Raw genomic sequence first — 55,535 nt, forward strand, 5'->3', positions numbered from 1 at the left:
GCGACCACAAGACCTACCAGCCCGCCCCCGCAACCTGACCCCATCAGCAAACCCGGAAATCACCAGTAGGACTTGACAACCTCATTGAGATTCCTCCTGCACGGCTTCGGCGATTTCTGGTGGTCGTGGCGGCATCAGCTGACCGGGCTCACCCAGGCCGGCTACCGCGCGGTCGCGGTCGATCTGCGCGGGTACGGCGATTCCGACAAACCGCCGCGCGGCTACGACGGCTGGACGCTGGCCGGTGATATCGCCGGCCTGGTGCGGGCGCTCGGGCACACCGACGCGACCCTGGTCGGCCACGCCGAGGGCGGACTCGTGTGCTGGGCGACCGCGGTTCTGCACCCCCGGGTGGTGCGCTCGATCGCGCTGATCGCCTCACCGCATCCGGTGGCGCTGAAACGTGCCGTGCTGCGCGATCGTCGCCAGCGCGCGGCCTATCTGCCGAATTTCCTGCGGTATCAGCTGCCGCGGTACGGCGAGCGCCGGCTCAGCCGCCAGGACGGATTCGAAATCGAACGTCTCGTGCGCGAGCGGGTCCGGCCGCAGTGGGCGGGCACCTCCGAATTCGTCGACACCGCCCAGCGCATGCGCTCGGCGATCCGCATACCCGGTGCGGCCCACTGCGCCCTGGAATATCAGCGCTGGGCCTTCCGTAGTCAGTGGCGTCCCGACGGCCGCCGCTTCCTGTCGGCGATGCGGGTACCCGTCCGCGTGCCGACGCTGATCCTGCGCGGCGACGCCGACCACTACATGCTCGAATCGACCGTGCGCGGCGCGGGCAAACTCTCACCCGATCGCCGGGTGGTCACGATCCCGCAGGCCGGGCACTTCGCCCACCAGGAGAATCCGGACGCCGTCACCGCGGAACTGTCGAAACTGCTGGGTGATCCGGCGACCGCGCAGTACGTCTAGCACACGGCAGGCCCTTGGACGCGCAGGCCCTCGACACGTCCGCAGCGCCGGTGTCGGCGCCGCGGCTTCGCCCTGAAAGTGGGCCGGCAGCGGGTCAGCTCAGGACGCAGTCACCGGTGCCGACGGGCGCGGTCGAATTCGACGCGGCCTGCAGATCGGATTCGACCTCCTTCAAGGTGAGCACATAGCCGGTGTCGTCGTCGGTGACCGCCGCGCCGAAGACCACACCCAGCACCTCACCGTCGGTGTCGACCAGCGGGCCACCGGAGTTGCCGGCGCGCACCCGGCCGCGCACGGTGTAGACCTGGCGTTCGACGGTGTTGCTCTTGTAGATGTCCGGACCGGTCAGCTCGAGTGTCTCGCGCACCCGGGCCGCACTGGCGGTGTAGGGGCCGCCGCCGGGGTAGCCGAGGACGATCGAGCTCTGCCCGGATTTTCCGGGCGACGGGGCGAGCGGGATCACCGGCGCGTTGAGTCCGGGAACGGCCAGGATGGCGACATCCTTGGCCGGGTCGAACAGCACCACGGTCGCGTCCAGGCGGCCGCGCGCGGTGTCGACCTGCACGGTGGAGGTGCCCGCGACCACGTGCGCGTTGGTCATGATGCGCTCGGGCGCCACGACGAAGCCCGAACCTTCCAGCGCGCGCTGACAGCTCGGCGCGACACCGTTCACCCGCAACACGCTGTGCTGGAGATTCAGCGCGACAGGCGTGTCGAGAACGCTGGGGTCCGGCGGCTCGACCGCCGCGATCGGCGCCCGGCCGAACGGGCCGATCACCTCCGGCAGTCCCGAGGTGTTGAGCAGCTTGGAGAATTCGTTCGGCACCCGGCGCAGCCAGTTCGGCGCGACCTGGTTCACGTCGGCGAGCACCCGGGAGCCGTTGACCGCCGCCGCGATACCCGGCTGGGACGACGATGCCAGCGGCAACGCCAGCAGCCAGGCGGTGACCATTACGGCCACACACTGCAGCGCCGCACCCACCACGCTGTCGATACTGCGGGTGAACGGATGCCGCATACCGCTGCGCGCGGCGCGGCCCAGCACCATGCCGGCCACCTCGCCGACGATCACCAGCGCGACGATCAGCACGACGCCGACCAGCACGCGCTTACGGCCCTCGCTGATGTGCTGCAGGATGTGCGGCGCGATCAGGATGCCGGCGACCGCGCCGAGCACCACGCCGAGAAATCCGAGCGCCGAGGCCACCGCGCCCTGTCTCCACCCCGAGGTGGCAGCCAGCAGCGCGATGATCAAGACCGCGAGGTCGAGCCACCCGGAACTACTCATAACGTCATCCCCACTGCCGCGAGCGAGGCCTGCAGATCACGCACATCGTGGTGATCCCAGTCCCGCTCCCATCCCGATACCGCAAGCAGACCGGCGAGCACACCGGCGGTGAAACCCCAGACGAGCATGCCATCGACCGCGAACGCCGGTCCCATGTACCCCAGCGGATGACGAACGACGAACCGGTTCGCCGGGTCGATCAGATCCGTCAGCGGCACCCGCACGACGCGGGCGGCCTCGGTTTCGCTGACCACCCGCACCTCACCGGGCGTGCGCCAGTACGCGACCACCGGCGTGACGTCGAACCGGGACGGCGGGACGAAGATCTTGGGCAGGATGGCGAACGGTTCCACGCCCACGGGGTCGAGACCGGTCTCCTCGCGCGCCTCGCGCAGCGCGGTACCGACGGGACCGTCGTCACCCGGCTCCACCCCGCCGCCGGGAAAGGCGACCTGCCCGCGGTGCTGGCGCAGGGTGGCGGCGCGCTGGGTCAACAACACGTCGGCATCGGCCGGGAGACCGCCGCGGGTCCCGGCATCGGGCTCCGGCGAACCGCCGAACAGGACGAGGACGGCGGCCTCGCGGGGACGCAGAGCGGCCGCGGCCACCTTGCCCGCGGTGCGTTTGAGTACTTGATTCACGCCCGTCGGATCGGCCGGTTCGTGGTCGGCCACGCCGCGCAACCACCCCGGGATATCGGTGGCGAGCTGTTGCGGCCGGTCCTCAGCTGTCGAATTGTCGTTCATCTCGGATCTATCGGGCACGGACGAGGCCCTCCACGGTTGTACGCACTGCGTGCCCGTTCACACCCGCACCCCCAATTCCTGCGCGACGGTGGCGGCGACGTCGTCGGCGGTGTCGAACGGCCGGACCACCACCTTCGCGATCGAACCGTCGGCGCGAACCAGTACCGAGACCGGCAGCACGGCCGGCGCTCGCACCGCCGTGCGCACCTTGCCGGCACCGTCCTGCATACCCGGCAGACGCACACCGAGGTCGCGCAACCGGGCCAGCGCCTTGCCCTCGTCGGGATCGCTGTGCACGGTGACGACGGTCAGCGCGCTACCCGCGCGCGCCGAGAATTGCTGCAGCGCGGGCAGTTCCCGGGCGCACGGCTCACACCAGTACGCCCACAGATTCACCAGCGCCGGACGCCCGGCCAGCGCTGCGCCGAGATCGACCGGACGGCCGTCGGCCAGACATTCGAGCGTGATTGCGGCCAGCGGACCGGCGGCCGGCGTGGGCGGCTGCTCGGCCGCGGCGCCCGGACGCGGACAGTCGGCCAACGCCGCCGCGGCCCGTTGACCGTCGGAGGCGGACGCCGGCCCGCCCTGCACCGCGGTGGCGGTCACGGACGGACCGTCGTGGTCACCGCGCGGCCAGACCGCGACGGCGAGCGCCACCACAGCTATCAGAACGACGAACGCCCATCGCCACGCCGCGGGAACCGACTTCACCGGCCCACCAATTCGAGCAGATGCTCGGCCTCGGGTCCCTTCACCAGTGCGGCGGCCGTCGCGGGGTCGGTCGGGCCGATTCCGAAGGAGGGGCAATCCTTGGCCAGCAGGCACGCGCCGCACGCCGGTTTACGGGAATGGCAGACGCGGCGGCCGTGGAAGATCACCCGATGCGAGAGCATCGTCCATTCCTTGCGCTCGATCAGTTCGCCGACGGCGTGTTCGATCTTGACCGGGTCGTCCTCGGTGGTCCATTTCCACCGCTGCACCAGCCGCGAGAAATGGGTGTCGACAGTGATTCCCGGCACATCGAAGGCGTTGCCGAGGATGACGTTGGCGGTCTTGCGCCCGATGCCCGGCAGCTTCACCAATTCGGGCAGCGTGTGCGGCAGGACGCCGTCGTGGTGTTCCAGCAGCGCCTGTCCCAGCCCGATCAGCGAACTCGTCTTGTTGCGATAGAAGCCGGTGGGCCGGATGTATTCCTCGAGTTCCGTGCGATCGGCCTCGGCATAGGCCTTGGCGTCGCGATACCGGGCGAACAATGCCGGAGTCGTCTGATTCACCCGGACGTCGGTGCATTGCGCGGAAAGGATTGTGGCCACGGCCAATTCGAGCGGGGTGGTGAAATCCAGTTCGCAGTGCGCGTCGGGAAATGCCAACGCCAGCGTGCGATTCATCCGCCGGGCACGACGTACCAGACCCAGCCGGGTTTCGTCGGCGAATCGGGCGGCCGGTTTCGAGTTCGCACGCGCGGATTTCTGCGGAAGTTTTTTTCGAGCCGGAGAACTCGATTCGGTCGTTGTGACCGACGCCGCATCGGTGGCCGTCGCGGCCGTCTCGTGCCCGTTCACGGCGGTGGATCTGGGTTCACGCACTCGTCCACCATACGGAACCGCACCGACGCGAGCGCGATCGCGAACTCCTCCCGTGTTCCATCTGAGACCTTCTCCGTGTTTACTCACCCGTATGCAAGGACTCGCTGTGGTGCTCTTCCCGGTGGTGTTGATGCTTTTCGCACTGTTCATGGAACGTGTCGAAAACCGCCTGCGCAAGCTGCTCGAACCGGGTGAAGAGGTCCAGCAATATCTGGACAGGGCCAGCAATGCCGAGGTCAACGAGCTGGCCAAGTTGGGCGTGCCCGCACACGCCGGCTCCGGCGGCCGCCGCCGTAATCGCGACGAATTGGACGTCGCCCAAGCCAGTTAGCCCGATTTCGCCCTCCGGCGATACCGACGCGCTCGACCCGCGAATACTCGAGCCCGGGAACTTTCCGCGACGCCGCGCCCGTTCACAAACCGCACGTTACGTGGTGTCTGTCACTACGCTGCGTGGATGGCAAGTAGACTGCACTGTCGGCCGAACGCTTCGGTCCAGCACTGTGGCGAGCGACGCCGAGCCAGGCGGCAGCCTGCGTACCACGTAGGGACCCGCTGACGCCGCAGTAAGCACCGTCAATTCCCATAAGGAGCACATTCGTGGACGAGGCCCTCGCCAGAGCAGGCATCTTCCAAGGCGTCGAGCCCACCGCGGTGGCTGCTCTCGCCAAACAGCTTCAGCCGGTGGATTTTCCACGTGGCCATGTCATTTTCAATGAGGGCGAGCCCGGCGATCGGCTGTACATCATCACGTCGGGCAAGGTGAAGATCGGCCGCCGTTCCCCGGACGGGCGCGAGAATCTACTGACCATCATGGGCCCGTCGGATATGTTCGGCGAGCTGTCGATCTTCGACCCGGGCCCGCGTACCTCCACGGCCACCACCGTGACCGAGGTGCGTGCGGTGACCATGGATCGCGATGCGCTCAAGGCCTGGATCGACCAGCGACCGGAGATCGCCGAACAGTTGCTGCGGGTGCTCGCCCGCCGCCTCCGGCGTACCAACAACAACCTGGCCGACCTGATCTTCACCGATGTCCCGGGTCGAGTCGCCAAGGCGCTGTTGCAGCTCGCGCAGCGGTTCGGCACCCAGGAGGCCGGCGCCCTGCGGGTCACCCACGACCTCACCCAGGAAGAGATCGCTCAGCTGGTCGGCGCCTCGCGCGAGACGGTGAACAAGGCCCTGGCCGATTTCGCCCACCGCGGGTGGTTGCGGCTCGAGGGCAAGAGCGTGCTGATCTCCGATTCGGAGCGGCTGGCTCGCCGGGCGCGGTAGGGATTTCCCACCGCGCTCCGGCGCATCCGGATCAGTTCCGGCCGCGCAGATAGGCGAGTTGGGCCTTGACCGAGCTGCGCGCGGCCGGCCACAGCCGTTTGTCCACATCGGCGTACACCTTCGCCACGACCTGTAGCGGTGTCGCGTTCTCACCGAGTTCGCGTAATGCCGCCCGTACCTGGTTCAGGCGCTGATGCCGATGTTCGATGTAGTAGCCGATCACCGGTTCGGCCTGCGGATGATCGGGCCCGTGCGCCGGGAGCAGCGCACGGCCGGGGGCGTGCCGGGCGAGCAGTTCGAGGGAGTCGAGATAGTCGCCGAGCGCGTCGTCGCGCGATTCCAGCACCGTCGTCCCGCTGCCGAGCACGGTATCGCCGGTGATCAGCGCGTCGTCGAGTAGCAGACTGACCGAATCTTGGGTATGCCCCGGGGTGCCCAGCACCGTCAGGCGCAGCCCGGCCGCCTCGACGACCTCACCGTCGGTGAGCGGCGCCGAGGAGCCGGACAGATATTTCGGATCCATCGCGCGTACCGGCGTTCCGGTCAGTTTCACCAGCCGGTCGATGCCGCCGGTGTGGTCGTGATGGTGATGCGTGATCAACGTCAACGCGATATTTCCGTCGGTGGCGCGGGCGATCGCCTCGCTGTGCGCCTTGTCCTTGGGCCCCGGATCGATCACCACACAGTCGGATCGATCCGGGGCCCGCAGAATCCAGGTGTTCGTCCCCTCGAGCGTCATCTGGTTCGGATTGTCGGCCAACAACACCGAAGCGGTACCGGTGACCGGCCGCAGTTGTCCGTACGCGGGATGAGTGAGGGTCATCTACCTTGCCTACCGCACTTCGGCGATCAGCTCCACCTCGACCGGAGTGTTCTTGGGCAACTCGAACACCCCGACCGCGGAGCGGGCATGCACTCCGGCCGCGCCGAACACCTCGCCCAGCAGCTCGGATGCGCCGTTGATCACCAGCGGCTGATCGGTGAAACCCGGTGCCGAGGCGACGAATCCCACCACCTTCACGATCCGCACGACCGCGTCCAGCCCGACCAGATCGTCAACCGCCGCCAGCGCGTTCAACGCGCACAGGCCCGCGGCCCGCGCGGCATCCTCGACGCTCACGTCGGCGCCGACCTTGCCCGTCGCCGACAGCGCGCCGTCGACGAACGGCAGCTGGCCGGCGGTGTAGACCAGCGAACCGCTGCGCACCGCCGGGATGTAGGCGCCCGCCGGAGCCGCGACCGGCGGCAGCGCGAGACCCAGTCGTTCGAGGTTGGCGCGCCAGTCCGTGCCGGCCGTCACTGCTTGGGCCGCTTCAGATAGGCCACGTGCTGTTCACCGGTCGGCCCCGGCAGCACCGTGACCAGCTCCCAGCCGTCGGCGCCCCACTGATCCAGAATCTGTTTGGTCGCATGCGTCAACAGCGGCACCGTCGCGTATTCCCAGACCGTCACATCGCTCATGTCGCAGAAGCGTACTGGGTGAACCGACGGTGAACGGTGCGGCCGAGAGACTCGTCGGGGACCGATCAGCACATTTCCGGCTCGTACGGAAGTGCGCTGTGGCCTACGAGACAGTAGGGCGATCCTCTGGTCGCTGTTTCGTAACGGGTTATAGGCTCGCGAACGTGGGAGTACCGACAGCAGTACCCGTTTCGCAAGAGCCGGGACTGAAATTAGGGTGGCCGAACCGAGCCGACAAAGCGCGGCTGCATTACGTGTCCGGCAAGGGCGGGACCGGAAAATCCACGGTCGCAGGCGCTTTGGCGCTCGCATTGGCCGCGGGCGGGCGCCGGGTACTGCTGGTCGAGGTGGAGGGCCGCCAATCGATTGCCCAATTGTTCGATCTGCCGCCACTGCCGCCGACCGAAACGAAGATCGCCACCGCCGACGGCGGCGGTGAGGTGATGGCCCTGGCCCTCGATATCGAACACGCCTTCCTCGAATATCTCGACATGTTCTACAACCTCGGCTTCGCGGGCCGGGCGATGCGCCGGATGGGCGCCATCGAATTCGTCACGACGATCGCACCGGGTCTGCGCGACGTGATACTGACCGGCAAGATCAAGGAATGCGCGGTCCGCACGGACAAATCCGGTCGGCGCGTCTACGACGAGATCGTCGTCGACGCCCCGCCGACCGGTCGCATCGCCGGATTCCTCGATGTCACCAAGGCCATGGCGGAGGTCGCCAAGGGCGGGCCGATCGCCGGGCAGGCCGAGGGCGTGGCGGCGCTGCTGCATTCCGAGCAGACCGTCGTCCACCTGGTGACCCTGCTCGAGGCCCTGCCGGTGCAGGAGACCTCGGACGCGATCGCCGAGCTGACCGAATCGGATTTCCGGATCGGCACGGTCATCGTCAATCGCGCCACCGAGGGCTTTCTCCCCGCGCCGGTGCGCGCCCGCGTCGCGACCGGTGACGTCGACCTGGACGCCGTCCGGGCGGGACTGGCCGAGGCCGGAATCACGGTGGACGACAACGACTTCCAGGGTCTGATCCGGGAAGCCGTGGAACATTCGGCAACGCTGCAGGCCCAGGACGACAGCTCCGCCGAACTGGCGAAGGTGGATATCAGCCGCCTGTATCTGCCGGCGTTGCCCGACGGTATGGACCTGGGCGGACTGTACGAACTGGCCGAACATCTGAGCGCGCAGGGAGTCCGCTGATGAGCCACCCGAGCCCGCTGATCCCGCCGGCGACTCCGCTGCTGGATGTCGAGGCCATCCTCGCCGACCCGACCGCCCGGGTGGTGGTGTGCTGCGGCTCCGGCGGGGTCGGCAAGACCACCACCGCCGCGGCGATCGCCCTGCGCGCGGCCGAACAGGGCCGCAAGGTCGTGGTGCTGACCATCGACCCGGCGCGGCGGCTGGCCCAGTCGCTGGGCGTCACAGACCTCGGCAACGCACCCCAGCGCGTGCAACTGCCCGAGACGGCCAAGGGCGAGCTGTACGCGATGATGCTCAACATGCGCCGCACCTTCGACGAGATGGTGCTCGAGCACACCAGCCCGGACAAGGCCGAGCAGATCTTCGCCAACCCCTTCTATCAGACCGTCGCCTCCTCCTTCGGCGGGACGCAGGAGTACATGGCGATGGAGAAGCTGGGCCAGCTGGTCGCCAAGCGCGAGTGGGATCTGGTCGTCGTCGACACGCCGCCCTCACGCAACGCCCTGGACTTCCTCGACGCGCCCAAGCGGCTCGGCAACTTCCTCAACGGCCGGATGATCCGCGTCATCATGGCGCCCGGCCGCGGCGTGGGCCGCCTCGTCACCGGCGCGATGAGCCTCGCCGTGCGCGGGGTGTCCACGGTCGTGGGCGGGCAGATGCTCAAGGACGCCTCGCTGTTCCTGCAGTCGCTGGAGTCGATGTTCGGCGGCTTCCAGGACCGCGCGGAGCGCACCTACGCCATGCTCTCGCGGCCCGGTACCCATTTCGTGGTGGTCGCCGCCGCCGAGCCGGACGCGCTGCGCGAGGCGTCGTTCTTCGTGGATCGGCTCTCCACCGACGGAATGCCGTTGGCCGGGCTGGTGCTCAACCGCACCCATCCGGTGCTGTGCACCCTCTCGTCGGCTCAGGCGACCGCCGCCGCGGACCGGCTGAGCCCCGGCACCGGCAGCGATGCCGACGGCACCGCGAAGGAGGCCGTGGCCGCCGACGCCGCCACCGATGCCGCGACGCTGACCGCCGACATCCTGCGCATCCATGCCCATCGCGCGGTCACCGCCAACCGCGAACAGCATCTGCTGCACCGCTTCACCGGCGCCCATCCCCGGGTGCCGATCGTGACGGTGACCGCCCTGCCGTTCGAAGTGTCCGATCTGGACGCGTTGCGCGCGGTCGGCGACCAGCTCGCCGGGTCCGACGCGGCCTGAATTCTCCGGTGGCGCTGACGTGCGGCCCCGATTCCGCACGTCCTCGGCCGAAAAACGGTCCGAGCCCGCACGCGCGGGCTCGGACCGTACCGGTACTCGACTACATCGCGACCTTCTGCTGACGCTGGGCACGGAAGAAATCCGCCCACGAGGTCACCTCGGGATGCTGCTTGAGCAGCGCACGCCGCTGCCGCTCGGTCATCCCACCCCACACACCGAATTCCACTCGATTGTCGAGGGCGTCGGCACCGCACTCCATGAGCACCGGGCAATGCCGACAGATGGTGGCCGCCTTGCGCTGGGCGGCACCACGGACGAACAACTGGTCGGGATCCACTTCCTTGCATCGGGCCTGGGACACCCAGGCGATTCTCGCTTCGGCCTGCTCCACGTCCAATCGAGCGATGGGGGTAGTCATGTGCATTTGGTGTGCCCCTTTGCAGTCCGAACACCGGGTCAACGGCGCTCCGGAATCGCGTGCAGCCCACAGCAACCCAACCCCGCTGCGCTCCGCACCACATTCCACTTTGAGTGTTAGCTCTATCACACTGGGTTCTCAATCTAGGTAAAGGTATGGGGCGAGCGCAAGACCGTGCCCGTATTTTCTGGTACGCCCGTCCCTGCGGAAGCCTCGCGACCAGCTGTCATGGCGCGCCGCCGACCGCGCACCGCGCATGTGACGGCGGGCCAATTAGGCTGGGGCGCGTGCCGATCTCACAAACGCTCGCGAGGCTCGCCGGCGCCTGCGTCCTAGCGGCCGTACTCGTCGCCGGATTGCTGTTCCCGCTCGCCGGCGGCTTCGGGTACATGTCGAACCGCGCAGCCGATGCCGTGGACAACGTTTCCGCGGAATTGGTGGCAGGCACCGCGCCGGCGGTGTCGACGATGGTCGATGCGACCGGAGCCCCCATCGCGTGGCTGTACGAACAGAGACGTTTCGAGGTCCCCAGCGACAAGATCGCCAACGATATGAAGTTGGCGATCGTCTCCATCGAGGACAAACGCTTCGCCGAACACGGCGGCGTCGACTGGCAGGGCACGCTGCGCGCATTCCTGACCAACACCTCGAGCGGTGAGGTACAGCAGGGCGCCTCGACCATCGACCAGCAGTACGTGAAGAACTTCCAGCTGCTGGTGGTCGCGAAAACCGACGCCGAACGCCGTGCCGCCATCGAGACCACGCCGGCCCGTAAACTGCGCGAAATCCGAATGGCTCTGACCTTGGAGAAAGAACTCACCAAGGACGAGATCCTCACCCGCTATCTGAATCTGGTGCCGTTCGGCAACGGTTCCTACGGCATTCAGGACGCCGCGCAGACCTATTTCGGCGTCGACGCCAAGGATTTGAAGGTCGCGCAGGCCGCCATGCTCGCCGGTATGGTCCAGTCCAGCTCCAAACTCAACCCGTACACCAACCCCAAGGGCGTGCTGGAGCGGCGTAATACCGTGTTGGACACGCTGATTCAGAACATTCCGAGCCGGGCCGACGAATTCCGGGCCGCCAAGGAACAGCCGCTGGGCGTGCTGCCGGAGCCCAAGGGGCTGCCGCGCGGATGCATCGCCGCAGGTGACCGTGGTTATTTCTGCGATTACGCGCTGCAATATCTCGCCAATGCGGGAATCAGCAAGGATCAGATGGACAAGGGCGGATATCTGATTCGCACCACCTTGGATCCGGCGGTGCAGAATTCGGTCAAGGCCGCCGTCACGGCGAACACCGATCCGAATCTGGAGAATATCGCCGAGGTCACGAGCATCATCGCTCCCGGCCAGGACTCCCACCACATCCTGGCGATGACCTCGAGCCGCACCTACGGTCTGGATCAGGGTGCGCATCAAACGGTCCAACCCCAGCCGTATTCGATGGTCGGTGACGGTGCCGGATCGATTTTCAAGATCTTCACCACGGCCGCCGCGATGGAGAAGGGCCTGGGCACCAGCGCTCAGTTGGATGTGCCCTCGTTCTTCGCCGCGAAGGGTATGGGTAACGGTGGCGCCGCGGGATGTCCGCCGGCCACCTATTGCGTCAAGAACGCCGGTAATTACCGATCGCCGATGTCGGTGACGGAGGCGCTGGCGCAGTCTCCGAACACCGCGTTCGTCAAGCTCATCCAGGATGTCGGCGTGACGCCCACGGTCGATATGGCGGTCCGGCTCGGGATGCGCTCCTACGCCGAGGCGGGCACCTCCGGCCACGGTAATCAGAGCCTGGCGGACATGATCAAACAGCAGAATCTCGGCTCGTTCACCCTGGGCCCGGTCGCGATCAATCCGCTGGAATTGTCCAATGTCGCCGCGACGCTGGCCTCCGGCGGAAAGTGGTGCCCGCCCTCGCCGATCGCGGAGGTGATCGACCGCGACGGTAAGCAGGTTCCGCTCACCCAGCAGGCCTGTGAACAGGTCGTCGAGCCCGGGTTGGCGAATACCCTGGCCAATGCGCTGAGCCAGGACGCCGTGGGCGGTACCGCGGCCGGTTCGGCCCGTGCGGTGGGCTGGAACGCCCCCGTATCGGCCAAGACGGGAACCACCGAAACCCACCGGTCCTCGGCCTTCCTCGGCTTCACCAATTCGATGGCCGGCGCCGCCTACATCTACGGCGACTCCCCGACGCCCGGCGAGATCTGCTCGTTCCCGCTGCGCACCTGCGGCGACGGTAACCTCTACGGCGGTAACGAACCGGCTCGCAGCTGGTTCGGCGGAATCAAACCGGTACTCGACAAATTCCCGCCGCCCGCACTGCCGCCGTTGGACGACAAATATGTGCGCGGCTCGAACAACGCGCAGATCCCGGATGTGAACGGCATGTCGGAGTCCGAGGCGCGCTCTGTGCTCATCGGCGCGGGCTTCCAGGTGTCGACGGTCACCACGCCCGGATCGGCCGCCAAGGGGACGGTCACCGCTACGACGCCGAACGGCTCGGCCATTCCCGGATCGGTGATCACGGTGCTCGTCAGCGACGGCACGCAGCGGGAGATCCCGAAGCCCGGACCGCCGCCGGCACCGCCGGTGCTCCCGGGTCTGCCGCAGATACCGCGGCTGCCACCGATTCCGATTCCGATCCCCCGGTAGCGATACGCGAGAGGCCGGCGAATGTGCGACACATTCGCCGGCCTCCTGCGTTGTCCGGTGAGCCTACAGCCGGGCCCTGACCGCGGCCGAGATCCGCGAACCGTCCGCCCGGCCCGCGGCCAGCGCCGTCGCGACCTTCATGACCTGGCCCATCTGCTTCATGCCCGGGCGCTCACCCAACTGCTCGGCCACATCGGCGATGGCGGTATCGGCGATATCGGCGACCTCGGCCTCGGTGAGCGGGGTCGGCAGATACTCGTCGATGATCTCCTGCTCCGCGCGCTCGTTGGCGGCCAGTTCGCCGCGGCCGTTCTGTTCGTAGACGACGGCCGCCTCGTTGCGCTTCTTGGCCTCCTTGCCGAGGACCGCGATCACCTCGGCATCGGAGAGCTCCTTCGCCTCGGCACCGGCGACCTCGGCGTTCTGCACGGCTGCCAGCAGCATGCGCAGCGTGCTGAGGCGCAACGTGTCCTTGGCCTTCATCGCCGCGGTCAGATCGGCGCGCAACTTCGATTTGAGTTCCGACATGCGCCACACGCTAGCCGTTGTCGGCGGACCCTCCCACCGCATTTCCGCGTGTCGAGCCGGGTGAACGGGCACGACAGCGCCCGACAAACCGGATGCCTGTGCGGAATCACACTCGGTATTCGTCACAGTGGTCGCCTATTCTGGGCTGATGCCCGTATTCTCGTCCCCCGCACTTCGACGAGCAGCGCTGGGCTCCGGAGCTAAGGTCGCCGCCGCGGCCGCCGGTACCGCAGTGGCCGGAATCGGCTATGCCTCGCTGATCGAACGCAATGCCTTCGTCCTTCGTGAGGCCACGATGCCGGTGCTGCAGCCGGGCTCGTCGAGCCTGCGTGTGCTGCACATCAGCGACCTGCACATGACGCCCGGCCAGAAACTCAAACAGGCCTGGGTTCGCGAACTGGCCGCCTTGGACCCGGACCTGATCGTCAACACCGGCGACAACCTCGCGCATCCGAAGGCGGTGCCCGCGGTGGTGCAGTCGCTGACGGCGTTGCTCTCCCGTCCGGGCATCTTCGTCTTCGGCAGTAACGACTATTTCGCGCCCGTTCCGAAGAACCCGCTCAAGTACTTCGACAAGAACCACAAGCGAGTGCACGGGGATCCGCTGCCCTGGCAGGATCTGCGCGCGGCGTTCACCGAACGCGGCTGGCTGGATCTGACCCATGTGCGGCGCGATCTCGAGGTCGCCGGAATCAAGATCTCCACGGCCGGTGTCGACGATCCGCACCTGTCCCGCGACCGGTACGACACCGTCGCCGGCTCGCCGAACCCACTGGCCGATCTGAGCATCGGACTCACCCATTCGCCTGAGCCCCGCGTGCTCGACCGGTTCGCCGGTGACGGGTACGACCTGGTGCTGGCCGGCCACACCCACGGCGGACAGCTGTGCCTGCCGGGATTCGGCGCGCTGGTCACCAACTGCGGTATCGATCGGTCCCGGGTGAAGGGTCCGTCGCGTTGGGGTGCGCACACGCGACTGCACGTGTCCGCGGGCCTGGGTACCTCACCGTGGGCGCCGTACCGCTTCTGCTGCCGCCCCGAGGCGACCTTGCTGACGCTGGTGGCCGCACCGCCGAAACGCCCCATCGCCGACAGTGGCCATGGCGTCTCGGAATCGGAGGCCGTGGCGCGCTAGGGTGGCGTGCCGAGGCACGACATCAGGCAGGGGTACACGGTGAACAGTGGGTTCGAGCGGAACGACGACCCGACCGCGCGACGAGAACCCACTCCCGACTCGAACGAGACCCCGCCGACACTGGCGATCCGGCGGGTGCCGGGTGCGAATTTCCCTGTGTCGCAAGGGTCCCCGTGGGCTCGCCCGCAGTCGATTCCCACCGTTCCCGGCGGCGCGGGCGATCCCGGACGCTCCGGCACTCCGGCCGAACCCGCCAAACCCGCGGCGCCGGACGCGGACCGGTCGCCCGGATCGCTGTTCGGCGGGAACGACGCTGCCGGAGGGCAATCCGCTCCGGCCCATCCGTGGTCGCCGCAGGGCGGCGCGAGCGCGGACACCTCCCGCGGCTCGAATGCGGTCCCGGGTCCGCACGCGCCGTCCGGCTTCGCTCCGTCGCCGCACGGTTTCGGCAACCCGGGTGGACCCGACGCGCCCACCACCGCCTTCGGCGTGCAACCCGGGACGCCGCAGTGGCCGGGAAGCTCGATGCCGGGCGCGAATACTCCCTCCCAGCAACAGTTCTCGGCACCGCACGGCAACGGTCGCCCCGAGCCGGATTGGCAATTGGGGGTCGGATCACGTCCCGCGCCGCAGCAGGCATCCTGGGGACCGCCGACGGCTCAGCATCCGCACACCGCGCTGCTGCAGGTACCGGCCGAGCAGCCGCCCCGGCGGCGGAAAGCTCTGCTGCTCAGCGGAATCGGGGTGCTGGTCGTCGTGGCGATCGGCGCGACCGTGGCGGTGGTCGCGAGCCGGCATTCCGACTCGCCTGCCGCCGCGGGTTCCGGCAAGCCGTCCATGGTCAGTGCGCTCAGTAACGAAAACCAGCCTCCCCCACCACCTTCGCGACCGCAGCAGACGGCGCCGAAGCCGCAGCCCGGCGCCGCGCCGCCGCCGATGATTCCCGGTTACCAGGTCGTCCAGATCCTCGATCGCGGTGCGGCCTACGACGCGCCTCCGGAGTGGAAGGTCGATCCGGTCGGCACCGCCGCCTGGGGTTCGGGATCGAATCCGCTGGAAATCGCCGGCCTGGCACAGGACGGCAAGAACTACTGCCCGAACTACACCCGGACCAACGCCTTCCTCACCATGTCTCCCCAGACGGACCCGGCCGCGGCCGCCGCCGATATCGGGGCCCGGATGGCCAAGTTCGGCTGGTCGAACGCCACCGTCGCCGCCCCGGCCCCCGCCGAGCCGATGGTCTCGCTGGACGGGCAGCTGCACGGCGCCTTCGTGGAGACCACCGGCAGCGCGCCCCCGCCGGCCCCCGGCTGCGCCACGACCTTCGCGGTCTACACGTTCGCCTTCCCCAGCGAAAACGGAAACTTCGTCATGACGGTCGCCGCCGACACCGGCGTCGACAAGTCCGTGGACAAGGAAACCGCCAAGCGCATCCTCTCCACCATCCGCCCCCTCCCCACCCGCTGACCAGCTGATTTAATGATCGGCTCCCCCCTGCTGTAAGCTACGACAGGCTCAACTCACGGGGTGTGGCGCAGCTTGGTAGCGCGCTTCGTTCGGGACGAAGAGGTCGCAGGTTCAAATCCTGTCACCCCGACTCGTGTGTGGAGACACGGCAGAGGCCCTGACCAATCCACTGGTCAGGGCCTCTTGCTTTGCCGGGTGCGTATCCGTGCCGGGTGCGTATCGTTGCCGGGTTCGGGAAACTTCACCGTCCACGGCCCGATCCTGTGGGCGAGCTGCCTTCCCATTTCCGGGACCACCGGAAAACCTTGTGCTACAACTTTGTTCGTGGCGGCACTCATCGGCTTGGTGGTGATCCTGGGGATCATCATTCTCATCGCGGGAGCGGTTCTGTTGATCGTCAGTCTGGCGAAAGCGCCGGGGCGGCGGCGGGCAGGTTCCGCCCCCGAGGCGGCGCAGCACCAGGACCTGCCGATGTGGACTCCCCCGCAGCACCAGGACGTCCCGATGTGGACTCCCCCGCAGCACCAGGACGTCCCGATGTGGAGCCCGCCGCAGCAGCATTCCGCGCAGCAGCCGCCGGATCGGACGCCGTACTGGTCGCCAGGTCCTCGATAGGCACGGTGACGGGCTCGCTCGCGTCACTCCAGATTCGCCAGCATCTCGCGCTGATGCCGATAGCCGATGGTTTCGTAGCCGACCACGGTGATGAACGGGGAGATCATCACCACCAGTAGGCATACGGCGATCGAGGCGCCCAGCGCGGCCAGGATCACCGCGACGGCCAGGGCCACGACCGTGAGGGTGAGCAGCAGGATGTGGAACGGGTCCGGGGCCGACAGCAGCAGGGTGTGCAGCAGATAGACCATCAGCAGGTACACGCCCACCGGGAGAGCCAGGGCCAGGACCACCGCGACCGGGCCGATGTGGGAGTGGTGCTCGAGCGACAGGCCCGCGACGTGCAGGCCCGCGCCGGCGCCGGCGATACCCATGTAGAGCGGGATGTGACCGTAACCGAACAGGTAGCCGCGGTTGCGGCGGTGCACGAGGATCTCGCCGAACGGGGTGGTGAAGTACACCCACCACATGCCGAAGGTCAGGCCCACGCCGGCGACCACGATCGCGATCGCATCGGCACTCCACTGCCCGCCGTCGCTGCCGCCGAGCAGCCCGCCGGAGGAGGCGATCGTGCCGACCACGCCCTCACCGAGCGCGATGATGGCGAACAGGCTGTAGCGTTCGGCCACGTGGTGCGGATGCCACGGGGTACCACTCGCGCGGCCCTGGGTCAGCACCGGTACGAGCAGTTCCAGCACGCCGAGCAGTACGCATCCCACCCCGGCCACGAGCAGCGGCATGTGCACGAATGCGATGATCACCCAGCCGATTTGGGCGATGATCGTCCACCGGATGCTGCCGTAGCCGACGTGCCGGAAGGACGGCGACTCCCGTCCGGCGCGCCACCACTGCAGCACCATCGCGATCCGCATCACGATGTAGCCGACGACCATCACCCGCACGTCGAGGTGATCGCCCACATCGACCGAATGGAACATCGCGGGCAGGCCGAGGGCGAAGACCACCACGCCGATCATCACCACCATGGTGAGCACGCGGTACAGCCAGTCGTCGGTGTCGAACGCCGAGGCGAACCAGCTGAAATTGATCCAGGCGTTGACGATCGCGAACATCGCCAGCACGAAGGCGAGCACCGCCTTGCCCGCATGCCCGTCGGCGACCATCTCGGCGAAATACGACGCCGCCGTGCCGACAGCGACCACGAAGGTCAGATCGAACAGCAGCTCCAGGGGCGAGGACACGCGCCCCGGTTCGTCGGGGTCGCGGCCGGTCATCCGGATGAGGCGGTGCGCCGGGCCGCGGGCGCCGCCGGTGGATACGGAGTCGCTCATGGGCACCGATGATGCCGTACCGACGGGTCGGCTCGCCGCTACGGCGCCCGCCGCCGTGGCAGGACGCGTGCGCGCGCTACTTCCCGGAAGCGTCCGACGGCTGCAGCAGCGAGTTGAACTTGTTCGTGTAGAACTTGCTCGGATCCAGCTTGTGATCGATGGCCCCGGTGTCCTCGAGCCAGCTCTGCCAGCGCGTGAAATCCTCGTCCGACACCTTGCCGTAGCGCCGGAACCCCCACGGACAGCCAGTATTTCAGCGTCGAGGTGTCCTCTCCCGCACGGTGGCGGGCGTTGATGATATCGGTGAATTTCGCGATGACCTGATCCCGCGGCGTGCTGCGCTCCCATTCGATCGCCTTCGCGACGCCGGTGGTGAAGGTGCGGACCACATCGGGGTTCTTCGCGATGAAATCGTTGCGGAAGACATAGGGCCCGCCGTTGATCGGGCCGCCGTATTCGTCGAGTTCGGTGAAAATCGGTCGCACTCCGCCGTTGGCCACCGCGCGCTGCTGGAACTGGCCGTTCAATGCCGCGGCGTCGATCTGTCCCTGCCGCAGCGCCTGTTCGATATTCGGCGGCGGCAGCGCCACCAATTGCACCGATTTGATCTGGTCGACGCTCAGTCCGGCCTTCTTCAACGCATCATGAATATCGGCCTCGTTCTGGCCACCGAGCGTATTCACGCCGACCTTCTTGCCGACCAGATCCGCGGCCGAACGAATCGGGCTGTTGTCGAGCGTGTAATAGCCCTGGAAGGACTTCTCGTCCGATCCGTAGTAGTTGACCACCGCGGTGATGGGCGCCCCGGCGCCGGCCAGCTTGGCGACCGCACCGGCGAAGGCCCCGCCGAAGTCGACCTGCCCGGTCGCGGCGGTCTGGATTTCCTGCGGCCCGCTGATGGTGTTGCCGACGTAGTCGAGTTTGATCTTGCCGTCGAAGAATCCGAGGTTCTCCGCGAGCTCCGGAAGCGTGACCTGATCGGTCCAGCCGAGATACCGAAGCGAGGTCACCCCGTTCTCGGTGTGGGCGGATCCTCCGCTGCCGCAGGCGGTGAGTAGCACAGCGGCAGCCGTACCGGCTGCGAAGACGGATATTGCGGTGCGGATACGTCCGGACATCAGGTAATTCCTCTCGACACTGCGCACGACGGCACGGTGGTGCGCGTCGGCTCGGCCGAGCCTAGGTGTTGTGAATTGCCGAGCCTCCCCTTTGAATCACGACGATTCGGTTGCCGGAAATACGCGTCGATCACTCGAGTACACCCCCTGCGGAACAATTGAATTCCGTCCGAGTCGAACCCTTTCGGGGCGGCGAGCTGACCAACGGCCTGGTCGATCCGATCTTCGACACCTACGGCCGCAACGCCTGGAAATCGCGCATCCGGGCCCATCCGGACGTGGCCGAACGGCATCACGGCATCACTCCGGGCGCACCGGCGCGGACGTACTGAGTCACCGCTTGCGGCCGACTCGGCCCACGATGCAGCGGCGCACATCCGACAGCGGTGTGAGTCGCGGGCCGTCCGGCCACCAGTCGTCGCACAGCACGAGGCCCGGGTCGACCATCTCCAAGCCGCCGAACAGGGCCTGAATCTCCGCGCGGGTGCGGAAACGCCCGCTGCCCATCGGACTGTGGACGAACCTGTCCTCCATCTTGCGGGGGAGTTCGCTCGGACCGGATTCCTCCGGATCGTAGAAATGCGCGATCGCCACATACGAACCGGACGGCAGTGCGTCGATATAGGTCTGCATCTCTCCTCTATTTGCCGGGCACACGGGGGCATACCCGACATTTCATCGATCGGGAATCCTGTCACCGCCCTCGTCGCGACCTGCGAAGACCGTGGCCGCACGGGGGCGGTCCGTTGGTATAGTCCGCAGAGTTCTCGCGATGGGAACGGGAAACCGGTGCCAATCCGGTGCGGTCGCGCCACTGTGTTCAGCCCATGCTGTCAGCCAGACCCCTTTCGTCGCTGTGCACGGACGGGGACGCGGGTTCCCCAGAAGGGTTGTGGCACATGTCCACTCGTCGTCGCCTGCTTCGCGATGTGCTGCGGGACTGGTCCCGGCGTGACTGGCTGGAAGCGGCGGTGCTGCTCGGTGTGGTCGCGTTGATGCATCTGATCGGATTCGGCCTGCTGTTCGGCGCGATCGCCCCGCACGGTTATCGCATCGGCACGGAGGTCTTCGGCATCGGACTGGGCATCACGGCCTACACCTTCGGGCTGCGCCACGCCTTCGACGCCGACCACATCGCCGCCATCGACAACACCACGCGCAAGCTGATGAGCGACGGCAAACGCCCCAAATCGGTCGGATTCTGGTTCGCGATGGGGCATTCCACGATCGTGTTCGTCCTCGCCGCGCTGGTGGTGGCAGGTGCGCACGTGGTGGGCACCCTGGTCGACGAGGACTCGTCGACCCGCAAGACGCTGGGCACCATCTCGACCGTGGCCTCCGGATCGTTCCTGTATCTGATCGGTTTGCTCAATGTGGTTGCGCTGATCGGCATCTGGCGGGTCTTCCGCCGTCTGCGCCACAGCGGCGAATACGATCGCGCGGAACTGGAGGCGGCGCTCGATTCGCGCGGATTCCTGGCACGCCTGCTGGCGCCGGTGATGCGGATGGTGGGACGGCCGGTGCATGTCTATCCGGTCGGCGTGCTGTTCGGCCTCGGTTTCGACACCGCGACCGAGGTGGCGCTGCTCGCGCTGGCCGGGTCCGGCGCGGCGGCGGGACTTCCCTGGTACGCGATCGTGGTGCTGCCGTTGCTGTTCGCGGCGGGGATGAGCGTGATGGACACGATCGACGGCCTGTTCATGAACGTCGCCTACGACTGGGCGTTCTCCGATCCGGTGCGCAAGATCTTCTACAACCTGGCCATCACCGGCCTGTCGATCGCGGTGGCCCTGTTCATCGGCTCGATCGAGCTGATCAAGGTGCTGCACGACGACACCGGTTTCGGCGGCCCGGTCGGAGAGTGGATCGCCGGTATCGACCTCAACAACGCGGGATTCGCGATCGTCGGATTGTTCGTCCTCGCCTGGGTCGTCGCGATCGCCTACTGGCGGCTGGCGAAGGTGGACGAGCGCTGGGCGCCCGCGCCGACCGAGGAATCAGCCTAGCCACACCACATTCGACCGCACCTCGTCGAGCCGCGCATCGCCGGCCGGCGTGCGACATTCTTGCGACGGCGATCACACCTGTGCCATAGTTCGCTGCATATGTGAGACGGAGCAGTCTCGCATTAGCAAAGGAGCCGAGTGTGACCGAATCCTGGACGCGCCGCATCCGCCGGACGACCTGTGTCCTCGCCGCGGCGGCGGCATTGACCGTTCCGGCCGCAGTGGTGGCTCATCCGCCGCACGCCGGCGCCGAACCCGCGCCGGTCGCACCCGTGGCCCCGATTCCGCTACCACCCGAGCTGGACCCGGGCTTCTACCATCCGGCACCGGAGATCGTCGCGGCGAAACAGCCCGGCGAGATCATCGCCGCGCGGCAGGTGCGGGTGGCCAATCTCGGGCTGATCCCGGTCAATGTCGACGGGTGGCAGATCTCGTACCGATCGAACGACAGTCGCGACCAACCGATCCCGGCGGTGGCGACGGTTCTGAAACCGCGCGGTTCGGCACCGGACAAACTGGTCTCGATGCAGATCGCCGAGGATTCCCTGGCCGGCTACTGCGCGCCCTCCTACGCGATCCAGCATTTCTCGGCCGGTCCGTTCCTGGGCCAGATCGTGGCCCCGGCCGAATTCGTGATCGCCCAGGGGGCGTTGCAGCAGGGCTGGGCGGTGGTGATTCCCGATCACGAGGGGCCGAACAACGCCTATGCCGCGGGCCCGCTCGCCGGCCGGATCACCCTCGACGGCATTCGCGCGGCCCGAGATCTCGAGCCGATGCGGTTGAGCCCGCAGACCAGGATCGGCCTCTACGGCTACTCCGGCGGTGCGATCGCGACCGGTCACGCGGCAGAATTGAAGAGCACCTACGCACCGGAGCTGAACATCGTCGGCGCGGCGGAGGGCGGGGTTCCGGCCGATCTCGGCATGACGCTGAAGGTGGCCAACGGACAGGCGACCTCGGGGCTGGTGCTGGCCGCCGTGATGGGCCTGACCCGCGAATACCCCGAATTCGCGCGTTTCGTCGACGAGCATATGGACCCATTGGGCAAGGGGCTGACCACGATTCAGAGCGGATTGTGCGTGCAGTACGTCAGCTCGCTGCTGCCGTTTCTGAATCTCGAAGGAATGTTGCGGGTTCCGGGCGATCCGCTTCAGCAGCCCGCGGTCGCCGACGTACTGGACGAAACCCGCATGGGCAAGTCGGTGCCGGATATGCCGATGTACATCTGGCAGGGCAACCCGGACGAGATCATCCCGGTCGGCCAGGTGAACAACCTCGTCGACACCTACTGCCGACAGCCTTCCACCACAGTGCAATACACCCGTGAACACTTCGCCGAACATGTCGCGACCGAGATCTCCGGCGGCGGCCCGGCGATGCTGTGGTTGCGCGACCGTCTCGACGGCGTACCCACGCAGCCGGGCTGCCACACCGCGGATGCGGGCTGGTTGTTGCTGGACCCCAACGGTTTCCAGATGCTGGCCTCGACCTTCGGCGAAACCTTCGCCTCGTTCTTCGGTAAGCCGATCGGCGTGAAGTAGGCCGCGCGCAGAGCTGCCGGCACAGCGTGGTGCCGGGTGATGGGAAGGGCCCGTTCGTCAAGGGGACGAACGGGCCCTTTCCGTGGAGATCGACGGCATCGGCCCGTCAGCGGATGCGCAGCCGGCGGCTCAGACGCAACGTGATGAGCGTGCTCTTGAGCTGCTTTTCGAACGGCATACCCGCCCGGGCCGAGAGCACCTGCTTCTTCTGCACGCCGACGTTGACCGTATCGGTGTACTTGAGCAGGCCCGCGTCGCCGTGCCGGGTGCCCACGCCGGACTGTTTGACGCCGCCCGAGGGCGTCATCTTCGCCGAATAGGTCGCGACGAAGCCGTCGTTGACGTTGACATTGCCCGCCTCGAGCCGGTCGGCGAGCTTCTCCGCACGAGCGAGATCCGAACTCCAGATGCTGGCGTTGAGACCGTAGGTGGTGGCATTGGCCTGCCGGACGGCCTCGTTCTCGTCGGTGTAGCGGTAGATGGTGACGACCGGGCCGAAGGTCTCGACGGTCGCGTGCTCCATCTCGGGGGTCACACCGGTCAGCACGGTCGGCTCGTAGAACGCCGGGCCGATGTCCGGGCGGGCCTTGCCGCCGGTCAGCACGGTCGCGCCCTTCGCGACGGCGTCGTCGACGTGCGAGGCCACCCGCCGCATGTGATCGACCGACACCAGCGAGCCGAATTCCGGGTCGGCGGTGTAGGAGGCACCCGCCTTCGACCCCAATTCCTCTGCCGCGGCGACGAATCGGCGCACGAACTCGTCGTGGATGCGATCGTGCACGTAGATGCGCTCGATATGCATACACGCCTGGCCGGAGTTGCCGTACACCGCGAAGATCGCACCAGGAATCACCTCGTCGAGGTTGGCGTCCTCGAGCACGATCATCGGGTTCTTGCCGCCGAGTTCGAGGCTGCAGCTGATGAGGTTGCGGCCCGCGCGCTCGCCGATGGTGCGACCGGTCGCGGTGGAACCGGTGAACATCACGAAATCGCTGTGGTCGATCAGGGTGGGCCCGACGTCGGGTCCGGTACCGCAGACGACCTGGATCAGATCGCGCGGCAGCCCCGCCTTGCGCAGCAGTTCGACGCCGTAGAGCGTGCACAGCGCGGTCTTGTTGTCCGGTTTGATCACCACGCCGTTGCCGGCGATGAGGGCCGGAATCGAATCGGAGATCGAGATCGCGAAGGGGAAGTTCCACGGCGCGATCACCGCGACGACGCCCTTGGGCCGATGCTGTTCGGTGGAGGTGGAGATGATGGGCATCGCGCCGCCGCGCCGGATCGGTTTCAGGATCCGCTCGGCATGTTTGAGGTAGTGGCTGATCACCATCACCGGATCGCACGATTCCTCGATGGCCATCCGGCGGGTCTTGCCGCAACCGATCTGAATCAGGTCCGCGATGGTGTCGAGTTCGGAGAGAATCAGCTCATGGGCCTTCTCGAAGACCTGCAGCCGGCGCTTGACCGGCCAGTTCGCCCATTCCCGCTGCGCCGCCCGAGCCTTGTCGGCCGCCGCGGCGACATCCTCGGGCGAGGACTGCGGCAGCTCACCGACGACCGCGCCGGTGTACACCTCGATCATGTCGTAGGCTTCGCGCTTCTCCCCCGCGGCGCCCGCGGTGATCAGCCCGGTGAGGCGGTCGATCAGCGTCTTCGTGATCCGCGGCGGCAACGTGCTCGCGCCGCTGCGCGAGGTCGCGTCCGCACCGCTGTGCGTGGTTGTCTCCATCAGCGCTCTCCATAACTTGCCGCCCGTGACGGCGGTCACCATCATTCAAACTAGAACACGTTATTGTTCTGTACAACGTTGCGGGGTAACTTCGTCCGCAAAACGCGAGTAATACCATGAGGAAAGTGGGTCGGCGATGACGACGGCAGCAACTGAAACAGGTAGCAACACGGAACCCCATGCGCTGCTGGAGCGACGCGGCGCCACTCTGATCGTCACCATGAACCGGCCGGCCGTCCGCAATGCGCTGTCGGCCGAGATGCTCGACCTGATGGTGCAGGCGTGGGACACCGTCGACAACGACCCGGAGATCCGCTCCTGCATCCTCACCGGCGCGGGCGGCGCGTTCTGCGCGGGCGCCGACCTCAAGGCGATGACCAAACAGGATCCGGCCAAGAATATGAGCGCCGGCGGCGCCTTCGACCCGACCAACATTCCGGGGCTGCTCAAGGGCCGCCGCCTGACCAAGCCGCTGATCGCAGCCGTCGAGGGCGCTGCCATCGCCGGCGGAACCGAGATTCTGCAGGGCACCGACATCCGCGTCGCCGGCGAGAGCGCGAAATTCGGTGTGTCCGAGGCGCGCTGGAGCCTGTTCCCGATGGGCGGCTCGGCCGTGCGACTGCCCCGGCAGATCCCCTATACCGTCGCCGCCGACATCCTGCTCACCGGCCGCCACATCACCGCCGCCGAGGCCAAGGAGTACGGCCTGATCGGCCACGTGGTGCCGGACGGGACCGCGCTGGACAAGGCGCTCGAGCTCGCCGAGAAGATCAACGCCAACGGCCCGCTGGCGGTGCAGGCGATTCTGAAGACCATGCGCGACACCGAGGGTATGCACGAGAACGAGGCCTTCAAGATCGACTCGCAGCTCGGCCTCACCGTCTTCCGCAGCGAGGACGCCAAGGAAGGCCCGCGCGCCTTCGCCGAGCGCCGCAAGCCCGAGTTCAAGGGCCGCTGATTCGGCCGCAACCCGGCTGCCGGCCGGGTGCGAGCAGGCCGAACACATCGTGCAAACCTCGGCGTGATTGCGAGAAAACTCGATTTCGAGCCGAGGTTTGCACGATCAGTTCGGGCACCGTCACAATTCCGGCTTCACCATCCGAGTGACCTGCTTGCGCAGGAAGTTCGGGGCGAAACGCCGCGCCAGCCACAGCGGCTTGGCCGGACCGGGGAAGATGAACAGTGGCGCCTTCGGGTCGGCTACCGCTCGCTCGGCGGCATCGAGCACCCGGTCCGGGGTGATGCCCTTCTGACCGGCTACCACTGCCTCGTTGGCGGCCCGAATGCCTTCCAGCAGCGGGGTTTCCACGATCGGCGGGCAGATCGAGATCACCCGCACCCCGGTCCCGTTCAACTCCTGGGCCAGCGCTTCGTGGTAGCAGACGACGGCGAATTTGGAGGCCGAGTAGGCGGCCAGGCCCGGCGAGGGCAGCCAGCCCGCCACCGAGGCGAACAGCACCAGCGTGCCGCGGCCCGCCTGCTTCATCTCCGGCACGATGGCCTGGCAGATATTGATCGTCCCGCCGTAGTTGATGTCCATCACCCGGCGCATTTCCGAAACATCGTGGGTCAGAGCCGAACCCACCCGGCACAGCGCCGCCGCGTGCACCACGTGCTCGATCGGCCCGAGGTCCGAGCGGACCTTGTCGACCACCGTGCGCACCGCCTGCTCGTCGGCGACATCACAGGTGTAGGTGCTCATATTCGGGGATCGGCGCGCGGTTTCGGCCAGGCCGGTCTCGTTGATATCGAGTGCGGCCACCCGATAGCCGCCGGCCGCCAGTCGCTGGGCCGCCATGCGTCCCATGCCGCTGGCGGCACCGGTCACCAGTGCTGTCTTGCTCATCGAACCTCCACCGCGTCTTCGAAAGTCATGCGCAGCAGTCCGATCCGGCTGCTGAAGAGTGCGCGCTTGGGCAACCCCAGGGCGCGCATCTGTTCGGCGACGGGGTGATCACCGAGTTCGATCCTGGTGCCGCCCAGCCCCATTCGCACCTGCGACGGATTCATCACCCACGGGGTGCGGCGCAGGACGCCGTCCATATGGGTGTAGGCGGCGATCGACGCACCGCCCATTCCACCCGGCGACGGCACGCCACCGGCGACCTCCATCGCCACCACCAGACGGTCGTCGATGCGCACCTCGCAGCGCTTGCCGCGACGCACCGGCGTGATCCGGATATCGGCGATCTCCTTGGGAAAGCCCCAGATCTCGCGGCCGGCGGCGCAGGTGAACGTCTGGTTCACCGGCAGCCAGGGAATGTAGACGCCGAGGTCCTTGTCGCGGCCGCGCACCATGAGGGTGAGGCCGAATTCGTGATAGGGACCGAGGTCGCCGTCCACGTAGCGCACGAAGACCAGCGAGCACACCCCGCGTCCGGCGACCGTGAGTGGTTCGAGTCCGGTCGGCGCCACGATCTCCCGGGCCGCCGCCGCGTCGACGAGAAATGTCGCCGCACAGGCGTCGGCGTCGCGGATCTCGACCGGCATCCTGACTTTTTCACCGAGTACGGAATGCACCGCTGTCATCCTCCAAGTAGAACACGTTACAGTCTGATTCGGCAGGCCCTCTCGACCGGGAAATCCCATTCACCGAGATCGCCCGGACACGACGGCGCCGAACGCCGCGGGCGCGACGTCCGGCGAGGATCCCGAGGGGTTCAGGAGCCGACGGTGTGGGCCGGCGGATGGGATTCGGCATGGGCTTTCGCCCACCGGTAGTCCGGCTTCCCGCTGGGCGTGCGCCCGACCGCGTCGACCACCCAAATGCTGCGCGGCAGTTTGTATCCGGCGAGATGCTTGCGGACGTGTGCCTCGAGGTCGGCGAAATCCAGCGGATCGGCGCTTGCCGGTGACACCACCGCCGCGACCTGATGGCCCCAGCGCTCGTGCGGAACTCCGATGACCACCACGTCGTAGACGCCCTCGTGGGCCTTTACGACGGCCTCCACCTCTTCGACGAACACCTTCTCGCCGCCGGTGTTGATCACCATGTTGCCGCGGCCGATCAGGGTGATGGTGCCGTCGGCCTCCACCCGCGCGCGGTCGTCGGTGATGACCATGCGGACGCCGTCGACGGTCTTGAACAGCTTGTCGGACTTGGTCTGATCCTTGTAGTAGCCGAGCGGCACCGACCCCTTCTTGGCCATCCAGCCCTCTTCGCCGGGCGCCACCTCCCGGCCCTCCTCGTTCACCACGACCGCACCGCGCCCGGTCTGCACGCGCGGCCCGCGGGACGGGTCGTCGTCCTTCTGCGCCACGCCGATGCCGCCGAATCCGGTTTCGGAGGAGCCGATCGAATCGGTGATCACCGCATGCGGGAACAACTCCAGCATCTCGTTCTTCACCGGCTGCGACAGCAGCGCCGCACCGGAGGCGAGGGCGACCATCGAGGAGGCGTCCACCGGCGACCGCCGATAGGAGTTGAGCAGCGGCCGCGCCATGGCATCGCCGGTGATGACGACGATATTCGCCCGCTGCCCCGCCACCACCTGCCAGACCCGGTCGGCGTCGAAACGCGGTTCGTAGACGACGGTGTTGCCCGACCACAGTGCGGTGAACGTGGGCATCAGCGCCGCGGCGTGGATCAGCGGCGGCAGGATCAGCCAGCGCAGCGGGTCGTTCTGCGAGCCGACCCGCGACTGTTCGAACTCGTCGGCCACCGGCACGTTGGTGTAGAAGTCGATGCCGCCGCCGAGCACCCGCCACATGTCCTCCTGGCGCCACATCACGCCCTTGGGCATGCCGGTGGTGCCGCCGGTGTACATCATGAACAGGTCGTCGGCGCTGCGCTCACCGAAATCGCGTGCGGCCGAGGCGCTTTCGAATGCCTCCGCGTACGGTGTGGATTCGCTGGGCAGCCCGTCGCCGCCCTGATCGTCGTCGACGACGAAGGCGTGGCGCAGCGTGGTCACCTGCGGACGCACCTGATCCACGACCTGTGCGTAGCACCGGTGGTGTACCACCGCCTCGAGGTCGGCGTTGTCGTAGACGTAGCGCAGTTCGTCCGCGCCGTAGCGGTAGTTGATATTGATCGGCACCGCCCGGATCTTGAAGGCGGCGATCAGGGTTTCCATCGTCTCGATGCTGTTGTGCATCTGGAAGCCGATGTGGCTGCCCTCCCCCAGGCCCACCGCGGCGAAGTGGTGGGCGAGCTGGTTGGCGCGGCGTTCCAGCTCCTGATAGGTGACCCGGCGCTCGCCCTGAATCAGCGCCACCCGATCCGGCATGGCGTCCACGGCGTGCTCGAACAGGTCGGCGAAATTGTTCGGCATATCTGAGATCTCTCGTCGGTAGCGGCGGTTCGGGACTGAGGGCGGTCAGACGACCGTCAGCGGCAGCGACTGCCGGGGTGCGAAGTGGAACTCCGCCCCGGTGCTGAACCGAGTGATCGCCACCTCCGGCGACTCCCGGAAAGGCGTTGCAGCAGCGGTGATCTCGACCACGAGTTCGCGCTCGTCGCCCTCGCGGGCGTGCACGTCGAATCGCGGATTCACCCCGCGCACCATGGCCGCCAGCGGCTCCAGATGTTCGGCGTCGACGGCGGCCGGCCAGCCGCCGTCGCGCACACCGGGACTGTCGCGGGCGATGCGCAGGATCGCGGAATCGTGATAGGCGTCGACCTGCATGTCGACGTAGGGCAGCGGATTCCACGCCGGATGCACCCGCAGCACCTGGGCCAGATCCTCGAAGCCGGTACCGAGGCCCAGTACCGCGCGCAGGCGTTCGGAGGTGAGCCCGGCGATCCCGGTGAACTGTTTGCGCGCGATCGTGGCGGTGGTCTCCGCGTCCGCGCGCTCGCCGACCGCGATCAGGAATCCGAGGTTCAGCAGATGCTGCTGCAGGCACACCTCGTCGGCCATCCGGACCAGCGCCGAATGCGAGAAGTCCGCGAAGTCGATATCGCTCAGCAGTGGCCCGCGGTAGTCGGACCGGCCCGGACCCCCGGCTTCGATCGGCGCCAATTCGAGGTCGACAGCGGCGAATTCGGCCATGCGCGCCGCATTGCGCGGGACCGAGGGCGGTTCGTTGGCCGGGTCGATGCGAACCGTCCACGCGCACACCGGCACCCGATCGGCCGGCTGCCGGGGCGGCCGGTGGATCGGGCGCACCTGCGCATGCGGATTGGTGGCCAGCGCGGTCGCGTCGAAGGTGGGGTCCTCGATGGTGTGGCACATGGCCACCACGTAGTCCTCGCCCATCGGCTCGACGTCGGCGAGCGCACCGCAGTGGTCGAGCCAGAATTCGCCGTTGTGGTCGTCGTCGACCCGGAACCGGAAGTCCATGAACTGCGGCGGCGCGCCGATATCCAGTTGCAGCCCTTTGAATATCGTGACGACGCCGTCGCCGGGGATATCGAGGGCCGCGCGCATCCTGCGGGTGTAGATCGGACTGGCCAGCTGCCATTCCTCGATCGCCACCTCGGCCATCCCGTCACGTCCGAAGGCGCCGATCGAATGCGCCATTCCCGAGCGATCGATGAGATGCCCGCACAGCAGCAGTTCGGGCACCAGCGCCGCCAGCTGCTCCCGGCTGAGTGTGGCGAAGCGACTCGCGGGCATCGCGCTCACCACAGCGGGACCGGCGACTCGCCGATCTTGTACCAGCCCGGCAGCGGTCCCGCGCCCGAGCGCTCGATCCGCTTCTGCATCCCCTCCGACAGCGCGTTCGCGGTGATCATCTCCACGAACAGCGCCGAGACGTTGCCGAAGTCGAAAAAGTCACGCTGCCAGGACCATTGGAAGTTGCCGCCGTAGCGGAACCAGCTGCCGCCGATGCCCTCCGGGCTGTAGTGGCGGCCGTCGGGGCGGGTGTTCTCGTTGACCTGCTTCCACAAGCCGATCACGTTGCCGCTGCGCTCGTCGACGACGAATTCCTGGTACGGGTAGGTCCAGCCCTCGAGGCCGTCCATCTCCTGTCCCAGCGCCAGTTCGCGGATCTCGTCGCGGCCCACCGCCATGAATTCCTGGGTCGGTCCGTAGTTCCAGCCGTAGGTGGCGTCCTCGGTGTACATGTCGGCCAGCGGCCGCCAGTCCCCCGCCGCCTCGCAGCGTTCGTTCTCGACCACCCAGCGGCGGACCATCTCGTCGAGTTCGTCCCGGGAAAAACCGGACATCGCAGCTTCCTTCACATTCTGTGTCGAGGGCCGGCGCCGATATCCGGCACGGCCTGATCCGGGCGGTCACCGGGCTGCGGCGACCGCGAACGTCGTGGTCCGTCAGCCCGTTTTCGAGAACGAGTTCAGGCCGGGATATCCCTCGCGGACAGGCGCGAAAGACACATCGCTGGACATGTGTCTGGACGGTACCACCGCAATCGGGGACCGACAATGGATCGGCCATTTTTGCTACGAAGAAGCGGACGTTCGACCAGGGTGCCGGCAACCGTCCACGCCGTGGTCGGCGCTGGTTCCGCCGCCTTGACACAACCGCGGAATTGAAACAAGTTCTTGCGCCAAGATCAGAGTCGAACCTATAGTTCCGTACACGTGTCCAGACAGCATCGAAAGGTACCCATGAGCGGGTCCACGAACGACAGCACCAGCGCTGCGGGCTTCATCGGCCTCGGCAATATGGGTGCGCCGATGGCCGAGCGGCTGCTGAAGCGCCCCGGCGGCCTCGTCGTCTGCGACACCCGGGCCGAGGCCGTGCAGCCGTTCGTCGACGGCGGCGCGGAGCCGGCGAAGACGGCGGCCGAGGTCGCCGAGCGCGCCGGGGTGATCTCGGTGGTCGTCCTCAACGACGAGCAGGTCCGATCCGTGGTCACCGGTCCGGACGGCCTGCTGAGCGCCGCGCGCCCCGGCACGGTGATCGCCGTGCATTCGACCATCAGCGACCGGACCGCCGTAGAACTGGCCGGCATCTGCGCCGAACACGAGGTGGACTTCGTCGACGCCCCGGTCAGCGGCGGCGGCGCGGGGGCCAAGAAGGGGTCGCTCGCGGTCATGGTGGGCGGCAGCGACGCCGCCTTCGAGAAGGTGCGCGAACCGTTCGGCTACTGGGCCGAACTGGTGGTGCACGCGGGCGAGGTCGGCGCCGGCACCCGGATGAAACTGGCCCGCAACCTGCTGCATTTCGTCTCGTTCACGGCCACCGCGGAGGCGCAGCGACTGGCCGAGGCGGCCGGGCTGAACATCGTCGACCTGGGCAAGGTGGTCCGGCATTCGGATGCCATCACCGGCGGGGCGGGCGCGATCATGCTGCGCGATACCACCGCACCGGTCGCGGTGGACGACTTCTGGCATTCGATCTTCACGCATACCCGCGATCTGGGTGAGAAGGATCTGTCGCTGGCACTGGCCCTGGGCGAGCGACTCGGTGTCGAGTTGCCCTTCGCCCGAATGGCTTTGAGCGGACTCGGCGACGGGCTCGGCGTCGGTCCCGGCGATATCTCGCGGGCCGCGCGGACAGCCACCGACACTTCCGAGGAGAGCAATGAGCGCTGAAACCGACGGCCTCACCCCCGAGCAGCGTCGCGCGCGCGGGGTGGCCAAGATGGGCGAGGTCTACGGCTGGGAGATGTCCGACGGACCCGGCGCGCATTTCGCCGTGACGGCGGACCATCTGTTCGCCGACATCTGGAGCCGCCCGGAACTGTCCGTGCGTGATCGCCGCCTGCTGCTGCTCGGCGCGCTCACCGCGCAGGGCCACCTCGACGTCACCGAGATCCAGGTCAGCGCGGCCCTGCGCAACGGTGAACTGACCGAGGAGCAGTTGCGCGAGATCGCGATCTTCCTGTGCCACTACACCGGCTGGGCCGCCGGGACGAAACTCGACAGCGTCGTCGGCAAAGTCGTGGCCGCCGAAAAGAAGGCCAACGAGAAAAAGGCCGCCGCCCGAGCCGCCGAATCCGCCGAGAAGTGAGGAACGAACCCACCATGTCCGACACCCTGGGTGTACGCCCCCAGCCCGCCGCCGACATCACCGACTGGGACTACGAGGCCGATGTGGTGATCGCCGGATACGGCATCGCCGGCGTCGCCGCCGCGATCGAGGCCGCCCGGGCCGGTGCCGACGTGCTGGTCCTCGAGCGCACCGGCGGCTGGGGCGGCGCGGCCTCGCTGTCGGGTGGATTCATCTATCTGGGTGGCGGGACTCCGCTGCAGAAGGCGCTCGGCTTCGAGGACACCCCGGAGAACATGGAGAAGTTCATGCTGGCCGCCCTCGGGCCCGGCGTGGACGAGGCCAAGATCCACGACTACTGCCAGGGCAGCGTCGAACACTTCAACTGGCTTGTCGCCCAAGGTGTTCCGTTCAAAGAGGAGTTCTGGGGCGAGCCGGGCTGGGAACCCCCGCACGACGAGGGCCTGATGTACTCCGGCGGTGAGAACGCCGCGCCGTTCAAGGACATCGCCACCCCGGCGCCGCGCGGGCACCTGCCGCAGATGCAGAACAAGCGCATCGGCGAGCAGGGCGGCGGCTACATGCTGATGAAGCCGCTCACCGACACCGCCGAATCCCTCGGTGTGCGAGCCGAATACGACATCCGGATTCAGCGGCTCGTGGTCGCGGCCGACAATCGCGTCGTGGGCGTGGTGGCCAAGCGCTACGGCAAGGAGATCACCGTGCGCGCCCGTCGCGGCGTGGTGCTGGCCACCGGCAGCTTCGCCTACGAGCAGCGGATGATCGAGGGCTACGCGCCGCGACTCATCGGCCGGCCCGCCGCCGCGATCGAGGAACACGACGGCATCGGCATCCGGGTCGCCCAGGCACTCGGCGCCGAACTGGCGCATATGGACGCCACCGAGGTCGCCTTCTTCGGCGATCCGCAGATGATGGTCCGCGGCATTCTGGTCAACGGCCGCGGTCAGCGCTACATCGCCGAGGACACCTATCCGGGCCGGATCGGCCAGGCCACGCTGATCCAGCAGGACAACCAGGCCTACCTGATCATCGACGAGGCCGCGCTCGAGGAAGCGCTGAAGACCGAGTCCAGCACCCCCTTCTTCCGCCAGCCCCCCACCTGGGCTGCGGAGACGGTCGAGGAACTCGAAAGCGATATGGGCCTGCCCGCGGGTTCGCTGCAGGCCACCGTCGAGGTCTACAACCGGCACGCCGAATCCGGCTCCGATCCGCTGCTGGGTAAGAAGCCGGAGTGGGTGAAGCCGATCGGGACGCCGGTGGCCGGATTCGATATGCGCAACTTCACCGCCGGATTCACCCTCGGCGGTCTGCGCACCGATCTGGATTCCCGGGTCATCCACGTCACGGGCGAGCCGATCCCCGGCCTGTACGCCGCGGGCCGCTGCACCTCCGGTGTCTGCGCGGGCGGCTATGCCAGCGGCACCTCCCTCGGCGACGGCAGCTTCTACGGTCGCCGCGCGGGCCGCGCCGCCGCCAACGACGGTCCGGCCTCGAGCTGATGCCCGACCGAACCGAAAGGAACACCATGCGTTTCGGCATCGTCCTGTTCACCAGCGACCGCGGCATCCGGCCGGCGGTCGCGGCCGAGGCCGCCGAGGAGCGCGGCTTCGAGTCGTTCTTCGTGCCCGAGCACACCCACATCCCGATCAAGCGGGAGGCGGCACATCCGCTGACCGGCGACGAGAGTCTGCCCGACGACCGGTACATGCGCACCCTGGACCCGTGGGTGGCGCTGGCCACCGCGGCGGCGGTCACCGAACGCATCGAATTGTCCACGGCGGTGGCACTTCCCACCGAACACGATCCCATCACGCTGGCCAAGACCATCGCGACCCTGGACCATCTGTCCGGCGGCCGGGTCAGCGTCGGCGCCGGATTCGGCTGGAACACAGACGAACTCGCCGACCACGGCGTGCCGGGCAACAAGCGCCGCACGGTGCTGCGCGAGTACCTCGAGGCCATGCGAGCGCTGTGGACCGAGGAAGAGGCGAGCTACGACGGCGACTTCGTGAAGTTCGGCCCCAGCTGGGCGTGGCCGAAGCCGGTACAGGCGAAGGTGCCGGTGCTGATCGGCACCGCGGGCACCGAACAGGGTTTCCGCTGGATCGCACGCTCGGCCGACGGCTGGATCACCACCCCGTACGAGACCCATACGCTGCTGGAACGCCTGCAGCTGCTGACCAAGGTGTGGCAGGAGGCCGGCCGCGAGGACACCCCGCGGGTGGTCGCCCTCGACGGCAAACCCGACACGCAGCGGCTCACCGAATGGAGCGCCGCCGGGGTGACCGACGTACTGTACGGACTGCCGGACAAGTCCGAAGCCGAGGTGCTGGCCTATCTCGACCGCCTGGCCGGCAAGCTCGCGCCCCTGCGCGCGAGCGCCTGAACCACCACCGCGACCTGGCGCCTGAACAGGAAGTGAGCCGAAGACGTGCGTATCGCCCTGCTGTCCTACCGCAGCAAGACCCACTGTGGCGGGCAGGGGGTGTATGTCCGGAAGTTGAGCCACGGCCTGGCCGAACTCGGCCATGAGGTCGAGGTGTTCTCCGGTCAGCCCTACCCGGAACTGCTCGATCCCCGGGTGAAGCTGACCGAGGTGCCGAGCCTGGATCTGTACCGCGATTCCGATCCGTTCCGCACGCCGCGGCCCGGGGAGATCCGCGACCGCATCGACCTGCTGGAGCTGGGCACGATGTGGACCGCCGGATTCCCCGAGCCGCGCACGTTCAGCCTGCGCGCGGCACGGCTGTTGCGTTCGCGCGCAGCGGATTTCGATGTCGTGCACGACAACCAGTGCCTGGGTTCCGGACTGCTCGACATCGCCCGCCGGGTGCCGCTGGTGGCCACCATCCACCATCCGATCACCCGCGACCGGGCCGTCGATCTGGCGGCCGCGCCGTGGCGGCGCAAGGCGTTCGTTCACCGCTGGTACGGGTTCCTCGGCATGCAGCAGCGCGTCGCCCGGCTGATTCCGGATCTGATCACCGTCTCCTCGACCTCGGCCGCCGATATCGCCGACGACTTCGGCGTCGACGCCTCCCAGTTGCGGGTGGTCCCGCTCGGCGTCGACACCGAACTGTTCCGGCCGCGCGAGCGTCGCGTACCGGGCCGGATCGTGGCCGTGGCCAGCGCCGACAAACCACTCAAGGGCATCTCTCACCTGCTGCAGGCGCTCGCGCGGCTGCGGCTCACCCACGACGTCGAATTGCAACTGGTGGCCAAGCTGGAACCGAACGGCCCCACCGAGAAGCTGATCGCCGAACTGGGCATCTCCGATATCGTCACGGTGTCGAGCGGACTGTCCGACGAGGCACTGGCCGAACTGCTGGCCTCGGCGCAGATCTCCTGCATTCCGTCCATGTACGAGGGTTTCTCGCTGCCCGCCGTGGAGGCGCTGGCCAGCGGCACCGCCCTGGTCGCCAGCCGGGCCGGCGCACTGCCGGAGGTGGCGGCCGACTGTGCCGAACTGGTGGAGCCCGGCAATGTGGACGAACTGACCGGAATCCTCGGGAAATTGCTCGACAATCCGCGTCGCATCGACGACCTCGGCGCCGCCGGGCGCCACCGCGCACTCACCGTCTTCAGCTGGGAAGCCGTGGCAGCCCAAACCGTTTCGGTGTACGAACGCGCCATCGCCCGCCGCCAGGGCACCGACCTGACCGCCGATACACAGGAGGCGAACGTATGCTGACCGTCGATTTCGACCGCTTGGGAATCGGTCCTGGCCTGCGGGTCATCGATGTGGGATGCGGGCAGGGTCGCCATTCCTTCGAGGTGTATCGGCGCGGCGCCGATATCGTCGCCTTCGATCAGAACGCCGACGATCTCGCCGATGTGAAGGTCATGTTCGGCGCGCTGGCCGAGGCCGGCGAGGCCCCCGATTACGCGCAGGCCGAGACGGTCCAGGGCGACGCGCTGGCCCTGCCCTTCGAGGACGGCGAATTCGACGTGGTCATCGCCTCCGAGATCCTCGAGCACATTCCGGCCGACGACGGCGCGATCGCGGAACTGGTGCGCATTCTGAAACCCGGTGGGGCCCTGGCTATCACGGTGCCGCGCTGGCTGCCCGAGCGGATCTGCTGGCTGCTCTCGGACGAATACCACGCCAACGAGGGCGGTCACGTGCGCATCTACCGCGCCGACGAACTGCGCGGCAAGGTCGCCGCACGCGGCATGCGCTTCATCCACAGCGAACACGCGCACGCGCTGCACGCCCCGTACTGGTGGCTGAAGTGCCTGGTCGGCGTTGACAAGCCCGATGCCCGGCCGGTGCAGCTGTATCACCGGATGCTGGTGTGGGACATGATGAAACGGCCGTGGCTGACCCGTGTCGCCGAATCGGCCCTGGACCCGGTGATCGGCAAGAGCGTCGCCCTGTACTTCACCAAGCCGGCGGTGTCCGGTGCGCGCCGCTGAGCTGCCCTCGATTCCCGGCGTCCTCACCGCCCGGCAGTGCCTGGCCACCGCGGAATCCATTGCCGCACAACAGCACAGCGACGGCGCCATCCCGTGGTTCCGGGGTGGGCACACCGATCCCTGGGACCATGTCGAGTCGGCGATGGCGCTGACGGTGACGGGTCTGTACGACGCCGCGCGCGCCGCCTACGCCTGGTCGGCGGACACCCAGCGCGCGGACGGCTCCTGGCCGTCGCAATTTCGCGGCGACGTCGTCGAGACCGCCGATACCGACACCAATTTCTGCGCCTACATCGCCACCGGTGTCTGGCACTACTACCGCTGCACCGGTGATCGGCGCTTCGTGGACGCGATGTGGCCGACCGTGCGCGCGGCGATCGACTACGTCATCTCGTTGCAGCAAGGACGCAACGGCGAGATCTATTGGCTGCAGACCGAACAGGGCATCCTGCCCGAGGCTTTGCTGACCGGCTGCTCGAGCATGTTCCACAGCATCGGCTGTGGGCTGGCGATCGCGGAACTGCTCGGCCTCGCCCAGCCGGAATGGGAGGTCGCGGCCCTGCGCCTCGGCCACGCACTGCGGCATCATCCGGAAGCCTTCGCCGAGAAGGACCGGTATTCGATGGATTGGTACTACCCGGTGCTGGGCGGGGCGCTGCGCGGAGAGGCGGGACATGCCCGGATCGCCTCGCGCTGGAGCGATTTCGTCGTCGGCGAGATCGGCATTCGCTGCGTCTCCGACCGGCCGTGGGTAACCGGCGCCGAAACCTGCGAACTGGCACTGGCGCTGGACACCCTCGGCGATTCCGATCGCGCGCTGCGCCTGCTGGCGAGTATCCAGCACCTGCGCGAGGACGACGGATCCTATTGGACCGGACTGGTTTTCGCCGACGGCAAGCGCTGGCCGGAGGAGCGCACCACCTGGACCGGTGCGGCGGCGGTGCTGGCCGCCGACGCGCTGACCCGCACCACCGGCGGCAACGGGATCTTCCGCGACCTGGTGCCCGGGGCGGATATCGCGACCGGTCTCACCTGCGACTGCGTGCGTTCACCCAGCTGAGCCGGCCGCGACCTCATCGCTTCCGCTTCGGCCGTTTCAGCCCTTACCGCCGCACCCCGTGCCGCGCTCGAGCAACCGCAGCGATCCGATGGCCGCGACTTCGCGGAAATTGCCGCTGTCCAACGCCTTTCGGTACATGTGGTACGGCGCCTGCCCGCCGTCGGCCGGATCCGGGAAGACGTCGTGGATGGCCAGCACACCACCGGCCGCCACCCAGTGCGCCCAGCCGTCGTAATCGCGCTGGGCCGCGGCCTCGGTATGCCCGCCGTCGATGAACAGCAGCCGGATCGGGCTGCGCCAGTGCTTCGCCACGGTCGCCGAGGGGCCCACGACGCCGACCACGGTATCGGTCAATTCCGCGCGCACCATGGTGCGGCGGAATGTGGTGACGGTGTCGAAGCGGCCGGTTTCGGGATCGACCAGCGAGGTGTCGTGATATTCCCAGCCGGGCTGATGTTCCTCGGACCCGTGATGATGGTCGATGGTGTAGACGGTGGCGCCGGTTTCGCGGGCCGCCGCGCCGAGATAGATCGCCGACTTACCGCAGTAGGTGCCGATTTCCACGATTATCCCGTCGCCCGCGTAGCGCCGGGCGGCCTCGTAGAGCGCGCGTCCCTCCTCGACCGGCATGAAGCCGATCGCCTGCTCGGCCAGCTCGAACAATCGGCGAGTATCCGCGGAAATTTCGGATTCCGCGGGAATTATCGAATCGGCACGAGTCATCAGAAGAACACCTTTCGGAAATCATCTCTCGATACTTTGCGAGCGGATGCGATATTTTGTGATTTGCGACTGTATCCGCTTCGGCAACGGGTATGCGAGTTGCTTTCGAAGCTTCACTACAGTAGCATCCAGACACGTGTCCGATCCCATTTCCACCGAGCCTACACCGGTGAATATGGAGGCAACTCGCCGCCGCCTCACCGAGAAGCAGGCCGATACCGTCGACCGGCTGACCAAGGCCGCGCTGGAAGTTCTGTCGCGTGAGGGCTTCGCCGGTCTCACCGTGCGCATGGTGGCCGCGGCCGCCGGAGTGGGTACGGCCACCGCCTACACCTATTTCTCTTCCAAGGAACACCTGGTCGCCGAGGTCTTCTGGCGGCGACTGGCCGCCGATGCGCCCCCCGAGCCGGAGGCGGGCGCCGACCGGACCACCCGGGTGGTCGCCGTTTTGCGCCAGATCGCGATGCTGGTCGCCGACGAACCCGCGCTGGCGGGCGCGGTGACCAGCGCGCTGCTGGGCACCGATCCCGACGTCGCGCATTTGCGCCTGCGCATCGGGACCGAGATCCGGCGGCGCCTGCTGGACGCGCTGGGCCCGGACGCCGATCCCGATGTGGTGGAGACGCTGGAATTGCTTTATGCCGGCGCCCTGGTTCGCGCCGGCGTGGGTTACGCCTCGTATGCCGAAATCGCGGACCGGCTGGAGAAATCGGCCCTGCAGGTGCTGCGGGACTGAATACGCGATTTCCGGCGGCGTCCGGAAATTACGGCAATACCGCTTCGATCGCCGCGACCACACTCGGATCCTGCGGTTCGGTGCGCGGACGGAAACGACCGACGACCTTACCGTCACGATCGATCAGGAACTTTTCGAAATTCCATTGAATATCGCCGGCATCGCCTTCGGCATCGGCGGTCTGCACGAGTTCGCGATACAGCGGATGCCGGTCGTCACCGTTGACGTCGACCTTGGCCAGCAGCGGGAAATCCACCCCGTAGGTGGTCGAGCAGAACTGCTGGATCTCCTCGGCGGTGCCCGGTTCCTGTCCCATGAACTGGTTGCACGGCACGCCGACGACGCTGAATCCGCGTGAGCCGTAGGCCTGCTGCAGCGCCACCAGTCCGGTGTACTGCGGTGTCAGACCACATTTCGAGGCGACGTTGACCACGAGTAGTGCCTTGTCACCGGCGAGTTCGGCGAGGGTCGCGGGTTCACCGGCGAGCGTCTGTACGGGAATTTCACGAATATCGGTCACAGTCGAAATGATAGGTGGAATCTCGGCCGCCGCGAGGGCGACTTCCGCCGCCGGACCCGTCCGCCGACGGGCCGAGGGGAGTTGGCGAACCCTCGTCACCACCTCTCCGCGTCGACGAAGAACTGCAACCTGTTCTATGATGTGACGTGAACAACATCCCTGGTCATAGCCAGGAAGTCGCTCCCGGACCGCGTCCCGGAGATCATTTTTCCCCAGCGCGCGTCTTCACCATTATTAGAACTTGTTCTACAGTGAGCTGAGGCACGCTCCCGCGCCGAGCGGAGCCGCGATCAGCCGCTACCACTTCGAAGATGAGGTAACCGAACATGACCGACACCAGCGCAGCCGATTACATCGTCATCGGCGCGGGCAGCTCCGGTGCCACTGTCGCGAGTCGGCTCGCCGAGCAGGGCGCCAGCGTCATCCTGCTCGAGGCCGGCCGCAAGGACAACACCAAGTTGGTCACGGTCCCGGGCATGATCACGACGGTTCACACGGTTCCGCAGCTCAAGCACCAGGTCACCTGGTCGCAGTACTCGATTCCGCAGAAGCACGCCGCCGAGCGCCGGGTACCGATGACGCGCGGCAAGGTGCTGGGCGGTTCGAGTTCGGTCAACGGCATGCTCTTCGTGCGCGGCAACAAGGCCAACTTCGACTCCTGGGCCGCCGAGGGCTGCGAGGGCTGGAGCTACGAGGACGTGCTGCCTGCCTACAAGCGCCTGGAGAACTGGGAGGGCGGCGCCAGCGAGCTGCGCGGTTCCGGCGGTCCCATCGAGGTGACGCGGCAGAAGGAACTGACCCCGATCGCCCAGGAGTGGATGGAGGCCGCGGCCGAAACCTTCGGCGTCCCGGTCATCGAAGACTACAACGGTGAGTCCCAAGAGGGCATCAGCATCTTCCAGCAGAGCGTGCGAGACGGCTTGCGCTACAGCTCCTCTCGCGGCTTCATCACCAACCGCCCCAACCCGAATCTGAAGGTCGTCACCAAGGCGCACGTGGCGCGCGTGGTGATCGAGAAGGGCCGCGCCACCGGCGTCGAGGTCATCGAGAAGAAGGGCCGCCGGATCATCCGCGCCGAGAAGGAGGTCGTGGTCTCCGGTGGCGTGATGGGTTCCGCGCACATCCTGATGCTGTCCGGCGTCGGCCCCGCCGGGCACCTGCGCGACCTCGGCATCGAGGTCAACGCGGATCTGCCGGTCGGCCAGAACCTGCACGACCACCTGTTCGTGCCGATGACCTTCATCTCGAAGAAGGCGCTGCACCGCGGCATTCCGTCGCATTTCGCGGCCGGTTTCCTCAAGGAACTGCGCAGCCCCGGCAGCTCCTGGTTCGGGCGCACGGTCTTCGAATCCGTGGGCTTCGTGCGGACCTCGTCCGCCAAGGACATCCCGGATATGCAGATCCACACCCTGCCGTGGAGCTACCCGACGCCCAACCAGGACGAGGACAAGCTGCACATGGTGGACAAGCGGGAGGCGCTGACCATCTTCCCGACCCTGATCTACCCGAAGAGCCGCGGCGAACTGCGCCTGGCCTCCACCGACCCGCTGGCCTCGCCGCTGATCGACCCGGGCTACCTCTCGGACCCGGCCGATATGGACTTCCTGGTCGAGGCCATCGGCATGATCCGCGAAGCCGCGGCGAACAAGGCGATCGCCGGCGACATCACCGAGGAGTTCTCCCCCGGCCCCGCGTTCACCGACGAGACCGCGCTGCGCCGCGAGCTGCCGATGCGGATCCACTCGGTCTACCACCCGGTCGGCACCTGCCGGATGGGCGTGGACGAGCGCGCGGTCGTCGACCCGCAGCTGCGGGTGCGCGGCATCGAGGGCCTGCGGGTCGCCGACGCCTCGATCATGCCGAGCATCACCGGCGGCAACACCAACGCGCCGTGCTACATGATCGGTGAGAAGGCGGCCGAATTCATCACCGCCTCTGCGTAATTCACCTCGTTCTGTCGGCCCCGGTTCCGATCATCGATCGCAACCGGGGCCGTCGTTTTCGCGGTGCCAGATGTCGCCGAGTTCGATTCGACGGTGAAGGATGGGCTATCCCGAGGTGCGGCACCTGTACTGATCGTGCAAACCCCGCCCGAGTTTGCAGTTTTCACGCATTTCGGCGGAGGTTTGCACGAATAGTTCGGGGGCAGGGCTGTGCGGTGTCGGTTCGGGTGGGGGTTGGTGGGCGGCGGGGTATCAGGTCGTTCAGGCAGGGGAAACTGGCCGCGGGGGTGGCGCGTAGGGCTTGTGCGATTGCCGCGTACCAGAGTGGGTCGCCCTGGATCGCCGGTGCCGATGATGTTCGTGGAATGCGTTGCGGCAGAGAAGGTGTCATACGTCGTTCCTTGTCGGGCGGGGTGACGCGCGAGGTATTGCGGAGCGGGGCGTTGCGGTGGCCTGCGGGGTCGGGAGGGGACCCCGCAGGCACCTCATGCCTGCTCGCGGCACTCGGTGAGGAGTGCGGACGGTGGCGTCGAAACGTCCTGCGAGCGTGGCAGTTTCATGGCGGGCCCGGTGTGGCAGGCGGGGCATTGGGCGGTGGTCGCGGCGTCGGGGTCGTGGCCGAGGGTTGTGAGGATGTTGCGGCAGCTGCTGAGCATGTCGCAGGTGTGCGGGGTGCAGACGGCGTGGCGTTCGGCGTGGATCTCGCGGTGCATCCGCTCGGGGGAGATCGGGTTGGCGAGCGGGCCGTGGAAGACCGGATTGGTCATGCTCAGATCCCGAAGTGCGGGCGGTCGGCGGGGTGCATGGCGCCCGTCGCGACGAGCCAGAGTTTGGCCTGTAACTTCCTGGCGCACACCGTGATCGGGCAGTCGAGATGGTCCTGCATGATGCGGTGAGCGAGCGTGGTGGTCATGGTTGGCAGGGCGCTGTGGATGATCGGTCGCAAACCGTGCACGGGAGAACACCTCCGGACATCGTCGGGGCACCAGCGGACATACGGCTGGTGGTACTCCCGATGGCCGGGGCCATTTTTCGGCCATTACCTTGCGGCGTCGGTGCTACGCGGTAATGTCTCGTCGGTATCATCACGGGTGTAGTCGCATCCGGGGGCAACGGTTGTGCGACTTGCCGATTCGAGTTTCCCGGCCATCGGGGTGGCTCAAGAAGACCACCGAATGAGCCGGCGGGACAATAGCGCCATGCATATGCAGCGAAGGTTCTGCGACGGCCCAGAGCGGTTCGCACGGGGGTAGCCGATTTCTTTCCTCGTGCAAACGGCGACCGCTCACGATGCAAACGAGGAATCCGTGACGAACATCGGTGAGGACAGCTCGACCACTCTGCCCCGGCGGCAATTGGGAAGGTATCTCAAGGAGGCCCGCCTCGGCGTCGGCCTGCGGCTGGAAGACGTTGCGCCGCTCATGCAATGGTCGGCGAGCAAACTGTCTCGGCTCGAGGTCGGGAAATCCCCCAGCATCCGCGTGCTCGATGTGGAGGCGCTGTGCCGCATTTACGACATCGACGATCCCGAGGTGTGTGCGGGGCTCATCGGCCTGGCGAAGCAGAGCACCGAGAAAAGTTGGTGGCAGGCATTCGATGATGTGATCACCGGAAACTTCGATTTGTACGTCGGATTGGAGTCGTCGTCGGAGAAACTGTCGATCTTCCAACCTCATATCGTCGCTGGACTCCTACAAATACCGGCCTACGCTCGGGCAATTGAACTGGGCTACTACTCCGACATCAACGAGCAGGAGCTGGAACGGCGAATCCAGCTACGCGTCAAGCGCCAGATGTTGCTGACTCGGAAGGTCAAACCGGTCATGGTCGATTTCGTCATCCATGAATCGGTACTGCACACCGTCGTGGGCAGCGGAAAGATCATGGCGGCACAATGCCATCATCTGGCAAATCTTCCGGCTAACGTCACGGTGAGAGTGCTGCCCTACGAGACCGGATTTCCCGCAGGTCTCCCGACAGGTCCGTTTGCCATCCTCGACTTCGGCACCGACTCGAAGGGACGCGAACTGTCTCCGACAGTCGTGTACATCGAATCCTTTGCAGGCGATCTATATCTCGAGCGCGCAAAGGACGTCGCCAGGTATCGTCAGGCGTACAGCGTCATTCGGGATGCGGCGCACGACGTTGCAGACAGCAAGCGCCGACTGCGGCAGATAGCAAGGGAGCACGAACGGTGAACCTGGACCTAGCCGGCGCCAAGTGGTTCAAATCCAGCCGCAGTGGGGGCGGCAAAGAGTGCGTGGAGACCGCGTTCCTCGACAACGGTCATGTAGGCATCCGCGACTCCAAGAACCCCACCGGCCCTGCCCTCGTCTTCACCCCTGCCGAATGGGACGCCTTCACCACGGCTCTCCGCAACGGCACCCTGGACCACGCCTGAACGACCGGTCGGGCGTGACTGAAACCTGCACACCCTTCCCGATGGCGACTTTGACTTCTTTCATCAAGCGGCACTTGATCTTCCAGCAACAAGTGCCGGCCACGAAGGGCGGGAGCACAGACCATGACCGTGCCGGCGGCGACGCCGCCGGCACCAAGCCCGGCTATCGCACTACCGGCGACGAGGTCACCCGCTCGCCCGAACGTCGTCGCTCTCGGCGCGAGTCACGCGCAGCTCTACGACATTCTCGTCGGTGGGTGTGGTCCATCGCCGGAACCCGGATTTCTCCAGCACCCGCACCGACGCGGGATTCGACAGTTCCACCTTCGCGAACACCGTGTGCACTTCTGGTGCGGTGAACGCGAATTCGGTCAACGCCTGGGCGGCTTCGGTCGCATAGCCGTGACCACGCCGGGACGGCACGATGCCGTAACCGATTTCGACCCCACCACTGCTCGGGGGCCAGAACAAGCCGATGGACCCGACGATCAGGCCGCTGCGGCGTTCGACAACCAGCCGATGACCATATTCGGTCAGCCAGGCCGGATGATCCGACATCAGACCGGCGACAACCCGATCCCCTTCGGCCGGGAAGTCAACGGCCCAGTGCGGCAGGTGCCCACCCGCGATGACGGCGTCGATCTCGGCGCGGGTCCAGCGACGCAGAACAAGACGTTCGGTGACCACCTCGGCCACCGGGAAAACAGAAGACACGAAACAAGCTCCAGATCGTGGGAACGATCCGGTCATGCGTCAATGCACGAACGGACGAGGACATGCCGAACACGGCCCGTGACGGCCATATTCATCAACTCCCTCGGTCCGGCGACAACGCGCGTCCTGCGCGGAGCCGACCGTAACAAGACAAACATCGCCGGCACAATTCAGCGAACAACGGCCGATCGACGACATCCGCGACTGTGATCGCGACCACAACGGAGGTCGCTCGACTTGACCCCAGCCTTTGCACATTGCAACTCTTGTCTAATGCAAGGCCATGAGGAGACCGCCGCGTCGGCCGCCGACGCCGCGCCCGCACAGAGCACCACCGCCGAGATCGCGGCACTGGAAGCGCTGACCCGGATGCTGGTTTCCATCGCCTGGGACAGCGCCCACGCCGCGCCTCCCGGCGTCACCTTTCCGCAGATGCGCTTCCTGCTGATCCTGCAGGCCCTCGGCCGGGTGTCGTCGTCGCGGCTGGCCGCCGCGCTCGGCGTCAACGCCTCCTCGGTGACGCGACTGGCCGACAAACTCGAGGGCCGCGGATACGTGGCGCGGGGAACCGATGCGCACAACCGCAGCGTGGTCACCATCGAGGTCACCACCGCCGGGCAGGCGGTGGTCGACCAGGTGCTGCAGCGGCGAAAAGTCGCCTTCGGGTCCTTGCTCGACGGGCTCACTCCCGAGGCGCGCGACCGCGTGATCGTCGCGGCGCGGGACTTGGTGCAGGCCGCCGCCACCACGCCCTTCGTCACCGCGACCGGGCCGGGGTCGTTATGAGCGCCGGGCATTCGCGCGCAACGCATCTGGGCGATTTCCAGGTCACGCCGCGACTGCTGCTGATCGCCGGACTCGCGATACCCGTCGGCGGCGCGGCCGCGGGGGCCGCCTACGCGCTGCTGAAGCTGATCGGCTTCATCACGAATCTCGTGTTCTATCAACGCCTCAGCACCGAGATGGTCGCGCCCGGCGCGACCCATCACCCGTGGTGGCTGGTGCTGAGCGCACCGGTCGTCGGTGGCCTGATCATCGGGGTGATGGCGCGCTACGGCTCGGAGAAGATTCGCGGCCACGGCATGCCGGAGGCGATCGAGGCCATTCTCACCGGCGGGTCCCGGGTGCAACCGCGGGTGGCGCTGCTCAAGCCGGCCTCGGCGGCGATCAGCATCGGCTCGGGCGGGCCGTTCGGCGCCGAGGGGCCGATCATCATGACCGGCGGCGCGGTCGGCTCGATTCTGGCGCAGTTGCTGAAACTGTCCGCGGACGAACGCAAGACACTGCTGGTCGCCGGTTCGGCGGCGGGTATGGCCGCGACCTTCAACGCCCCGCTCGCGGCGATTCTGCTCGCGGTGGAACTGCTGCTGTTCGAATGGCGGCCACGCAGTTTCGTTCCGGTGGTGGCCGCCGTGGTCACCGGCACCATCTGCCGCTGGGCGATGCTCGGCAACGGACCGGTCTTCGCGGTAGCGACCGACGGGCGCACTCCCGGCGCGCTGTCCGACGGCCTGGCGCTGATCCCCGGCATCACCGGCGGACTGCTGGCCATCGCCGCCACCGCGATGGTGTATTTCGCCGAGGACTCCTTCGCCAAACTTCCCGTGCACTGGATGTGGTGGCCCGCGATCGGCGGCCTGATCATCGGCATCGGCGGCCTGTTCGAACCGCGAGCGCTCGGCGTCGGCTACGACGTCATCGACCAGTTGCTCACCGGACATGCCACGCTGTCGCTGATCGTCGGCATCCTCGTGGTGAAAACGCTGATCTGGTCGCTCTCACTCGGATCGGGCACCTCCGGCGGCGTGCTGGCGCCGGTGTTCATGATCGGCGCGGCGCTGGGCGCCGCCGAGGGCGGATTGCTGCCGCACGTCACCGCCGGCTTCTGGGCCATGTGCGGACTGGCCGCGGTCGTGGGTGGTGTGATGCGCTCACCGCTGACGGGCATCGTCTTCACCTGTGAACTCACCCATGCCTGGAACGACGTGCTGCCGTTGGCGGTGGCCTCGGTCTCGGCGTACGCGGTGTCGGTGCTGCTGCTCAAGCGTTCGGTGCTGACCGAGAAGATCGCCCGCCGCCGACTGCATCTGACCCGCGAATACACCACCGATCCGCTGGAGACGTTCTTCACCCACGAGGTGATGACCGCCGATCCGCTGGTGCTCGGAATCGACGATCTCATCGACCCGATCCTGCCGCAGACCCACTACGCCGGGCTCTATCCCGTGGTCGACGGTTCCGGCGCGCTGGTCGGCGTGACCACCCGTCAGGTGCTGCAGAACTGCCTCGGCACCACGGTCGCGGCCGCCACCCTGAGCATCCGGACCTCGGTCCATCCGGACAACACCCTGCGCGAGGTGGCCAACGCACTCGCGCTGGCGCACGTGACGGCAGCGCCGGTGGTCGCGCGCGACGATCCGAACAGGTTGTGCGGCATCGTCACTCTCGAACAACTGTTGCACGCCCGCCGCCGCGACCTGCACGAGGAACACCACCGCGAACGCCTGCTGGTCGTTCGTGAGGAACCAGCTGCCGAGGACGACAAGGTCACCGCCGTCTGAGCGGCGTCAGCTCGACCCGACCCCGGAGCGTGTGGATGCGCGGCTCGGCGACGTTCGCGTGGAACACTCACGCTGTGAGCGAGTCGTTCGGGCGGCGAGTGGGTTTCGTCGCGAATCTCGGGCCAGGGTGGTTCGCCTCGGTGATGGCGACCGGCATCGTCTCGCGGGCCGTCGGCGCGGCGGGGTGGGAATGGGGCGGCACTGCCCTGCTGATCATCGGCCTGATCGCCTATGCCGTGCTCGTGCCGGCGACCCTGCTGCGCATCGCATTCTTCCGCGACCGCGTGATCGGCGATGCGGTGAATCCCGCGACCGGCTTCACCTATCTCGCCTTCGTCGCCGGCACCGCGGTGTTGTCGGCGGGGCTCTCGCGACACGCCTGGGTGGGTGCGGCGCTGGCCTTGTTGCTGGTGGCGACGGTCGCGTGGGCGGTGCTCGTATACGCGATTCCGGCGTTGATGATGGTGCATCACGGCGCGCCCACCGCGGTGACCGGAGCCGACGGCACCTGGTTCCTGTGGGTGGTAGGCACGCAATCGCTCGCGGTGGCCGCCACCGGGCTGCCGCAGCCGTGGGGTCAGCGTTTCGCGGTGCCGGCGCTGCTGTGCTGGTCGGTCGGCGTGGTGCTCTACGGCATCGTGGCGACGGTGGTGCTGGGCACCCTGTTCGGCACGTCGCTGACCGCGCAGCTGCTGGCGCCCACCTATTGGATCTTCATGGGCGCCACCGCGATCAGCGTGCTGGCCGGCACCCAGATCATGGATCAGAGTTCGGTGGCGTTGATCGCGACGGTACGGCCCATGCTCGAGGGTTCGACGCTGGTGCTGTGGGCCTTCGGCAGCTGGCTGGTGCCGCTGCTGCTGGCGGCCGGCATCTGGCGGCATCTGGTCCGGCACTTCGGGCTGAGCTACGAACCCGGCCTGTGGAGCATCGTGTTTCCCGTGGGCATGTACGGCGTGGGAACCGCCGAACTGGGCAAGGCCACCGGCGAACAATGGATGGTTGCCTTCGGGCACGGTGAGGCGTGGGTGGCGCTGGCGGTGTGGGCGGCCACCGCGGCCGATCTGGTCGTCACGCTGATCCGCCGCCGGCGTAGCCGGGAATCCGTAGGCTGAGCTCGCGATCTCCTACCGCACGGTAGCCTGGTTCGCGAAGTACGATCCGGCGGGAGGAGCCGGAGCAATGGAACGGGAGATTCACGGTGACCTCGCGGGAGGATTTCCTGCGCCGCGTGCGCGATGCCCTCGAGGCGCTACCCAATGACGAACGTATGGTGCCGGTGCCGCGCAACTATCAGCGCAACGCCCCGGTGCCCTCGGCCGAGGACCAGGCCGAGATCGTCGAACTGTTCATCGATCGCCTCAAACATCATGGCGCCCAGGTCCATCGGGTCGGCGCGGAGGAGATTCCGGGGGCGATCGACTCGGCCCTGCGCGCCCACGGCGCCCGCTCGGCGCTGGCGCCCGACGGGCTGCCCGAACATTGGCTGCGGCGCTGGGAACTGACGGGCGAACACCGTGTCCTCGACGATCAACCGCACCTGTCGATTCTCGATCGCGAACGTACCGATGCCGTGGTCACCGGGTGCGCCGGCGCGGTGGCCGACGCCGGCACCCTGATTCTCGACGGCGGACCGGGCCAGTGCCGCCGCGATGCCGCCGTCCTGGCCGACTGTCACATCTGCGTGGTCCGCGTCGAGCAGATCGACTACTCACTGCCGCAGGTCCTGGACAAACTGGACCCGCGCCGATCCATCACCTGGTTCGGCGGGCCGACCGCCATGACCGATCCGGAGGCCGATTCCGGCAAGGTCGGCGGCGTCATCGAGGAGACCGAGCGACGCCTGGTCGTCGTCATCGTCGGTTGATCGACGGTCCTATTCCCTTCCCACACAGCTTCCCTGCCCCCACAAGCGCTCGTTAAGGGCGCGGCAAGCGCACCCCGGCATTGTCGTCCTCGACACCGGGAGTGCTCCTGCCGCGAGAGGGGGCGGCAGGATCACCCACCGGCTGCAACCGAGCCGATCCGCTCGGTCTGTCGACGAGGGGTGACAGACCGAGCGGATCGGCTGTGTATGCGGCAGCGACGACCGGCGCCGATCCCGTCGCCGACCGCCGATATCGATTTCGGCAGCGGCGCCGGTGTCCGTCTCGAGGAATGATGGGGGTATGGAAACTGCGGTCGTCTTCGTTCTGGCTTGCCTGATCTACTGGTGGGGCTTGATCTGACCGATCGGCGCCCCACCGGGCAGCACCTCGCCGGGCCGACCACCGGCGAGCGGGTACCTCAGCGGCCGGTGGGCAGGTTCGCCCCGCCGGTCACGTCGAGCACCACACCGCTGACGAAGCCGTTGGTGGCGATCATGTGCACGGCCCGGGCCAGTTCCTCCGGGTCGCCTACACGCCCGACGGGTGTGGTGGCGGCGAGGCCGTCGAAAAGGGTGCGGCGGCGTTCCTCCGGCACCCGATCCCACCATTCGGTGTCGATGACTCCGGGGGCTACCGCGTTGACCCGCAGCGGGGCGAGTTCGACCGCCAGCGGAGGCACCATGGCGTTCAGCGCCCCGTTGATCGCGGCCAGTCCGGCGGTGCCGGGGAAGGCCGCATGCGCCGACGCGGCGGTGATCAGGGTGATCGATCCGTTCGAAACCAGATGCGGCAGAGCCGCTTTCACGAGTTTCACCTGCGGCCAGAACTTGCCGTCGAAACCCTCCGCCAAGTGGCCGAGATCGAGTTCGGCGAACGGACCGCTGCCCGCCGAACCGCTGACCGCGATGACGAGGTGGTCGATGCTGCCGGACTGCGCGAAGAATGCCGCGATCTGCTCGCCGTCGGTCGCGTCCATCCGGTAGCCGCTGGTCTTGCCACCCAGCCGTGCCACCGCCGCGTCGAGTTTGTCCTGGCTGCGGCCGGTGACGACGACCTCGGCGCCCTCGTTCGCGAACAGCGCGGCGGTGGCCGCACCGATTCCGGAACTACCGCCCATGACGACGACGCGCGGGATGCCGGTGCTGGAAGCGCTCATTGCTACTGTTCCTGTCCTGTACAGTTTGTCGAGACTGACAGTCTCGACAACGAGCGTAGCGGGTGCGGTATTCCCGCGCACCGCCACCGCTGGGAGGTAGACCATGGGACCACCACCGCGGCAACCGGATTCGCCCCCACCCGAACGTGCGCACACCGGCCGGCGCAGGAACGAGGCAACCCACCGCGCGATTCTGGACGCCGCCCTCGCCCAGCTCGCCACCTCCGACGGCGGGTCGGTCACGGTCGATTCCATCGCCGCCGCGGCCGGGGTCGGCAAACAGACGATCTACCGCTGGTGGCCGTCGAAGGGTGCGGTGCTGCTCGAAGCCCTGCTCGAACGCGCTCGCCAAGAGGTGCCGACCCCGGACACCGGCTCGGTGCGCACCGACCTGCTGGCCGTCGCGGATTCGACTTTCACCGGCGCCCAGGGGGATTCGACCGCCCCGGCGCTGCGCGCGCTGGTGCGCGAGGCCGCCCGCGACCCCCACCTCGCCGAATTACTACAGGAGTTCACCGCCGCCCGCCGCGCCGCCGCGCGCGATGTTCTCGAGCGGGCGATCACGCGTGGCGAACTGCCCGGCGATACGGATGCGGACCTCCTGGTGGATCTGCTCTACGGCCTGTTCTGGTACCGCTTCCTGCTCGGCCATGCCCCGCTCGACCACACCACGGCGGCACGGCTCGTCGACATCCTGCTCCCGCCCGCGGTTGACAGTTCCCACACACCGGGAGATGAGTCAGCGGATCCGATCCCACGGATCGAAACCCCCTGACGGAAGGCCTGTTCACGATGACTCGGATTTCGCGACTCACCGCCGGCGCACTGGTGTGTGGCGCCGTCCTGCTCCCCCGCGCCCAGTAGCGGTCGGCGCCGCGCCGCGCCGAGCGAACAGCGGGCGGGCCCGCACCGAAATCCGATGCGGGCCCGCGGATGTCGTCCTGGTCAGCTGTTGCCGTTCAGACCGGCGCGCACACCTTCCTCGATGCGCTTGCCGATCTCCGGATCGACGTTCTTCCAGTAGTCGAACACCCGGCTCAGTACCGGTTCGCGCACGCCGCCGAGCACATGCCCGACCACGTTGTCCACCAGGCGCTCTCGCTGTTCGTCGTTGTAGACCTCACGCACCAGCGTGCCCGGCTGCGCCCAGTCGCTGTCCTCGGCGTGCTGAACGTAGCCGGCCCGCACCTGCTCGGGCTCGAAACTCCACGCCGCCTCCTCCGGGGCCGCGGCCGCGTCGGCATGCGGGCCACCGAACGAATTCGGTGCGTACACAGGCACTTCCGGCGCGTTGAAGTCGTAGCGCATGGCACCCTCCTTGGAATAGGAGTTCACCTCCGCCGCACGCGCGCGGTTCGGCGGCAGCTGGTGGTAGTTGGTGCCGATGCGGTAGCGATGAGCGTCGGCATAGGCGAAGACCCGGCCCAGCAACATCTTGTCCGGCGAATAGCCGATACCCGGCACGATCGCCGACGGCTCGAATGCGGCCTGTTCGATCTCGACGAAGTAGTTGCTCGGGTTGCGGTTCAGCGTCCAGGTACCGACCTCGATCAGCGGGTAGTCCTTGTGCGACCACACCTTGGTCAGATCGAACGGGTTGAAGCGGTAGTTCGCCGCCTCACCCACCGGCATGATCTGCACATACAGAGTCCAGCTGGGGAACTCACCGCGTTCGATCGCCTCCCACAGATCCTGGCGGTGATAGTCGGGATCGGTGCCGGCCAGCCGATCGGCCTCGGCCTGGGTCAGGAATTCGATGCCCTGATCGGTCTTGAAGTGGTACTTCACCCAGAACCGTTCACCCTCGGCGTTGATCCACTGATAGGTGTGCGAGCCGTAGCCGTTCATATGGCGGTAGGTCTTGGGAATACCGCGGTCGCCCATCAGCCAGGTCACCTGATGCGCCGATTCCGGGCGCAGTGTCCAGAAGTCCCACTGCATGTTGTGATCGCGAAGACCGTTGCCCGGCAACCGCTTCTGCGAACGGATGAAGTCGGGGAACTTGATCGGATCCTTGATGAAGAACACCGGGGTGTTGTTGCCGACCAGGTCGTAGTTGCCGTCGGGGGTATAGAACTTGACCGCGAAGCCGCGCGGATCGCGCCAGGTGTCGGGGCTGCCCTGCTCGCCGGCGACGGTGGAGAACCGCACCAGCGATTCGGTCCGCGCACCCGGCTGGAACAGCTTCGCCTTGGTGTAGCGGCTGACGTCGTTGGTGACCACGAGCTCACCGAAGGCCCCCGCACCCTTGGCGTGCACGATTCGCTCCGGCACCCGCTCCCGGTTGAACTGGGCGAGCTTCTCGATCAGATAGTGGTCGTGCAGGAGAATCGGGCCCTCGGTCCCGGCGGTCAGCGATTCGTTGTCGCTGGGGACCGGAGTGCCGGTGTTGGTAGTGGTCGGCCCACTGATCGGCTTTGTCATCGCAGCCTCCTGTTTCAGCTGGCGCCCGGGATGTCCGGGCTATCGGGATGGCGCGTCGTCACCGCGACGGCATTGCGGGCAGAGTCCCCAGAACACGACCTCGGCTTCGTCGATCGTGAACCCGTGCGCGTCCGACGGGTCGAGGCAGGGGGCACGGCCCGCGGCACAGTCCACGTCCACGACCGTGCCGCAGTTCCTGCACACCAGATGGTGATGGTTGTCGGCGATGCGGGTTTCGTACCGGGCCGGCGAACCTGCCGGTTCGATCCGGCGCAGCAGGCCGGCGCCGACACAGGCGTGCAGTACGTCGTACACGGCCTGTGTCGACACCGAACCCAGCTGCTGCCGGACCGCGGCGGCCACCCTGTCGGCATCCGAATGCGGATGGGCGGCAACCGCTTCCAGCACCGCCACCCGCGGGCGGGTGACCCGCAGACCGGCCGCGCGCAATCGTTCGCGCGGATCGAAACCACCGGTGTGCATGAACCCAGTCTGCCTGTTTTCTGGAATAAGTCAAGAAAAGACCGAAAGGGACGTTTTGCGGGAGTGCTGCGTACGACGCCGCCGGGCTTACGCTCGGCGGCGTCCCCCTGCGCGGAGCGGGCCCGGCGTTCGACCGAAAACCGCGACGCCGATTCCGATTTGGTTGCGGCGGTTGCGTGTTGGGCACCACCACGGATGCCGGTGGTTAACCTCGGCTCATGGGACGCCTCCAGGGCTGGGTGATCGGGGTTCTCGTCGTCGTACTGATCGGTGGCACCTGCGCCACCGCGGTCCCGGCGCGCGCGGAGAGTGCACAGAGCTGCGCGGTCTCGTCCGGACGCGGATTCGAACGAGCCACGCCGGAATCGGCGGGCCTGGACGCGGCGCGGCTGGCTTCCGCCCTGCGGTTCGCCGACGAACGGAACCGGCTGAACGTCAAGGTCTTTCGGCACAACTGCCTGATCGGAACCGGCGCGCACAACGACGCCACCGATACGACGCCGTGGAATATCTGGAGCGTCACCAAGAGCGTGGTCTCGCTGATCGCCGGAATCGCCTGGGATCAGGGCAAACTCGATATCGACGCGCCGATCGACCGCTATCTGCCGCCCGGTCTCGGCGACGCCGCCCACCGCGCGATCACCGTCGAGGATTTGCTGACCGAGCGCTCGGGCCTGCGTGTCGGAGTGATCAACGAGGGCATCTCCGGGGTGGTGCCGATCGATCCGAACAGTGCCGTGCAGGCGCTCGGGGTCCCGCTCGACAATCCGCCCGGCACCCGGTTCTCCTACAGTCAGCGCAATGTCGATCTGCTGTCGTACGTGATCGAACTGGCCGTCGGCGAACCACTGCAGCAGTTCGCGCAGCGGGAACTGTTCTCTCCCTTGGGTATCCAGCGTAGCGACCACTACTGGGCCCGCGACCGTTCCGGTCACACCTACGGCTACGCGCACCTGATGATCCCGCCGGACGATCTCGCAAAGATCGCCCAGCTGGTCGCCGGCCACGGCGACTGGAACGGGGTGCAGGTGATCTCGGCCGATTATCTGCACCGCGCCCAGCAGACGGGCCCGGGCCGCGAGTGCTACGGCTATCTGTTCTGGGCCCGCCCCGGATGTATCGAGATACCGTCGTTCCTGCCCCCGGATGTGTTCGCGATGTCCGGTCTCGGGCTGCAGGACGTCTTCTTCATCCCGAGCCTGGATCTCACCGTGGCGTGGACCGGCGTCTTCGGCAACCACAGCAGCGGCGGGCCGACCGGCATCCTGCAGAACCTGACCGAGCTGACCTGGGAATTTTTCCGCAGGCTGCTGGGCGCCTTCCAGCAACCGCCGATTCCGGACCCCGGTCCCTATGTCGAACCACCGGTCACCCTGGATCCCCGCGCGTTCTTCGATCCGTACATCACGCTGGCGATTTTCGGAGTCGGGCCCGACGCCTATCCCGGCTGTTCGGTGCTGTCCTGTCTGAACACCTCACTGGCACCGCCGTTCTCGGATGCCCCGCCGGGGTGCGCTCTACTGGTCTGCCTCGGGCCCGATCCCCGCACACCGGGCATCCGCTGACGTAGCGGCATCGATGAGGCGACCGGCCGCGGTCAGCCGGCGATCCGCGCGATCCGCGCGGTATCCATGTAATCCCGGAACAGGGTCACTTCCCCGTCCCGCACGTGCACCACGTTCACCGAGGTGCGAACTCGCGCTCGCGGCGCGCCCGGCAGCGTCATATCCACCTCGTTCTCCACGAAAAGCACTCCGTCCGAAGTGGATTCGTAGACCGTGGGATAGACCCCGTGCACCTCGACACCCGACAGGCCCGACCAGCGTTGTGCGAGGTGTTCACGGATCGCCTCCCGCCCCTCGAGCCGCTCCGGCATCCCCGGAATCGGGAACGGGATCTCGAAAACCGCATCGGGGGCGAGCGCCGCGACGAAGGCGTCGGCATCACGCGCCGGCAATGTCGCGAACAGGTCCTCGACCACCTGGCGGGCACTGCGCACCGAACTGGAAACCATGACAAACTCCCTCTGTTAGAAGCGGAACGTACGCCCCGTTTATAATCCGGAACGCACGCCCCGTTTGTCAACGGTAACCGGGTAGACTCGCGCTGTGGCGGAGAAACAGTTAGTGGACCCGGCGGCCGAACCGCGCCGCGCCCTGCGCGCCGACGCCCGCCGCAACCGGGAGCGCGTACTCGCCGCCGCCAGGGAAGCCTTTGCCGCCGAAGGTATTTCGGTTCCGCTGGACGAGATCGCGCGGCGCGCCGGGGTGGGACCCGGCACCGTCTATCGCCACTTCCCCACCAAGGAAGCCCTGTTCCACGCCGCCATCGTCGACAACATCGAGCGAATGGTCGACTACGCGCGCGGACTCGAAGCCGCCGACGATCCGGGGGCCGCCTTCTTCGACCTGCTGGACCACATGGTCACCGAGGGTGGGGTCAAGCGCGATCTCGCCGATGCGCTGGGCGGTCACCAGTCGATCGAAATCA

Annotated in this window: 57 protein-coding genes, 1 tRNA gene, 1 pseudogene and 1 riboswitch (1 of these 60 running past the window's edge); of the genes and pseudogenes, 32 read left to right on the forward strand and 27 right to left on the reverse strand. The window is 67.3% G+C overall.

The annotated features are described in order from the left end of the window. Nucleotides 1-72 precede the first annotated feature (72 nt). Nucleotides 73-915, forward strand: a complete 843-nt coding sequence (locus IG65_RS0119785) for an alpha/beta fold hydrolase (RefSeq protein ID WP_081879606.1) — start codon at nucleotides 73-75, stop codon at nucleotides 913-915. A gap of 94 nt (nucleotides 916-1,009) precedes the next feature. On the opposite strand, the gene IG65_RS0119790 is transcribed toward IG65_RS0119785, so the two are convergent. The 4 genes from IG65_RS0119790 to nth are packed head-to-tail and all read right to left on the reverse strand — an operon-like array spanning nucleotide 1,010 to nucleotide 4,364. Next, nucleotides 1,010-2,203: a MarP family serine protease gene (locus tag IG65_RS0119790; RefSeq protein ID WP_030516428.1), complete on the reverse strand. Its 1,194-nt coding sequence runs from the start codon at nucleotides 2,201-2,203 to the stop codon at nucleotides 1,010-1,012. Beyond that, nucleotides 2,200-2,949 (reverse strand): CoA pyrophosphatase, encoded by a 750-nt coding sequence (locus tag IG65_RS0119795; RefSeq protein ID WP_051756510.1) that lies wholly within the window; start codon nucleotides 2,947-2,949, stop codon nucleotides 2,200-2,202. Before IG65_RS0119795 ends, IG65_RS0119790 begins: the two co-directional genes overlap by 4 nt. Nucleotides 2,950-3,006: 57 nt before the next feature. Beyond that, the gene (locus IG65_RS0119800) at nucleotides 3,007-3,660 is read right to left on the reverse strand and encodes a TlpA disulfide reductase family protein (RefSeq protein ID WP_030516430.1); all 654 of its coding nucleotides are present in this window, start codon (nucleotides 3,658-3,660) and stop codon (nucleotides 3,007-3,009) included. Further along, a complete protein-coding gene (gene nth / locus IG65_RS0119805; protein ID WP_051756532.1) occupies nucleotides 3,657-4,364 on the reverse strand; it encodes an endonuclease III in 708 nt (235 codons plus the stop codon). The genes IG65_RS0119800 and nth overlap by 4 nt, the downstream gene beginning before the upstream one ends. A 262-nt stretch (nucleotides 4,365-4,626) precedes the next feature. Here nth and IG65_RS0119810 point away from each other — a divergent pair, with 262 nt between their 5' ends. Both IG65_RS0119810 and IG65_RS0119815 read left to right on the forward strand, forming a co-directional pair. Further along, entirely contained in the window at nucleotides 4,627-4,866 is a 240-nt protein-coding gene (locus tag IG65_RS0119810) for a hypothetical protein (protein WP_030516432.1), read from the forward strand. 269 nt (nucleotides 4,867-5,135) lie between these two features. Then, entirely contained in the window at nucleotides 5,136-5,810 is a 675-nt protein-coding gene (locus tag IG65_RS0119815; protein ID WP_019044571.1) for a Crp/Fnr family transcriptional regulator, read from the forward strand. Between the two features lie 31 nt (nucleotides 5,811-5,841). Here the strand turns inward: IG65_RS0119815 and IG65_RS0119820 are convergent, their stop codons facing one another. Genes IG65_RS0119820 through IG65_RS37850 form a run of 3 tightly spaced genes read right to left on the reverse strand, consistent with a single transcriptional unit; the run spans nucleotide 5,842 to nucleotide 7,271 of the window. Further along, nucleotides 5,842-6,633 (reverse strand): MBL fold metallo-hydrolase, encoded by a 792-nt coding sequence (locus tag IG65_RS0119820; RefSeq protein ID WP_030516433.1) that lies wholly within the window; start codon nucleotides 6,631-6,633, stop codon nucleotides 5,842-5,844. Nucleotides 6,634-6,642: 9 nt separating this feature from the next. Beyond that, nucleotides 6,643-7,110 (reverse strand): RidA family protein, encoded by a 468-nt coding sequence (locus tag IG65_RS0119825; RefSeq protein WP_030516434.1) that lies wholly within the window; start codon nucleotides 7,108-7,110, stop codon nucleotides 6,643-6,645. Continuing rightward, on the reverse strand, nucleotides 7,107-7,271 hold the full coding sequence (locus tag IG65_RS37850; protein ID WP_085997207.1) for a DUF4177 domain-containing protein: 165 nt from the start codon (nucleotides 7,269-7,271) through the stop codon (nucleotides 7,107-7,109). Before IG65_RS37850 ends, IG65_RS0119825 begins: the two co-directional genes overlap by 4 nt. A gap of 164 nt (nucleotides 7,272-7,435) precedes the next feature. On the opposite strand from IG65_RS37850, the gene IG65_RS0119835 reads away from it, so the two are divergent. Together IG65_RS0119835 and IG65_RS0119840 are read left to right on the forward strand one after the other, a co-directional pair. Continuing rightward, nucleotides 7,436-8,473, forward strand: coding sequence for an ArsA-related P-loop ATPase (locus tag IG65_RS0119835; protein WP_051756512.1), 1,038 nt, complete (start codon nucleotides 7,436-7,438; stop codon nucleotides 8,471-8,473). Next, the gene (locus IG65_RS0119840; protein WP_030516436.1) at nucleotides 8,473-9,678 is read left to right on the forward strand and encodes an ArsA family ATPase; all 1,206 of its coding nucleotides are present in this window, start codon (nucleotides 8,473-8,475) and stop codon (nucleotides 9,676-9,678) included. The genes IG65_RS0119835 and IG65_RS0119840 overlap by 1 nt, the downstream gene beginning before the upstream one ends. A 100-nt stretch (nucleotides 9,679-9,778) precedes the next feature. Here the strand turns inward: IG65_RS0119840 and IG65_RS0119845 are convergent, their stop codons facing one another. Continuing rightward, nucleotides 9,779-10,102 carry a WhiB family transcriptional regulator gene (locus IG65_RS0119845; RefSeq protein WP_030516437.1) on the reverse strand — a complete coding sequence of 108 codons (324 nt, stop codon included), beginning with the start codon at nucleotides 10,100-10,102 and terminating at the stop codon, nucleotides 9,779-9,781. Between the two features lie 281 nt (nucleotides 10,103-10,383). Between IG65_RS0119845 and IG65_RS0119850 the strand changes: the two genes are divergently transcribed. Then, the gene (locus tag IG65_RS0119850) at nucleotides 10,384-12,747 is read left to right on the forward strand and encodes a transglycosylase domain-containing protein (RefSeq protein ID WP_030516438.1); all 2,364 of its coding nucleotides are present in this window, start codon (nucleotides 10,384-10,386) and stop codon (nucleotides 12,745-12,747) included. 63 nt (nucleotides 12,748-12,810) lie between these two features. Here IG65_RS0119850 and IG65_RS0119855 read toward each other — a convergent pair whose 3' ends face one another. Then, on the reverse strand, nucleotides 12,811-13,275 hold the full coding sequence (locus IG65_RS0119855) for a GatB/YqeY domain-containing protein (protein ID WP_030516439.1): 465 nt from the start codon (nucleotides 13,273-13,275) through the stop codon (nucleotides 12,811-12,813). A 148-nt stretch (nucleotides 13,276-13,423) separates the two neighbouring features. Here IG65_RS0119855 and IG65_RS0119860 point away from each other — a divergent pair, with 148 nt between their 5' ends. The 4 genes from IG65_RS0119860 (at nucleotide 13,424) to IG65_RS0119875 (ending at nucleotide 16,492) form a co-directional block, all read left to right on the forward strand. Then, entirely contained in the window at nucleotides 13,424-14,410 is a 987-nt protein-coding gene (locus tag IG65_RS0119860) for a metallophosphoesterase (RefSeq protein WP_030516440.1), read from the forward strand. 39 nt (nucleotides 14,411-14,449) lie between these two features. Then, nucleotides 14,450-15,877, forward strand: a complete 1,428-nt coding sequence (locus IG65_RS39680) for a hypothetical protein (protein WP_156055694.1) — start codon at nucleotides 14,450-14,452, stop codon at nucleotides 15,875-15,877. 56 nt (nucleotides 15,878-15,933) lie between these two features. Beyond that, nucleotides 15,934-16,007: transfer RNA gene (locus tag IG65_RS0119870), tRNA-Pro, on the forward strand. A 194-nt stretch (nucleotides 16,008-16,201) separates the two neighbouring features. Then, nucleotides 16,202-16,492 (forward strand): hypothetical protein, encoded by a 291-nt coding sequence (locus tag IG65_RS0119875; protein ID WP_156055695.1) that lies wholly within the window; start codon nucleotides 16,202-16,204, stop codon nucleotides 16,490-16,492. A gap of 23 nt (nucleotides 16,493-16,515) precedes the next feature. Here the strand turns inward: IG65_RS0119875 and IG65_RS0119880 are convergent, their stop codons facing one another. Both IG65_RS0119880 and IG65_RS34890 read right to left on the reverse strand, forming a co-directional pair. Continuing rightward, nucleotides 16,516-17,784 (reverse strand): low temperature requirement protein A, encoded by a 1,269-nt coding sequence (locus IG65_RS0119880; protein WP_030516443.1) that lies wholly within the window; start codon nucleotides 17,782-17,784, stop codon nucleotides 16,516-16,518. Nucleotides 17,785-17,822: 38 nt separating this feature from the next. Beyond that, on the reverse strand, nucleotides 17,823-18,902 hold the full coding sequence (locus tag IG65_RS34890) for an ABC transporter substrate-binding protein (RefSeq protein ID WP_231509299.1): 1,080 nt from the start codon (nucleotides 18,900-18,902) through the stop codon (nucleotides 17,823-17,825). A gap of 215 nt (nucleotides 18,903-19,117) precedes the next feature. On the opposite strand from IG65_RS34890, the pseudogene IG65_RS37855 reads away from it, so the two are divergent. Continuing rightward, a pseudogene (locus tag IG65_RS37855) lies at nucleotides 19,118-19,234 on the forward strand (isopenicillin N synthase family oxygenase); the annotation flags it as partial. Between the two features lies 1 nt (nucleotide 19,235). Here IG65_RS37855 and IG65_RS0119895 read toward each other — a convergent pair. Further along, complete coding sequence (locus tag IG65_RS0119895; protein ID WP_030516444.1) at nucleotides 19,236-19,535, reverse strand: SAM-dependent methyltransferase; 300 nt, start codon at nucleotides 19,533-19,535, stop codon at nucleotides 19,236-19,238. A gap of 109 nt (nucleotides 19,536-19,644) precedes the next feature. After that, nucleotides 19,645-19,768: riboswitch (cobalamin riboswitch) on the forward strand. A gap of 33 nt (nucleotides 19,769-19,801) precedes the next feature. Here IG65_RS0119895 and IG65_RS0119900 point away from each other — a divergent pair. Both IG65_RS0119900 and IG65_RS0119905 read left to right on the forward strand, forming a co-directional pair. Continuing rightward, the gene (locus IG65_RS0119900; RefSeq protein ID WP_030516445.1) at nucleotides 19,802-20,908 is read left to right on the forward strand and encodes a HoxN/HupN/NixA family nickel/cobalt transporter; all 1,107 of its coding nucleotides are present in this window, start codon (nucleotides 19,802-19,804) and stop codon (nucleotides 20,906-20,908) included. Between the two features lie 140 nt (nucleotides 20,909-21,048). Continuing rightward, nucleotides 21,049-22,449: a lipase family protein gene (locus IG65_RS0119905; RefSeq protein ID WP_369801568.1), complete on the forward strand. Its 1,401-nt coding sequence runs from the start codon at nucleotides 21,049-21,051 to the stop codon at nucleotides 22,447-22,449. 106 nt (nucleotides 22,450-22,555) lie between these two features. On the opposite strand, the gene IG65_RS0119910 is transcribed toward IG65_RS0119905, so the two are convergent. Next, entirely contained in the window at nucleotides 22,556-24,178 is a 1,623-nt protein-coding gene (locus IG65_RS0119910) for a succinic semialdehyde dehydrogenase (RefSeq protein WP_051756534.1), read from the reverse strand. Between the two features lie 136 nt (nucleotides 24,179-24,314). Between IG65_RS0119910 and IG65_RS0119915 the strand changes: the two genes are divergently transcribed. Beyond that, nucleotides 24,315-25,136: a crotonase/enoyl-CoA hydratase family protein gene (locus IG65_RS0119915; protein WP_036525233.1), complete on the forward strand. Its 822-nt coding sequence runs from the start codon at nucleotides 24,315-24,317 to the stop codon at nucleotides 25,134-25,136. A gap of 120 nt (nucleotides 25,137-25,256) precedes the next feature. On the opposite strand, the gene IG65_RS0119920 is transcribed toward IG65_RS0119915, so the two are convergent. The 5 genes from IG65_RS0119920 to IG65_RS0119940 all read right to left on the reverse strand — a co-directional run bounded on the left by IG65_RS0119920 (nucleotide 25,257) and on the right by IG65_RS0119940 (nucleotide 30,293). Further along, a complete protein-coding gene (locus IG65_RS0119920; RefSeq protein ID WP_030516449.1) occupies nucleotides 25,257-26,024 on the reverse strand; it encodes an SDR family oxidoreductase in 768 nt (255 codons plus the stop codon). Beyond that, nucleotides 26,021-26,668, reverse strand: coding sequence for an acetoacetate decarboxylase family protein (locus tag IG65_RS0119925; protein WP_231509300.1), 648 nt, complete (start codon nucleotides 26,666-26,668; stop codon nucleotides 26,021-26,023). Before IG65_RS0119925 ends, IG65_RS0119920 begins: the two co-directional genes overlap by 4 nt. Nucleotides 26,669-26,838: 170 nt before the next feature. Further along, the gene (locus IG65_RS0119930; protein WP_030516451.1) at nucleotides 26,839-28,452 is read right to left on the reverse strand and encodes an acyl-CoA synthetase; all 1,614 of its coding nucleotides are present in this window, start codon (nucleotides 28,450-28,452) and stop codon (nucleotides 26,839-26,841) included. A gap of 45 nt (nucleotides 28,453-28,497) precedes the next feature. Next, nucleotides 28,498-29,739: a hypothetical protein gene (locus IG65_RS0119935; protein WP_156055696.1), complete on the reverse strand. Its 1,242-nt coding sequence runs from the start codon at nucleotides 29,737-29,739 to the stop codon at nucleotides 28,498-28,500. Nucleotides 29,740-29,744: 5 nt separating this feature from the next. After that, nucleotides 29,745-30,293: a nuclear transport factor 2 family protein gene (locus tag IG65_RS0119940; RefSeq protein WP_030516453.1), complete on the reverse strand. Its 549-nt coding sequence runs from the start codon at nucleotides 30,291-30,293 to the stop codon at nucleotides 29,745-29,747. 399 nt (nucleotides 30,294-30,692) lie between these two features. Between IG65_RS0119940 and IG65_RS0119945 the strand changes: the two genes are divergently transcribed. The 7 genes from IG65_RS0119945 to IG65_RS0119975 are packed head-to-tail and all read left to right on the forward strand — an operon-like array spanning nucleotide 30,693 to nucleotide 37,516. Beyond that, nucleotides 30,693-31,622 carry an NAD(P)-dependent oxidoreductase gene (locus tag IG65_RS0119945; protein ID WP_036525235.1) on the forward strand — a complete coding sequence of 310 codons (930 nt, stop codon included), beginning with the start codon at nucleotides 30,693-30,695 and terminating at the stop codon, nucleotides 31,620-31,622. Further along, nucleotides 31,612-32,040 (forward strand): carboxymuconolactone decarboxylase family protein, encoded by a 429-nt coding sequence (locus IG65_RS0119950; protein ID WP_030516455.1) that lies wholly within the window; start codon nucleotides 31,612-31,614, stop codon nucleotides 32,038-32,040. The genes IG65_RS0119945 and IG65_RS0119950 overlap by 11 nt, the downstream gene beginning before the upstream one ends. 14 nt (nucleotides 32,041-32,054) lie before the next feature. Next, on the forward strand, nucleotides 32,055-33,539 hold the full coding sequence (locus IG65_RS0119955; protein WP_030516456.1) for an FAD-dependent oxidoreductase: 1,485 nt from the start codon (nucleotides 32,055-32,057) through the stop codon (nucleotides 33,537-33,539). Between the two features lie 26 nt (nucleotides 33,540-33,565). Beyond that, nucleotides 33,566-34,426 carry an LLM class F420-dependent oxidoreductase gene (locus IG65_RS0119960; protein WP_030516457.1) on the forward strand — a complete coding sequence of 287 codons (861 nt, stop codon included), beginning with the start codon at nucleotides 33,566-33,568 and terminating at the stop codon, nucleotides 34,424-34,426. Between the two features lie 45 nt (nucleotides 34,427-34,471). Then, a complete protein-coding gene (locus IG65_RS0119965; protein ID WP_030516458.1) occupies nucleotides 34,472-35,731 on the forward strand; it encodes a glycosyltransferase family 4 protein in 1,260 nt (419 codons plus the stop codon). Further along, nucleotides 35,725-36,456, forward strand: a complete 732-nt coding sequence (locus IG65_RS0119970; RefSeq protein WP_030516459.1) for a class I SAM-dependent methyltransferase — start codon at nucleotides 35,725-35,727, stop codon at nucleotides 36,454-36,456. Before IG65_RS0119965 ends, IG65_RS0119970 begins: the two co-directional genes overlap by 7 nt. Then, entirely contained in the window at nucleotides 36,443-37,516 is a 1,074-nt protein-coding gene (locus IG65_RS0119975; RefSeq protein WP_030516460.1) for a prenyltransferase, read from the forward strand. Before IG65_RS0119970 ends, IG65_RS0119975 begins: the two co-directional genes overlap by 14 nt. Before the next feature lie 36 nt (nucleotides 37,517-37,552). Here the strand turns inward: IG65_RS0119975 and IG65_RS0119980 are convergent, their stop codons facing one another. After that, on the reverse strand, nucleotides 37,553-38,239 hold the full coding sequence (locus IG65_RS0119980) for a class I SAM-dependent methyltransferase (protein WP_030516461.1): 687 nt from the start codon (nucleotides 38,237-38,239) through the stop codon (nucleotides 37,553-37,555). Between the two features lie 169 nt (nucleotides 38,240-38,408). Here IG65_RS0119980 and IG65_RS0119985 point away from each other — a divergent pair, with 169 nt between their 5' ends. Continuing rightward, nucleotides 38,409-38,975, forward strand: coding sequence for a TetR/AcrR family transcriptional regulator (locus IG65_RS0119985; RefSeq protein ID WP_030516462.1), 567 nt, complete (start codon nucleotides 38,409-38,411; stop codon nucleotides 38,973-38,975). A gap of 28 nt (nucleotides 38,976-39,003) precedes the next feature. Here IG65_RS0119985 and IG65_RS0119990 read toward each other — a convergent pair whose 3' ends face one another. Continuing rightward, nucleotides 39,004-39,495 (reverse strand): glutathione peroxidase, encoded by a 492-nt coding sequence (locus IG65_RS0119990; RefSeq protein ID WP_030516463.1) that lies wholly within the window; start codon nucleotides 39,493-39,495, stop codon nucleotides 39,004-39,006. Between the two features lie 326 nt (nucleotides 39,496-39,821). Between IG65_RS0119990 and IG65_RS0119995 the strand changes: the two genes are divergently transcribed. After that, nucleotides 39,822-41,438, forward strand: coding sequence for a GMC family oxidoreductase (locus tag IG65_RS0119995; RefSeq protein ID WP_030516464.1), 1,617 nt, complete (start codon nucleotides 39,822-39,824; stop codon nucleotides 41,436-41,438). A gap of 485 nt (nucleotides 41,439-41,923) precedes the next feature. Here IG65_RS0119995 and IG65_RS0120000 read toward each other — a convergent pair whose 3' ends face one another. Together IG65_RS0120000 and IG65_RS38560 are read right to left on the reverse strand one after the other, a co-directional pair. Then, complete coding sequence (locus tag IG65_RS0120000) at nucleotides 41,924-42,205, reverse strand: hypothetical protein (RefSeq protein WP_030516465.1); 282 nt, start codon at nucleotides 42,203-42,205, stop codon at nucleotides 41,924-41,926. Nucleotides 42,206-42,207: 2 nt separating this feature from the next. Then, nucleotides 42,208-42,351, reverse strand: a complete 144-nt coding sequence (locus IG65_RS38560) for a hypothetical protein (protein WP_197039877.1) — start codon at nucleotides 42,349-42,351, stop codon at nucleotides 42,208-42,210. A 394-nt stretch (nucleotides 42,352-42,745) separates the two neighbouring features. On the opposite strand from IG65_RS38560, the gene IG65_RS0120010 reads away from it, so the two are divergent. After that, nucleotides 42,746-43,636 (forward strand): helix-turn-helix transcriptional regulator, encoded by an 891-nt coding sequence (locus IG65_RS0120010; protein WP_051756536.1) that lies wholly within the window; start codon nucleotides 42,746-42,748, stop codon nucleotides 43,634-43,636. Beyond that, nucleotides 43,633-43,839 carry a DUF397 domain-containing protein gene (locus IG65_RS0120015; protein ID WP_030516467.1) on the forward strand — a complete coding sequence of 69 codons (207 nt, stop codon included), beginning with the start codon at nucleotides 43,633-43,635 and terminating at the stop codon, nucleotides 43,837-43,839. Before IG65_RS0120010 ends, IG65_RS0120015 begins: the two co-directional genes overlap by 4 nt. 186 nt (nucleotides 43,840-44,025) lie before the next feature. Here IG65_RS0120015 and IG65_RS0120020 read toward each other — a convergent pair whose 3' ends face one another. Beyond that, nucleotides 44,026-44,553 (reverse strand): GNAT family N-acetyltransferase, encoded by a 528-nt coding sequence (locus IG65_RS0120020; RefSeq protein WP_030516468.1) that lies wholly within the window; start codon nucleotides 44,551-44,553, stop codon nucleotides 44,026-44,028. 273 nt (nucleotides 44,554-44,826) lie between these two features. Between IG65_RS0120020 and IG65_RS0120025 the strand changes: the two genes are divergently transcribed. The 4 genes from IG65_RS0120025 (at nucleotide 44,827) to IG65_RS0120040 (ending at nucleotide 48,981) form a co-directional block, all read left to right on the forward strand. After that, nucleotides 44,827-45,339 (forward strand): MarR family winged helix-turn-helix transcriptional regulator, encoded by a 513-nt coding sequence (locus IG65_RS0120025; protein WP_081879610.1) that lies wholly within the window; start codon nucleotides 44,827-44,829, stop codon nucleotides 45,337-45,339. Beyond that, nucleotides 45,336-47,114 carry a chloride channel protein gene (locus tag IG65_RS0120030; RefSeq protein ID WP_030516470.1) on the forward strand — a complete coding sequence of 593 codons (1,779 nt, stop codon included), beginning with the start codon at nucleotides 45,336-45,338 and terminating at the stop codon, nucleotides 47,112-47,114. The genes IG65_RS0120025 and IG65_RS0120030 overlap by 4 nt, the downstream gene beginning before the upstream one ends. Nucleotides 47,115-47,188: 74 nt before the next feature. Next, entirely contained in the window at nucleotides 47,189-48,229 is a 1,041-nt protein-coding gene (locus IG65_RS0120035; RefSeq protein ID WP_197039878.1) for a tellurite resistance/C4-dicarboxylate transporter family protein, read from the forward strand. 86 nt (nucleotides 48,230-48,315) lie between these two features. Beyond that, on the forward strand, nucleotides 48,316-48,981 hold the full coding sequence (locus IG65_RS0120040; RefSeq protein WP_030516472.1) for an LUD domain-containing protein: 666 nt from the start codon (nucleotides 48,316-48,318) through the stop codon (nucleotides 48,979-48,981). A gap of 419 nt (nucleotides 48,982-49,400) precedes the next feature. On the opposite strand, the gene IG65_RS0120050 is transcribed toward IG65_RS0120040, so the two are convergent. After that, nucleotides 49,401-50,138: an SDR family oxidoreductase gene (locus tag IG65_RS0120050; RefSeq protein WP_030516473.1), complete on the reverse strand. Its 738-nt coding sequence runs from the start codon at nucleotides 50,136-50,138 to the stop codon at nucleotides 49,401-49,403. Between the two features lie 103 nt (nucleotides 50,139-50,241). On the opposite strand from IG65_RS0120050, the gene IG65_RS0120055 reads away from it, so the two are divergent. Next, nucleotides 50,242-50,913, forward strand: coding sequence for a TetR/AcrR family transcriptional regulator (locus IG65_RS0120055; protein WP_063833683.1), 672 nt, complete (start codon nucleotides 50,242-50,244; stop codon nucleotides 50,911-50,913). A gap of 170 nt (nucleotides 50,914-51,083) precedes the next feature. Here the strand turns inward: IG65_RS0120055 and IG65_RS0120060 are convergent, their stop codons facing one another. Both IG65_RS0120060 and IG65_RS0120065 read right to left on the reverse strand, forming a co-directional pair. Then, nucleotides 51,084-52,550, reverse strand: coding sequence for a catalase (locus tag IG65_RS0120060; protein WP_030516475.1), 1,467 nt, complete (start codon nucleotides 52,548-52,550; stop codon nucleotides 51,084-51,086). Between the two features lie 51 nt (nucleotides 52,551-52,601). Next, nucleotides 52,602-53,045 carry a Fur family transcriptional regulator gene (locus IG65_RS0120065; RefSeq protein ID WP_030516476.1) on the reverse strand — a complete coding sequence of 148 codons (444 nt, stop codon included), beginning with the start codon at nucleotides 53,043-53,045 and terminating at the stop codon, nucleotides 52,602-52,604. Between the two features lie 218 nt (nucleotides 53,046-53,263). Here IG65_RS0120065 and IG65_RS0120070 point away from each other — a divergent pair, with 218 nt between their 5' ends. Then, nucleotides 53,264-54,610 (forward strand): serine hydrolase, encoded by a 1,347-nt coding sequence (locus tag IG65_RS0120070; RefSeq protein WP_030516477.1) that lies wholly within the window; start codon nucleotides 53,264-53,266, stop codon nucleotides 54,608-54,610. A gap of 32 nt (nucleotides 54,611-54,642) precedes the next feature. Here the strand turns inward: IG65_RS0120070 and IG65_RS34895 are convergent, their stop codons facing one another. Continuing rightward, nucleotides 54,643-55,059 (reverse strand): nuclear transport factor 2 family protein, encoded by a 417-nt coding sequence (locus tag IG65_RS34895; protein ID WP_036525238.1) that lies wholly within the window; start codon nucleotides 55,057-55,059, stop codon nucleotides 54,643-54,645. 94 nt (nucleotides 55,060-55,153) lie between these two features. On the opposite strand from IG65_RS34895, the gene IG65_RS0120080 reads away from it, so the two are divergent. Continuing rightward, nucleotides 55,154-55,535, forward strand: the 5' portion of a protein-coding gene (locus IG65_RS0120080; RefSeq protein WP_231509301.1) for a TetR/AcrR family transcriptional regulator. It continues 215 nt past the right edge of the window; the window shows 382 of its 597 coding nt (coding positions 1-382); the start codon lies at nucleotides 55,154-55,156; the stop codon falls past the right edge of the window.

The organism is Nocardia sp. NRRL WC-3656, assembly GCF_000720265.1.
Classification (GTDB): Bacteria; Actinomycetota; Actinomycetes; order Mycobacteriales; family Mycobacteriaceae; genus Nocardia; species Nocardia nova.

Bases quoted from the DNA above. Each gene is read 5' to 3' on its own strand.
- IG65_RS0119930 (WP_030516451.1), bottom strand. From the start codon at position 28,452: ATGCCGAACAATTTCGCCGACCTGTTCGAGCACGCCGTGGACGCCATG.
- IG65_RS0119960 (WP_030516457.1), top strand. From the start codon at position 33,566: ATGCGTTTCGGCATCGTCCTGTTCACCAGCGACCGCGGCATCCGGCCG.
- IG65_RS37850 (WP_085997207.1), bottom strand. From the start codon at position 7,271: ATGAGCGATGTGACGGTCTGGGAATACGCGACGGTGCCGCTGTTGACG.
- IG65_RS0119860 (WP_030516440.1), top strand. From the start codon at position 13,424: ATGCCCGTATTCTCGTCCCCCGCACTTCGACGAGCAGCGCTGGGCTCC.
- IG65_RS0119855 (WP_030516439.1), bottom strand. From the start codon at position 13,275: ATGTCGGAACTCAAATCGAAGTTGCGCGCCGATCTGACCGCGGCGATG.
- IG65_RS0120025 (WP_081879610.1), top strand. From the start codon at position 44,827: ATGCAAGGCCATGAGGAGACCGCCGCGTCGGCCGCCGACGCCGCGCCC.
- IG65_RS0119900 (WP_030516445.1), top strand. From the start codon at position 19,802: ATGTCCACTCGTCGTCGCCTGCTTCGCGATGTGCTGCGGGACTGGTCC.
- IG65_RS0120000 (WP_030516465.1), bottom strand. From the start codon at position 42,205: ATGACCAATCCGGTCTTCCACGGCCCGCTCGCCAACCCGATCTCCCCC.
- IG65_RS38560 (WP_197039877.1), bottom strand. From the start codon at position 42,351: ATGACCACCACGCTCGCTCACCGCATCATGCAGGACCATCTCGACTGC.
- IG65_RS0119820 (WP_030516433.1), bottom strand. From the start codon at position 6,633: ATGACCCTCACTCATCCCGCGTACGGACAACTGCGGCCGGTCACCGGT.
- IG65_RS0119950 (WP_030516455.1), top strand. From the start codon at position 31,612: ATGAGCGCTGAAACCGACGGCCTCACCCCCGAGCAGCGTCGCGCGCGC.
- IG65_RS0119790 (WP_030516428.1), bottom strand. From the start codon at position 2,203: ATGAGTAGTTCCGGGTGGCTCGACCTCGCGGTCTTGATCATCGCGCTG.
- IG65_RS0119995 (WP_030516464.1), top strand. From the start codon at position 39,822: ATGACCGACACCAGCGCAGCCGATTACATCGTCATCGGCGCGGGCAGC.
- IG65_RS0119880 (WP_030516443.1), bottom strand. From the start codon at position 17,784: ATGAGCGACTCCGTATCCACCGGCGGCGCCCGCGGCCCGGCGCACCGC.
- IG65_RS0119840 (WP_030516436.1), top strand. From the start codon at position 8,473: ATGAGCCACCCGAGCCCGCTGATCCCGCCGGCGACTCCGCTGCTGGAT.
- IG65_RS34890 (WP_231509299.1), bottom strand. From the start codon at position 18,902: ATGTCCGGACGTATCCGCACCGCAATATCCGTCTTCGCAGCCGGTACG.
- IG65_RS0119810 (WP_030516432.1), top strand. From the start codon at position 4,627: ATGCAAGGACTCGCTGTGGTGCTCTTCCCGGTGGTGTTGATGCTTTTC.
- IG65_RS0119845 (WP_030516437.1), bottom strand. From the start codon at position 10,102: ATGCACATGACTACCCCCATCGCTCGATTGGACGTGGAGCAGGCCGAA.
- IG65_RS0120030 (WP_030516470.1), top strand. From the start codon at position 45,336: ATGAGCGCCGGGCATTCGCGCGCAACGCATCTGGGCGATTTCCAGGTC.
- IG65_RS0120050 (WP_030516473.1), bottom strand. From the start codon at position 50,138: ATGAGCGCTTCCAGCACCGGCATCCCGCGCGTCGTCGTCATGGGCGGT.
- IG65_RS0119920 (WP_030516449.1), bottom strand. From the start codon at position 26,024: ATGAGCAAGACAGCACTGGTGACCGGTGCCGCCAGCGGCATGGGACGC.
- IG65_RS0119795 (WP_051756510.1), bottom strand. From the start codon at position 2,949: ATGAACGACAATTCGACAGCTGAGGACCGGCCGCAACAGCTCGCCACC.
- IG65_RS0119915 (WP_036525233.1), top strand. From the start codon at position 24,315: ATGACGACGGCAGCAACTGAAACAGGTAGCAACACGGAACCCCATGCG.
- IG65_RS0119895 (WP_030516444.1), bottom strand. From the start codon at position 19,535: ATGCAGACCTATATCGACGCACTGCCGTCCGGTTCGTATGTGGCGATC.
- IG65_RS0119980 (WP_030516461.1), bottom strand. From the start codon at position 38,239: ATGACTCGTGCCGATTCGATAATTCCCGCGGAATCCGAAATTTCCGCG.
- IG65_RS0120065 (WP_030516476.1), bottom strand. From the start codon at position 53,045: ATGCACACCGGTGGTTTCGATCCGCGCGAACGATTGCGCGCGGCCGGT.
- IG65_RS0119970 (WP_030516459.1), top strand. From the start codon at position 35,725: ATGCTGACCGTCGATTTCGACCGCTTGGGAATCGGTCCTGGCCTGCGG.
- IG65_RS0119955 (WP_030516456.1), top strand. From the start codon at position 32,055: ATGTCCGACACCCTGGGTGTACGCCCCCAGCCCGCCGCCGACATCACC.
- IG65_RS34895 (WP_036525238.1), bottom strand. From the start codon at position 55,059: ATGGTTTCCAGTTCGGTGCGCAGTGCCCGCCAGGTGGTCGAGGACCTG.
- IG65_RS0119925 (WP_231509300.1), bottom strand. From the start codon at position 26,668: ATGCCGGTCGAGATCCGCGACGCCGACGCCTGTGCGGCGACATTTCTC.
- IG65_RS0119945 (WP_036525235.1), top strand. From the start codon at position 30,693: ATGAGCGGGTCCACGAACGACAGCACCAGCGCTGCGGGCTTCATCGGC.
- IG65_RS0119935 (WP_156055696.1), bottom strand. From the start codon at position 29,739: ATGCCCGCGAGTCGCTTCGCCACACTCAGCCGGGAGCAGCTGGCGGCG.
- IG65_RS0119910 (WP_051756534.1), bottom strand. From the start codon at position 24,178: ATGGAGACAACCACGCACAGCGGTGCGGACGCGACCTCGCGCAGCGGC.
- IG65_RS0119940 (WP_030516453.1), bottom strand. From the start codon at position 30,293: ATGTCCGGTTTTTCCCGGGACGAACTCGACGAGATGGTCCGCCGCTGG.
- IG65_RS0120070 (WP_030516477.1), top strand. From the start codon at position 53,264: ATGGGACGCCTCCAGGGCTGGGTGATCGGGGTTCTCGTCGTCGTACTG.
- IG65_RS0120055 (WP_063833683.1), top strand. From the start codon at position 50,242: ATGGGACCACCACCGCGGCAACCGGATTCGCCCCCACCCGAACGTGCG.